The sequence below is a fragment of the Mycobacterium sp. TH-M103 genome (genome assembly GCF_057473785.1).
In genome coordinates, this window is record NZ_JBYCLG010000207.1 from 1 (window position 1) to 55,351 (window position 55,351).

Below are 55,351 nucleotides of genomic sequence, written 5' to 3' on the forward strand. Positions count from 1 at the left end.
AGCGAAGGTGGAGCTACTCATGGCCAACCCGTTCGTCAAAGCGTGGAAGTACCTGATGGCGCTGTTCAACGCGAAGATCGACGAGCACGCCGACCCCAAAGTGCAGATCCAGCAGGCCATCGAGGAAGCGCAGCGCACCCATCAGGCGCTGACCCAGCAGGCGGCGCAGGTGATCGGCAACCAGCGCCAACTCGAGATGCGGCTCAACCGGCAGCTGGCCGACATCGAGAAGCTGCAGGTCAACGTCCGTCAGGCGCTGACGCTGGCCGACCAGGCCACTGCCGCCGGTGACGCCAACAAGGCCACCGAATACAGCAACGCCGCCGAGGCCTTCGCGGCCCAGCTGGTGACCGCCGAGCAGGGCGTCGAGGACCTCAAGACGCTGCACGACCAGGCACTGAGCGCGGCCGGCCAGGCCAAGAAGGCCGTCGAACAGAACGCGATGGTGCTGCAGCAGAAGATCGCCGAGCGCACCAAGCTGCTCAGCCAGCTCGAACAGGCCAAGATGCAGGAGCAGGTGAGCGCCTCGCTGCGGTCGATGAGCGAGATCGCCGCGCCGGGCAACGTACCCAGCCTCGACGAGGTCCGCGACAAGATCGAACGCCGCTACGCCAACGCGATCGGTGCCGCCGAGCTGGCCCAGGGTTCCGTGCAGGGCCGCATGCTCGAGGTCGAGCAGGCCGGCGTGCAGATGGCCGGCCATTCCCGCCTCGAGCAGATCCGCGCCTCGATGCGCGGCGAAGCGCTGCCGACGGGCGGCACCGCCGCCCCTCCCGCTGCCGCGCCCGCCGAGACCACCGGACAGGCGGTGCCCGAACAGCCGTACGGCCAGTAGCCGCGGGCTCTTCGGGGTTTTCGGAATGGCGGTGAACTCGAGTCAGCGCGGGCTGTGGCGCACGCTGCTGCAGCGAGGTCTGGGCACCGCCGCGGAGCTCTCCGAGCTGCTCGCCCGGCGGCTCAGCGCGGCCGCGGATCCGCGCGCCCGGCTGATCCGCCGCCGTCGCCGCGCGCTGCGGTGGGGATTGATCTTCAGCGCCGGGTGCCTGTTCTGGGCGGTGGTGACGGCACTGCTGGCGGCCTGGGGCTGGTTCGTACTGCTGCTGCAGATCACCGGTGCCATCGCGGTCGTGCAGGCGATTCCGGCGACGTTGCTGCTGTTGCGCTACCGCTGGCTCAAGGCGGAGCCGCTGCCGTCGGGACCACCCGCCGGCGCCCGCCGGCTGCCGCCGCCCGGTTCGGCGGCGCGGCCCGCGATGTACGCGCTGGGCGCCTCCGAACGGGGGTTTCACTCGCTCGTGGGCGTGATGGAGCGGGGAGCCATGCTGCCGGCCGCCGAACTGGGCGACCTGACCGCGGCGGCGGCCAGGACCTCGGCGGCCATGGCGGCCACCGCCGCCGAGGTGGTGTCGATGGAGCGGGCCGCGCGGTATTCGGAGTCGTCGCGGGCGCATCTGGTGCCCACCATCAACGCGTTCACCGCGCAGCTGAGTTCCGGTGTGCGTCAGTACAACGAAATGGTCACCGCCGCAGCCCAAGTGGTGTCTTCGGCCAGCGGCGGATCGGCGGCGTCGCAGCGCTACCGCGACGAGCTGACGCAGGCCACCGATCGCCTGGTCGGGTGGGCGCAGGCGTTCGACGAACTCGGCGGGCTGCCGCGCGCTGACTAGTCCCCGGACCTGGGTCCGTAGCGTTCGACGTACGACCGGTGGATGTGGGCATCGCGCCGGCGGGCTTGTTCGTCGACGAGATCGGGGTCCAGGCCGTGCACTTGCAGCATGTGCCGACGCCACACCTTGTTGAGCGCATGCGAGAAGTACACGAACGGGATGAGGATCGGCAGGGTCATGCTCAGGTGGACGTCCAGCGTCGTCGGGATCAGCCAGAACGGGGCCAAGACCAGCACGGCCGGGACCGCGACCCGCAGCATCATCCGCCTGGTGGCGCCCTTGCCGGCCAGGTCGCGGCGCACCCAGTCGCGCATCGAGTCGGGCAGCCGGCGCCCGTAGCAGTAGCGCAGGTACTGCAAGGCGTTCGGTCGGGTGCGGGTGCCGTTGTCGCTCATCAGCCTCGGCCTTCGGCTAGAACGTTGCTTTGAGCGAGGGCAGCGCCAGCGCCGCCACCCCGCGGGCGGTGGCCTTCATCATGTCGAAGAAGTCGAAGTAGTCCCGCCACAACGTGATTCTCCCTTCGTGCACCTCGAACACGCCGCACACCCAGAACTGCAGCCGCAGCGGGCCGAAGATCAGCGCGTCGGTGCGTTCGGTGAGCACCGCCGCTCCGTCGGCGGCGATGCGGTGGATCTTCACCTCGAAGGCGGCGCGCCCGTCCATGCGACGGAAGAGCTTCATCGCCCTGGCGCGGCCGTGGATCGTGGGCAACCCGACGTTCTCGTAGACGAGGTCGTCGGCGAGGGCGGCGTCCGCCGTCTCGTAGTCCGCGTCCTGCAAGGCGTTCAGGAAACGCTCGACCGTGCGAGTGTTCGCCACGCCGGCTTCGGTCAGCTCGGTCATGCTTGCCAGCGTAGGTCAGGATGGCGCCCGCGCGCTGTGGCAGGGTGAAGCGGATGCGCGTCGCCGTGGTAGCTGGGCCTGATCCCGGGCACTCGTTCCCCGCGATTGCACTGTGCCGGCGCTTCGCCGAGGCCGGTGACGCGCCCACGCTGTTCACCGGTGCCGAGTGGCTCGACACCGCCCGCGCCGCGGGTCTGGACGCCGCCGTGCTGGACGGCCTGGCCGCCACCGACGACGACCTGGACGCCGGGGCCAGGATCCACCTGCGCGCGGCCCGCATGGCCGTCCTCAACGCGCCGGCGCTGCGCGACCTGGCGCCCGACCTGGTGGTGTCCGACGTCATCACCGCGGGCGGCGGCATGGCCGCCGAGCTGCTGGGGATTCCCTGGGTCGAGCTCGACCCGCATCCGCTCTACCTGCCGTCGAAAGGGCTGCCGCCGATCGGCAGCGGGCTGGCCCCGGGCACGGGTGTCCGCGGCCGGCTGTGGGATGCCACGATGCGGGCCCTGACCGCGCGGTCGTGGCGTGCCGGGCTGCGGCAGCGGGCCACCGCCCGCGCCGGGATCGGCTTGCCGGCCCGCGACCCCGGGCCGCTGCGTCGGCTGATCGCCACCCTGCCCGCGCTGGAGGTGCCCCGCCCGGACTGGCCGGCTGACGCCGTCGTCGTCGGACCGCTGCACTTCGAACCCACCGAACGGGTGCTGGAGATCCCCGACGGCCCCGGGCCGGTCGTGGTGGTCGCGCCGTCGACCGCCCTGACCGGGGCCGAGGGCCTGGCCGAGGTCGCGCTGGCGTGCCTGACGCCGGGCGAGACGCTCCCGGCGGGATCGCGGGTGGTGGTCTCGCGGCTGGGCGGCGCCGAGCTGACGGCGCCGCCGTGGGCGGTCGTGGGGCTGGGCCGCCAGGACGAGTTGCTGAGGCGCGCGGACCTGGTGATCTGCGGGGGCGGTCACGGGATGGTGGCCAAGGCGCTGCTGGCCGGGGTGCCGCTGGTCGTGGTCCCGGGCGGCGGGGATCAGTGGGAGATCGCCAACCGGGTGGTCCGCCAGGGCAGCGGGCGGCTGGTCCGGCCGTTGACGGCCGACGCGCTGGTGGCCGCCGTCACCGAGGTGCTGTCGTCGCCGGGTTGTCGCCGGGCCGCGCAGGCGGCCGCGGCCGGCGCCGCCGGCCTGGCCGATCCGGTGCGGGTCTGCCACGACGCGCTCGCGTTGGGGGCGGCCTGACCGTCTGGGTATGTTGGCGGGCGTGCGGCTAACGGAGTTCCACGAGCGGGTCGTGTTGCGGTTCGGCGCCGCGTACGGCCCGTCGGTGCTGGCGGACCACGCGCTGACCGGCCTGGAGGGCCGGACCGCCGCCCAGGCGATCGAGGAGGGCGTCGAGCCCCGCGACGTGTGGCGGGCATTGTGCGTCGACTTCGACGTGCCCCGCGACCAGTGGTGAGGCGGGTTCGGCGCGCTAAAGGGCACTAGAGCACACAGTCGCCGCACGTGGAACCGGCGGGGGTGCGGTAGAAGAGGCAGCAGCTGCGGCGCCGGAACGACAGGTCACAGCCGCTCATCGTGTCGGCCAGCACGCCGGTGCTCAGCAGCGCGCCGGTGACCCTGACGACGGGCTCCCGCAGGTCAGGGCGGGCGGCGAGCAGCGCATGCGACGCCCCGACGAGGGCCGACGCGATGTTGCCGGCCAGCAGCGCAGGCGCCGGCTTCACCCGCAGCCCCGCCGCGAGCGGTTCCATGTGGTCCCGCACGACGACGCGGTACAACGTCTGCGGCGAAGGCGAGTCGCGGTCGACGAGTTCCCCGACGGCTTCGGGCAGGCGCAGCCGGGCCCCGTCGTCGGCGCGCTGCAGGCCGCTCAGATCCGGGACGACGCCGTGGGCCAGCGCGCAGGCGAGGACCGGGGACCACAGCCGGGCGGCGTGCCCGAGCTGGACCAGGGAGGCGCCGACCCGCAGCTCCGTGGTGCGGTACCGCGCGAGAGTGGCGTCGATCAGATCGGCGCACCCGTCGGCGTAGGACCGGCCGACCGGATGCCATCCCGCGGCGTCGCCGCCGACGGTCAGTGCAAAGAAGCCCCCGTAGGAGGAGATGTCGGACAGCTCCGCGGAGATGTTCATGGCTTCCCTGGCGTGTCCGCTTGAATCGAACAGGTGTTCGGCTACTGTGGGGAGCGTTCGAAGACGACAACTTGTCGGTGGCCTTCTCTAGTGTCACGGCCAACCGACCGACACCGGTCCCGAACACATCGACTATAGGAGAGGCACCATGGCGCAAGCCCCCGACCGCGAGAAGGCACTCGAGCTGGCGATGGCCCAGATCGAGAAGAGCTACGGCAAAGGCTCGGTGATGCGTCTCGGCGACGAGATGCGCCAGCCGATCTCGGTCATCCCGACCGGATCCATCGCACTGGACGTGGCCCTGGGCATCGGCGGTTTGCCCCGCGGGCGGGTCGTGGAGATCTACGGCCCGGAGTCCTCCGGTAAGACCACCGTGGCGCTGCACGCGGTGGCCAACGCCCAGGCCGCCGGCGGCGTCGCGGCGTTCATCGACGCCGAGCACGCCCTGGACCCCGAGTACGCCAAAAGCCTCGGCGTGGACACCGACTCCCTGCTGGTCAGCCAGCCCGACACGGGTGAGCAGGCCCTGGAGATCGCCGACATGCTGATCCGCTCCGGCGCCCTGGACATCCTGGTCATCGACTCGGTGGCGGCCCTGGTGCCGCGCGCGGAGCTCGAGGGGGAGATGGGCGACAGCCACGTCGGGCTGCAGGCCCGGCTGATGAGCCAGGCGCTGCGGAAGATGACCGGCGCGCTCAACAACTCGGGAACCACGGCGATCTTCATCAACCAGCTCCGCGAGAAGATCGGCGTGATGTTCGGCTGTATGAACTATTCGACCCGAGTGGCTCTCGCTGACGGCTGCACCGAAAAGATCGGCAAGATCGTCAACAACAAGATGGACGTCGAGGTGCTGTCCTACGACCCTGAGACGGACCGGATTGTGCCGCGCAAGGTAGTGAACTGGTTCAATAACGGGCCTGCCGAGCAGTTTCTTCAGTTCACCGTCGAAAAGTCCAGCGGTAACGGCAAGTCGCAATTCGCGGCGACGCCCAACCACCTCATTCGCACACCGGGCGGCTGGAAAGAAGCCGGCGATCTCTTTGCCGGTGACCGGGTGTTGGCCGCCGAGCCGCATCTGCTCAGTGAGCAACAGTTCCAGGTGATACTGGGGTCGCTGATGGGTGACGGGAACCTCTCGTCCAATCGGCACGATCGCAATGGAGTCCGTTTCCGGCTGGGATACGGCGCCAAGCAGTCGGAGTATCTGCGGTGGAAGACCGCGTTGATGGGAAACATTCGGCATACGATGCGGGAGAACGCCAAGGGCGCGAGCTTTGTCGACTTCACACCACTGCCGGAGCTTGCCGAACTACGGCGCGCGGTTTATCTCGGAGACGGTAAGAAGTTCTTCTCCGAGGAATATCTCAAGGCACTCACGCCACTGGCTCTGGCAATTTGGTACATGGATGACGGCTCATTCACCCTACGTTCCAGGGGATTGCAGGAACGTACCGTTGGTGGTAGCGGGCGCATCGAGATCTGCGTCGAGGCCATGAGCGAAGGCACACGTATACGGTTGCGCGACTACCTGCATGACACATACGGATTGGATGTGCGGTTGCGGCACGCCGGCTCAGCCGGCAAGGCGGTGCTGGTGTTCTCCACCGCGGCCACGGCGAAGTTTCAGGAACTGGTCGCGCCCTACATGGCGCCATCCATGGATTACAAACTGTTGCCGCGGTTCCGTGGCCAAGGGGCGGTAACGCCACAGTTCATCGAACCCGCGCAACAGCTGGTACCCGCCCGTGTTCTCGATGTGCATGTCAAACCCCACACTCGGTCAATGAATCGGTTCGATATCGAAGTCGAAGGCAACCACAACTATTTCGTCGATGGAGTGATGGTGCATAATTCGCCCGAGACGACCACGGGTGGAAAGGCTTTGAAGTTCTACGCGTCGGTGCGCATGGACGTGCGCCGGATCGAGACCCTCAAGGACGGCACCAACGCCGTCGGCAACCGCACCCGGGTCAAGGTCGTCAAGAACAAGGTGTCGCCGCCCTTCAAGCAGGCCGAGTTCGACATCCTCTACGGCAAAGGCATCAGCAGGGAGGGTTCGCTGATCGACATGGGGGTGGATCAGGGCTTCATCCGCAAATCCGGTTCCTGGTTCACCTACGAGGGCGAGCAGCTCGGGCAGGGCAAGGAGAACGCCCGCACCTTCCTGATGGAGAACGCCGACGTGGCCAACGAGATCGAGAAGAAGATCAAGGAAAAGCTTGGCATCGGCGCGGTCGTGACCGCTGATGACGTCCTGCCCGCCCCCGTCGACTTCTGAGCCCTCCCGCGAGGAGCAAGCGCGGGCGTTGTGCCTGCGCCTGCTCACCGGGAGAGCGCGCACCCGCGCCGAGTTGGCCGGTGCGCTGGCCAAACGCGGATACCCCGACGACATCAGCGTGCGGGTGCTCGACAGGCTGGCCGCCGCCGGGCTGGTGGACGACACCGACTTCGCGCAGCAGTGGGTACGGTCCCGGCGGGCCAACGCCGGCAAGAGCAGGCGCGCCCTGGCCGCCGAGTTGCACACCAAAGGTGTCGACGACGACGTGATCACCGCGGCGCTGGGTGGCATCGACGCCGGCGCCGAACGCGAGCTGGCCGCCAAGCTGGTCCGGTCGAAGCTGCGGCGCGAGGCGCTTGGCGGGGGCGGTAAGGACGAGATGCGGGTGAGCCGCAGGTTGGTCGGGATGCTGGCGCGCCGCGGCTACAGCCAGAACCTGGCGTGCGAGGTCGTCCTCACCGAGCTGGCCGCCGAGCGGGAGCGCCGCCGGGTGTGACGTGTGCGGCCGGCGGCCGCGTCACGCCGAAGCCGTACCATGGCCCCGTGACTTCGATGGTGACGCGCGGGTCCTGCGACACCCCCGCAGACCGGGCCGGGCTCGGCCCCGCGCTGGTGCGCACCTACCAAGTCCGCACCTACGGCTGCCAGATGAACGTCCACGATTCCGAGCGGTTGGCCGGTTTGCTGGAGGCGGCCGGTTACCGGCGCGCGGCCGAGGACGGCGACGCCGATGTCGTGGTTTTCAACACCTGCGCCGTGCGCGAGAACGCCGACAACAAGCTGTACGGCAACCTCAGCCACCTCGCGCCGCGCAAACGCGACAATCCCGAGATGCAGATCGCGGTCGGCGGTTGCCTGGCGCAGAAGGACCGCGACGCGCTGCTGCGCAAGGCACCCTGGGTCGACGTCGTCTTCGGCACCCACAACATCGGGTCGCTGCCCGCGCTGCTCGACCGGGCCCGACACAACAAGGTCGCCCAGGTGGAGATCGCCGAAGCGCTGCAACAGTTTCCGTCCTCGCTGCCCACCGCCCGCGACTCCGCCTATTCCGCCTGGGTGTCGATTGCCGTCGGCTGCAACAACACCTGCACCTTCTGCATCGTGCCGGCGCTGCGCGGCAAGGAGGTGGACCGCAACCCGGACGACATCCTGGCCGAGGTCGGCTCCCTGGTGGCCGATGGCGTGCTCGAGGTCACCCTGCTGGGCCAGAACGTCAACGCCTACGGGGTGTCGTTCGCCGATCCGGCGCAGCCCCGCGATCGGGGCGCCTTCGCCAAGCTGCTGCGCGCCTGTGGCCGCATCGACGGCCTGGAACGGGTCCGGTTCACCTCGCCGCACCCGGCCGAGTTCACCGACGACGTCATCGAGGCCATGGCCGACACACCGAACGTCTGCCCCGCCCTGCACATGCCGCTGCAGTCGGGGTCCGACCGCGTCCTGCGCGCGATGCGGCGTTCCTACCGTGCCGAGCGCTACCTGGGCATCATCGACCGCGTGCGGGCGGCCATGCCGCACGCCGCCATCACCACCGATCTGATCGTCGGCTTCCCCGGTGAGACCGAAGAGGACTTCGCGGCCACGCTCGACGTGGTGCGCCGGGCGCGGTGCGCCGCGGCGTTCACCTTCCAGTACTCCAAACGGCCGGGCACCGTCGCCGCCGAACTCGAGGGGCAGATACCCAAAGCCGTGGTGCAGGAACGCTACGAACGGCTCGTCGAGCTGCAGGAGCAGATCTCGCTGGACGGCAACCGGGCCCTGGTCGGGCAGACCGTCGAATTGCTCGTGGCCGCCGGTGAGGGCCGCAAAGACACCCATACCGCGCGGATGACCGGGCGCGCCCGCGACGGCCGGCTGGTCCACTTCGCCGCGGGGCAGTGCGTCGACGCGGTGCGGCCCGGCGACGTCGTCACCGCGGTGGTCACCGCGGCCGCACCGCACCACCTGATCGCCGACGCGGGAATCCTGACCCACCGGCGCACCCGGGCAGGCGATGCGCACGCCGCCGGGCAGCGCCCGCGCGGCACCGGTCTCGGCATGCCCACCGTCCGGCCGCCCGTCGGCCCGGCCGAACCCCCCGGATGTGAGCGATGACGAAGAAACAACACACGCAGTTGGACGCCCTGCGCACCGAGATCGAGGCGGCGGAGCGCCGGGTGGCGCGTCAGATCGAGCCGGGCCCACGCGGTTTCGTGATCTCGATCCTGGTGTTCGTGCTGCTGGCCACGTTCATCCTCCCGCACACCGGTGACGTGCGCGGCTGGGACGTGCTGTTCAGCAGCCACGGCGCCGGCGCGGCCGCGGTCGCCCTGCCCTCCCGGGTGTTCGCCTGGCTGGCGCTGGCGTTCGGGGTCGGTTTCTCGATGCTGGCGCTGATGACGCGGCGTTGGGCGCTGGCCTGGATCGCCTTGGTGGGTTCGGCGCTCGCCTGCCCGACCGGGCTGCTGGCGGTCTGGTCGCGCCAGACCGTGACCGCCGGGCACCCGGGCCCGGGGTGGGGCCTGATCGTGGCCTGGATCACCGTGATCGTGCTGACCTACCAGTGGGCCCGCGTGGTGTGGTCGCGCACGATCGTGCAGCTCGCGGCCGAGGAGGAGCGGCGACGGACCGCGGCCCGGCAGCAGTCGATGACGCTGTTGGACAGCCTCGGCAAGCCGGGCGGTCCCCAGGAGTCGGACGGGTCCGGTGACCCGGACGCCGCCCGGGGTGTCCCCAAGCCGGCGGATCCGCAGCAGGACGACCGCTAGGGTCAGCGCCGCAGCGCCTGAGTGGCCGCCTGCGCCCACTGGCGCCACTGTTCGGCGTTGGCCTGCGCCTCCTCGGCGTCTTTGGTGCGGCCGGCGGCCGCCGCCTTCTGGGCCTGCTGCTGGTACTGCTCGGCTCGAACGCGGAACTGCTCGGCCCGGGCCTGCGCCTGGGGATCCGACCTGTCGGCTTCGCCGGCGTCGCGCACCTTTTTCTCGACCGCGCGCAGCCGCCGCTCCAGCTCGGCGGACCGTTCCCGCGGGACCCGGCCGATGACATCCCACCGGTCCACGATCGACCGCAACGCCGCCCTGGCTGCGTCATGGTTGCCGGTGTCGAGCTTCTCGGCCTCGGCCAGCAGCGCCTCCTTGGCGGTGGCGTTGGCGCGCAACTCGGCGTCTTTTTCGGCCGTCGCGGCGTTACGTGCCGAGAAGAAGGTGTCTTGGGCGGCCTTGAAGCGTCGCCACAGCGCGTCGTCGACGTCGCGGGACGCCCGTCCCGCCGCCTTCCACTCGGTGAGCAGCTTGCGGAACTCCACGCTGGTGGCGGTCCAGTCCGTCGAATCGGACAGCTCCTCGGCCTGTTCGCAGAGCCGCTCCTTGACCTGCCGGATCGCCGAGCGCTCCCGGTCCAGTTCGGCGAAATGCGATCCCCGCCGCCGATTGAAGGTTTCCCGGGCCGCGGAATAGCGCTTCCACAGCGCGTCGTCGACCTTGCGGTCCAGGCCGCTGATGGTCTTCCACTCGTCGAGAATTGTCCGCATCCGGTCGCCGGCGGCCTTCCACTGGGTGGAGTTGGTGGCCAGGTCCTCGGCCTCGGCGGCCAGCGCCTCCTTGCGCGCGGTCTGCACGGCCCGCTGTTCGTCGCGGCGCGCGCGCTCCGCGGCGATGCCGGCGTCGGCCTGGTTGACCAGCCTGTCCAGGCGGGCGACGAGGGCGTCGACGTCGCCCAGCACCGATGCCGTCGGCAACGTCTCGGCCAACTCGGCAGCGTGCGCCTTGATCTTGCGGGCGTCCCCTGTTCCCGACGCCAGCCGCTCCTCCATGAGCGTGACCTCGGTGCTCAGGTCGTCGAACCGCCGGCCGAAGTGGGCGAACGCGGCTTCGGGGTCACCGGCCTGCCAGGAGCCGACGACCCGCTCACCGGCGGCGCTGACCAGCCAGACCGTGCCGTCGTCGTCCACGCGCCCGAACTGGTGCGGGTTGCTGCGCGGGGGCGCCGGCACCGGGTGGGCGGCGGGCCGCGGTGTGGGCCGGGGTCTGGGGCGTGGACCTGGGCGTGGCACCGGCTGCGCGGCCGACGGGTCGACCGGCCCGGAAGCCGGCCCGGTGTCCGGCGCCGGCGCCGGTTCGGTCGAATCGTTGCTGCGGGGCTCGTCAGCCGTCATACGTTCGCCACCACCCTCATGCAACCCTTCCGCGTGGGATCTGTCCCGCGCATCTGCCGCGCGTAGCGGCGCCGTCCGGCCGGAAAGCCGGTGCCGCCGCCGGCGGGCGGCCCATCACCAGCTGCTCCTCAACCGTTCCCACAGTATTCAAACAGCTTGCCGGGCCGCATGCCGCCACCTTCCCGTCACCGCCCGGACACCGAGATTGTGCAACAGTAAAGAGATACGAAGGTATCTGCTCATGTCCCCTCACGACACGACGGAGAAATCGTTCATGGCGAAGGTGGATCTCGCCGCCCTGCTTGCGCTGAGTGCGGCGCTGTGCGTGGCGATCGGCGATGTACTGCAACAACGGGCGACGCACCGGCTCATCGACCGATCGGTCGGTCACCTGGAATTGTTCGCGGCGCTGCTGCGCAACCAGCGGTGGCGCTGGGGTGCGCTGCTGCTCGTGGTGAGCATCGCGTTGCAGGCTGCGGCGCTGGACGAGGGTTCGGTGCTGCTGGTGCAGGCGCTGCTGGTGCTGTCGCTGTTGTTCGCGCTGCCGGTGAGTGCGCGGCTGGCCGACCGCAGCGTGACCGGACGGGAGTGGCTCTGGGCCGCGTTGCTGACCGCCGCGGTGGTGGTGATCGTCACCGTCGGCAACCCGCGGGCCGGCCACTCGAACGGATCGTGGCGGACCTGGGCCGCGGTGGCGGCGGTGCTGGGGCCGCTGCTGGCCGGGTGCCTCGTGGTCGCCCGGATCCGCGGCGGCGCGGTGGCCGCGGTGCTCTACGCCCTCGTGTCGGGTTCGCTGTGGGGGATCTTCGCGGTGCTCACCAAGGGCGTCGTCCACCGGATCGACGAAGGCGGGTGGGCGCTGGTGCGGACACCCGGGGTCTACGCCTGGGTGTTGCTCGCGCTGGGCGGGTTCGCGTGGGAGCAGTCCGCGTTCCGGGCCGGCGCCCTCACCGCGTCGATGCCCACCCTGGAGGTGTCGCAGCCGGTGGTGGCGGCATCGCTGGGTGTCGTCGTCCTCGGCGAGACGCTGAACACCGGCCCGGCCGGGATGGTCGCCCTGGTGGTGGCCGCGCTGGTGATGACTGCCGCCACCTTCGAGCTGGCGCGCATCGATGCGGTTGCCACGCACAAGAAGGTCGAGCGCAAGCTTCGCGGCCGGGCGCGCCAGCCCGCGTAGCCGCCGGGCGGCCCCGCGCGCAGGTAACCTCGTGCCGGGTCGTGCGCGGCACGGGGGCCGCGCGTCGGTGAGGAGGTCGCCATCGAAAAGGTGGACATCGCGGCGTTGCTGGCGCTGATCGCCGCGCTGATATCCGGTGTCGGTGACGTGGTCAGGCAGCGCTCCGCGCAGGAGATCACCGACCAGCAGGTCGGCCACGTGGAGTTGCTGCGCATGTCGTTGCGCGACGCCAAGTGGTGGCTGGGGGGAACGGCGGCCGTGGCGAGCTTCGCCCTGCAGGCGGTGGCCCTGGGCCTGGGCTCGGTGGTGTTGGTGCAGGCCTTGCAGGTGACGGCGCTGCTGTTCGCGCTGCCGGTCTATGCGTGGCTGACCAAACAGGGGCTGACCCGCGGGGAATGGGTGTGGGCGTTCCTGCTGGCCGGCGCGGTGGCGGTGTTCGTCTCGGTCGGCGAACCCGCCGCCGGCTATCAGCGCGGGTCGCTGCATTCGTGGGCTGTGGTGGCGCTGGTGCTCGGCCCGGCGATGGTGTTGTGCGTGCTGGGCGCGCGGGTGTTCAGCGGGCCGGTGGCCGCGGTGCTGCTCGCGCTGGTCTCGGCGTCCTCATGGGCGCTGTTCTCGGTGCTCACCAAGGCGATCGTCGACACGCTGCACAGCGGCCCGGGGACCGTGCTGCGCACCCCGGAGCTCTACGGGTGGGTGCTGGTCGCGGCGCTGGGCACGGTGTTCCAGCAGTCGTCGTTTCGGGCCAGTTCGCTCACCGCGTCGTTGCCGACGATGACGGTGGCCGAACCGCTGGTGGCGTCGGTGCTGGGCATCACCGTGCTGGGCGAGACCCTCACGGCCGACGGGCCGGAGATGATCGCCCTGGTGGCCGCGGCGGTGGTCGTGGTGATCGCAACGGCGGCCCTGGCCCGCGGTGAGGCCGTCTCCATGAACGCCGAAGTCGCCGAGAGTGGCCCGGCACCGGCGGCCGGCGGCTCGGCCGCCGTGGTCCCCTCGGGCGCCGAGGCATAGCGGGCGGCGGGCGCCCAGAACTCACGGCCGGGGTACAGCTGCGGCACAGCTTGGTGCTGTAGGTGTGGAGCATTACCCCGGCCGGCGGTCACCTCCGCGCAACGTCACACAGTCAACGTCACACAGTCGTAGGTGAACCGATGCCGAACAGTTGGTGTATTTGCCGTCGGCCGGGGAACACTGGTGGGAACGGGTTGAGGTGAGGGGTCGTCTATGTCGAAAGTCGATGTCGCGGCGTTGCTGGCGTTGTGCGCGGCGATGGCGTCCGCCGTCGGCGACGTGATCAGGCAACGCTCCGCGCAGGAGATCACCGACAAGCAGGTCGGTCACCTGGAGCTGTTCCGCATGTCGTTGAAGGACACCCGGTGGTGGCTGGGCGGTCTTGCGGCGATCCTCAACTACAGCCTGCAGGCCGGTGCCCTGGCGTGGGGCTCCGTGGTGCTGGTGACGGCGTTGCAGGTCACGGCGTTGCTCTTCGCACTGCCGATCTACGCCCGTCTGACCGACCGCCGGGTGACCCGCTGGGAGTGGCTGTGGGCGGCGATCCTGGCCGGCGCCCTGGCGGTGGTCATCATCGTCGGCGACCCCGCGGCGGGCCGGCAGCGCGCCTCGACCGCGACGTGGATCATCGTCGGTGTCGTGATGCTCCCCCTGCTCGTGGGGTGCGTGCTGGCCGCGCGGGCCCGGTCCGGTGGCCCGTTCGCGGCCGTGTTGCTCGCCCTGGTGGCGGGTTCGTCGCTGGCGCTGTTCGCGGTGCTGACCAAGGGGATCGTGGAGATCAGCGAGCACAGCCTGGTCGGCGTGTTGACCGCCCCGGAGTTCGTGCCGTGGATTCTGGCCGCCCTGGCCGGGATGATCTTCCAGCAGTCGGCGTTCCGGGCCGGCGCGCTGACCGCGTCGATGCCGGCGATGACCGTGGCCAAGCCCGTGGTGGCCGCGACGCTCGGGGTGTTCGTGCTGGGCGAGACGCTGAACACTGACGGCCCGAAGGCGATGGTGCTGATCGCGGCGGTGTCGGTGGTGATCATCGCGACGGTGGCGCTGGCGCGGGGCGAGGCCGCCACCATGGTCGCCCAGACCGGCCGGGACAGGGTCGGCGAAATCCCGCGGCCTCGGCTGGGCGCGGGCGAGAGTGCCGACCCTTCCGGGCACCCGATTGCCGTGGCGGACGGCCAGGCCTGACGCTCGCCCGCCGCCGGACCGGCGAAGGATCACCGGAGGCTCGCGAGGCCGCGGGCGCGCAGACGTGCGGCCCGAGGTGGCCGAGAGGTTAGTTTGGTGGCGTGTTGAGCGCGATCGCCATCGTTCCGTCCGCCCCGGTGCTCGTTCCCGAACTGGCCGGAGGGGCCGCCGCCGAGCTGTGCGACCTGGCCGCGGGCGTGTTGGCCGCGGCCGCGTTGTTGCCGCCCCGCTGGGTCGTCATCGGCACGGGTGGCCGCGATGACGTGCTGGGTCCCGAGGGTGTCGGCACGTTCGCGGGGTTCGGGGCCGACGTGCGCGTCCGGCTGTGCCCCGGCGACGACGGCGGCGCGCCCGCCGATTTTCCGCTGTGCGCGCTCATGGCCGGCTGGGTGCGGGGCCGCGCGCGGCCCGACGCCCGCGCGCGAGTGCACGTCTACCGCGGCGACCACGGGTCGGACACCGCGGCGGCCCTGGGCCGGCAACTGCGCGCCGAGATCGACGGGACGCCCGATCCGGTCGGTGTGCTGGTGGTGGCCGACGGCGCGAACACCCTGACCCCGGCGGCCCCCGGCGGCCACCACCCGGGCGACGCCGCCGCCCAACTGGCCCTCGACGACGCGCTGGCCACCGGCGACGTCACCGCCCTGACCCGGCTGCCGCCGCCGATCCTGGGGCGGGTCGCGTTCGGGGTGCTGGCCGGTCTGGCCGGGCCGGGGCCGCGCGCGGCCAAGGAGCTCTACCGGGGCGCGCCGTTCGGGGTGGGGTACTTCGTCGGCGCCTGGCAGCCGTGAATCCGGTGCTGCGACCGCTGGCGATCATCGGTCCGACCGGCACGGGAAAATCGCAGCTGGCGCTCGATGTCGCCGAGCGGCTCGCCGACACGGCCGGCGCCGAGGTCGTCAACGCCGATGCCATGCAGCTCTACCGCGGCATGGACATCGGCACCGCGAAGGTGCCCGTCGAGCAGCGTCGCGGCATTCCCCATCACCAGCTCGACGTCCTCGACGTCACGCAGACCGCGACCGTCGCCCGCTACCAACGAGCCGCCGCCGCCGACGTCGAGGCGATCGCGGCCCGCGGTGCGATACCGCTCATCGTGGGCGGGTCGATGCTCTACGTCCAGTCGCTGCTGGACGACTGGTCGTTTCCGGCCACCGATCCGGAGGTGCGGGCGCGTTGGGAACGACGCCTCGCCGAGGTCGGGCCGGGTGGGCTGCACGCCGAGCTGGCCCGCCGGGACCCGGCCGCGGCCGCGGCGATCCTGCCCACCGACGGCAGACGCACGGTGCGGGCGCTGGAGGTCGTCGAACTCACCGGTAAGCCGTTCGCCGCGTCGGCGCCGCGCGTCGGCACTCCGCGCTGGGGCGCAGTCATCATCGGATTGGACTGTGACACGGCGATTCTCGACGAAAGGTTGGCGCGCCGCACCGACGCGATGTTCGACCGGGGCCTGGTCGAGGAGGTGCGCACCCTGCTGCGCGCCGGCCTGCGCGACGGGGTGACCGCGTCACGCGCGTTGGGCTACGCCCAGGTGCTCGCGGCACTCGGCGCCGGTGGGGGAGCAGCGGAGCTGCGGGATGCCCGGGAGCAGACGTTCATGGGGACCCGGCGCTACGTGCGACGGCAGCGGTCGTGGTTCCGCCGGGACCACCGGGTGCGGTGGCTCGATGCCACCGCGGGTGCCGGCCTCGTCGACGCCGCGTTGCGGGCGTGGCGGCAAGTACCCTGAACAGGTGATCTCAGGGCGGCGCAGATGATCTTCGCCAAGGGCCACGGCACCGAGAACGACTTCGTGCTGCTGCCCGACGTGGATGCTGCGCTGACGCTGACCCCTACCGGGGTGGCCGCGTTGTGCGACCGGCGCCGCGGGGTGGGCGCCGACGGGGTGCTGCGGATCACCACCGCCGGCGCCGCGCTGGCGGCCGGTGTTCTGGGGCGGCTACCCGACGGTGTCGCCGCCGACGACTGGTACATGGACTACCGCAACGCCGATGGGTCGATCGCCGAGATGTGCGGCAACGGGGTGCGGGTGTTCGCCCACTACCTGCGGGCCGGCGGCTTGGAATCCCGCGACGAGTTCGTTGTCGGGTCGCTGGCCGGCGCCCGCCTGGTCACGTTGCACCATGCGGATGCGGCCCGGGCCGACGTCAGCGTCGACATGGGCAAAGTCAATCGGATCGGCACCGGGGAGGCCGTCGTCGGCGGTCGGCGGTTCGCCGGGTTGGCGGTCGACGTCGGCAACCCGCATCTGGCCTGCGTGGATCGGCGGCTGAGCGCCGACGGACTGGCGGCCCTCGACGTGGCCGCGCCGGTCGGCTTCGACCACGCCCAGTTCCCGCAGGGCGTCAACGTCGAGGTGCTCACCGCCCCGGTGGGTGGGCTGGTGTGGATGCGGGTACATGAGCGTGGTGTGGGGGAAACCCGGTCGTGCGGCACCGGGACGGTCGCCGCCGCGGTTGCCGCGCTGGCCGATGCCGGCGCCGACACCGGGACCCTCACCGTGCGGGTACCGGGCGGTGACGTCACCGTCACGGTCACCGACGCCACCAGCCACCTGCGCGGGCCGTCGGTCTTGGTCGCCCGCGGCGAAGTCGGCGGGGAATGGTGGAGCGCGCAGCAGTGTTAAATCGGATGCATCACGCCGATGCGGCGTGCGCTATTGCAGATTGCCTATGACACAACCCGAATTTCCTCATCAGGACCCCAGCGTCGGCGAACTCGCCCTCGAAGACCGGTCGGCGCTGCGCCGGGTCGCCGGGCTGTCGACCGAGCTGGCCGACGTCTCCGAGGTCGAATATCGCCGGCTGCGACTGGAACGGGTGGTGCTGGTCGGCGTGTGGACCGAAGGCAGCGCCGCCGAAAACCAGGCGAGCATGGCCGAACTGGCGGCGCTGGCCGAAACCGCCGGCTCCCAGGTGCTCGAAGGGCTCATCCAGCGCCGCGACAAGCCCGACCCGGCGACCTACATCGGCTCCGGCAAGGCGGCCGAGTTGCGCGCGGTGGTCCTGGCGACCGGCGCCGACACCGTCATCTGTGACGGGGAGTTGTCCCCGGCGCAGCTGACCGCGCTGGAAAAGGCCGTGAAAGTCAAGGTCATCGACCGCACCGCGCTGATCCTCGACATCTTCGCCCAGCACGCCACCAGCCGGGAGGGCAAGGCGCAGGTGTCGCTGGCCCAGATGGAGTACATGCTGCCGCGGCTGCGCGGCTGGGGTGAGTCGATGTCGCGGCAGGCCGGTGGCCGCGCCGGCGGCAGCGGGGGCGGTGTGGGTCTGCGCGGTCCCGGTGAGACCAAGATCGAGACCGACCGCCGCCGCATCCGCGAACGCATGGCCCGGCTGCGCCGCGAGATCAAGGACATGAAGCAGGTCCGCGACACCCAGCGCAGCCGGCGCCTGCACAGCGACATGCCCTCGATCGCCATCGTCGGGTACACCAACGCGGGCAAGTCCAGCCTGCTCAACGCGCTCACCGGGGCGGGCGTGCTGGTGCAGGACGCCCTGTTCGCCACCCTGGAACCCACCACCCGGCGCGCGGAACTGCCCGACGGCCGGCCGTTCGTGCTCACCGACACCGTGGGCTTCGTCCGGCACCTGCCGACCCAGCTGATCGAGGCGTTCCGCTCCACGCTGGAGGAGGTCGTCGACGCCGACCTGCTGGTGCACGTCGTCGACGGCTCCGACGCCACCGCGCTGGCCCAGATCGACGCGGTCCGCCAGGTGATCTCCGAAGTGATCGCCGACCACGACGGAAATCCGCCGCCGGAGTTGCTGGTGGTCAACAAGATCGACGCCGCCAGCGACCTGGCCCTGGCCAAACTCCGGCACGCCCTGCCCGGCGCGGTGTTCGTGTCCGCGCGCACCGGTGACGGCATCGACGCGCTGCGGCGGCGGATGGCCGAGCTTGTCGCGCCCACCGACACCGCCGTGGACGTGGTGATTCCCTACCACCGCGGTGACCTGGTGTCGCGACTGTATTCCGACGGCCGGGTTCAGCACGAGGAGCACAACGGCGACGGCACCCGGATCAAGGCGAGGGTTCCGGTGGCGCTGGCCGCCAGCCTGCGGGAATTCGCCGCCCGGTAAACAGCCACCGCCCGCCGACCAACCGGGTGGTTGGTATATGTTGGGCGGCAGAGTTCCCGTCCGCCGGAGGTCTTCCCATGAGTTCAGTGAGTTCAGCGAGTAGTGCCATCAAATACGAACGCACGCTGTTCGAGCCCGAGCACGAATTGTTCCGCGAGTCCTACCGGGCGTTTCTCGAGCGCCACGTCGCGCCCCACCACGAGGAGTGGGAGAAGGCCAAGATTGTCGACCGCGGGGTCTGGCTCGAGGCCGGCAAGCAGGGCTTTCTGGGGATGGCGGTGCCCGAGGAGTACGGCGGTGGCGGCAACCCCGACTTTCGCTACAACACCATCATCACCGAGGAGACCGCCGCCGGGCGCTTCAACGGGATCGGCTTCGGGCTGCACAACGACATCGTCGCGCCCTACCTGCTGGCGCTGGGCACCGAGGAGCAGAAGCAGCGCTGGCTGCCCAAGTTCTGCAGCGGGGAACTGATCACCGCGATCGCGATGACCGAGCCGGGCACCGGCAGCGACCTGCAGGGCATCAAGACCCGCGCGGTCAAGCAGGGTGACCACTACGTGCTCAACGGGTCAAAGACGTTCATCACCAACGGGATCAACTCCGACCTGGTGATCGTCGTCGCGCAGACGGATCCGGACAAAGGCGCGCAAGGCTTTTCGCTGCTCGTGGTGGAGCGCGGCATGGAGGGCTTCGAACGGGGTCGCCACCTGGACAAGATCGGCCTGGACGCGCAGGACACGGCCGAGCTGTCGTTCACCGACGTCAAGGTGCCGGCCGAGAACCTGCTCGGCGAGGAGGGCATGGGCTTCATCTATCTCATGCAGAACCTGCCGCAGGAACGCATCTCGATCGCCGTGATGGCGGCCGCGGCGATGGAACAGGTACTCGAACAGACGCTGCAATACACCAAGGAGCGGAAGGCTTTCGGCAAGCCGATCGGCAGTTTCCAGAACAGTCGATTCGTCCTGGCCGAGCTGGCGACCGAGGCGACCGTGGTGCGCATGATGGTCGACGAGTTCCTGCGGCTGCACCTGGACAAGAAGCTCACGGCCGAACAGGCCGCAATGGCCAAGTGGTATGCCACCGAGAAGCAGGTGCATCTGATCGACCGCTGCCTGCAATTGCACGGCGGCTACGGCTACATGCGCGAATACCCCGTTGCGCGAGCCTATCTCGATGCCCGGGTGCAGACCATCTACGGTGGCACCACCGAGATCATGAAGGAGATCATCGGTCGCGGGCTCGGGGTTTAGCCGGATCTCCTTCGCGTACAACGCGAACTCGTCGACGTCGGCGAAGTTGCTGACGCGTAGCGGGTTTGGTTCTCCTCTTTCGCGGGCGCCGGAGTGCATCGGGGGCGAATGAATTGAAACTCGCGCGATCGGCAATGGTCGGTCCGGTGTCGGCCCGCTCATGGCCTGACGTACCGTCGACGCATGCATTTGGCAGGTGGCGACGGCGTGATCGCACATCGTCAACCCGGCGACCACGGGGCCGGTGAGCGCTCGAACGGGTGCGCGGGCATCGACGTCACGGGGAGCGGCCGGGGGCCGGCGGCGGCCCCGCGGTGCGTCAGCGCGATCCGAACGCCGCGCGCGCGGCTGCACGGTTCGTTGCGACCCGCGCCCGGTTCGGCATCATTTGCACATCGATGCGGTATCCATTTTTGTAATATCCCTAAATTCAGTTCGCATTTCTCGTCGATTGGAGCAATGTTGTGCGAGCCCGGCGAAAATGCGGACCGTTACGGGGGTAAGGCCCGTCGGTGGGGTGACCCTCCGTTCGCAGGGCCGCGGGTTATGGGCATGGCCGCAGATCGGCGCACACCCGTGGACTGGAGGGCTTGGTGAACAGGCGGAGAGGTCACATGCGAAAGCTGGTCGGGCGTGCACTGGTCGGCTTGGTGACCACAGCGCTGGCCGCGGTACTGCTGGCTCCCACAGGGGCCGCGAGCCCGATCGGCGACGCCGAGGCGGCCATGATGGCCGCATGGGAGAAGGCCGGGGGCGATACGTCACCGCTGGGCGCGCGCAAGGGTGACGTCTACCCCGTCGGCGACGGCTTCGCCCTGGATTTCGACGGCGGCAAGATGTTCTACACCCCGGCGACCGGCGCCCGGTACGTCTACGGGCCGATCCTGGACAAATACGAGTCGCTGGGCGGTCCGGCCGGCAGCGACCTGGGTTTCCCGACGATCAACGAGGTGCCCGGGCTTTCGGGGCCGGACAGCCGTGTGAGCACCTTCTCGGCCAGCGACCACCCGGTGATCTTCTGGACGCCCGACCACGGCGCGTTCGTCGTGCGCGGCGCGATGAACGCCGCATGGGACAAGTTGGGCAGCTCCGGTGGCGTCCTCGGGGTGCCGGTCGGCGACGAGACATACGACGGCGAACTCGCCTCGCAGAAGTTCAGCGGCGGCCAGGTCTCCTGGAACCGGGACACCAAGGAGTTCACGACCGAGCCGGCGGTCTTGGCCGACCAGTTGAAGGGCCTGCAGGTGCCGATCGACCCCACCGCGGCCATCAACATGGCCTGGCGCGCGGCCGGGGGGGTCAACGGTCCGCTGGGCGCCAAGCAAGGCGGGCAGTACCCCATCGGTGGTGACGGGATCGCCCAGAACTTCGCCGGCGGGAAGGTGTACTTCAGCCCGGCGACCGGTGCGAACGCCGTCGACAGCGATATCCTGGCCAAGTACGAGTCCCTGGGCGGCCCGGTGGGCAGCGACCTGGGATTCCCCGTCGCCAACGAGTCCGACGGGGGCATACCGTCGAGCCGGATCTGCACGTTCTCCGCGGCCGACAAACCGGTGATCTTCTGGACCGCCGACCACGGCGCGTTCGTGGTGCGCGGGGCCATGAAGGCCGCCTGGGACAAGCTGCGCGGCGCAGGCGGAAAGCTGGGAGCGCCGGTCGGGGATCAGGCCGTGGACGGCGACGTGGTCTCGCAGAAATTCGCCGGCGGCACGATCTCGTGGAACCGCGCGAAGAACACGTTCACCACCGACCCCTCGAATCTGGCGCCGCTGCTGGGCGGGCTGCAGATATCGGGGCAGAACCAGCCGAGTGCCGTGGCGATGCCGCCCCACGCCAAGAAGCCGGCCTGGCAGCAATGGTGGTGGCTGGGAGGCGGTGCCGCGGCGCTGGTGCTGCTTGCGTCGCTGGTGCTGGTGGGGGTCCGCGTGCACCGCGGTCGCGCCGGTCGCGACGCCACCGCAGGTGCCGCCGAGCACGACGGGGGCGCCGGGCACGGCCCGGCCGACGGGCTCTGGGGCCGCGACGGCGAGGCGGCCACCGAGCACTTCGGGCGCGATGACCTGCACGCCTCCGAGGAGCACGCGGCGGATGCCGAGGCCGCGCACCAGGTCAGCTGGGGGCACGGGACCGGGGTCGCGCTCGCGGGCGAGGAGGTTGCGCATCGCGGGCACTACGGCGGCGAAGCGTCGCCCGGCCCGGGAGAGGATGCGGACGACTTCGAGAGCGTGTTCGGCGGGGAGGAAAATCCCGACGTGGTGGACACCGACTCCATCCCCGTCGTCACCGAAGCCGACTTGGCGGAAGCCGGCTACTCGGAGTTCGACGAGGAAGGGAGCTATCTCGACGTGGCGGAGGCCGGTTACGCCGAGTTCGCCCCGGAGCAAGTCCCCGAGGACGAAAGTGCCGAGCGAGGCGATTACCCGGCGCCGGTGCCGGCCGACGAATATCGCGAGGCGGCGGAGCCCGCCCGGCCGGGTGACGGCCATGCCGAAGCCGCCTTCGACGGGTCTGCCGCCGACACCGGCGCCGTCGAGGCCGTCTCGCCCGTCGCGGAGGCGCGACCGGGGCGGCACGCGGCCGTGGACACCGACGAGACCTCGCCGTTGGCCGCGCACGCCGCCGGCGCGGGCCCGAGCGCGTCGGGGCGCCCGACGATTCACCTACCGCTGGACGACCCCTATCAGATGCCCGACGGGTACCCGATCAAGGCGAGCGCCCGCTTCGGCCTGTACTACACCCCCGACAGCGCCCTCTACCAGGACACGCTCGCCGAGATCTGGATGTCGAGCGAACAGGTCGCGCAGGCCAACGGGTTCATCAAAGCCGACTAGACATCCGCCGGGTACGGCTAAACCTTGCGGATCACGGTGACGACCTTGCCCAGCACGGTCGCGTCATTGCCTGGAATGGGATCGAACGCGGGATTGTGGGGCATCAGCCACACCTGACCGCCGGCGCGCTTGAACGTCTTGACCGTGGCCTCGCCGTCGAGCATCGCGGCGACGATGTCGCCGTTCTCGGCGACGTGCTGCTGCCGCACGACCACCCAGTCGCCGTCGCAGATCGCCGCCTCGACCATCGAGTCGCCGACGACCTTGAGCAAAAAGAGCGTCCCCTCGCCGACCAGCTCGCGGGGTAGCGGGAAGACGTCTTCGACGGCCTCCTCGGCGAGGATGGGTCCGCCTGCCGCGATCCGCCCGAGCACCGGGACGAAGGTGGGTTCGGGCAGCGCGTCCGAGCCGGCCACCTCGGTGGCCGGCGCCGCGGGCATGGCCTCGTCGGCGCCGCGGACGTCGACGGCGCGCGGACGGTTCGGGTCGCGGCGCAGGTATCCCTTGCGCTCCAGGGTGCGCAACTGATGGGCGACCGAGGAGGTCGACGTCAGCCCGACGGCGTCGCCGATCTCGCGGATGCTCGGGGGATAGCCGCGGCTGGTGACCGACGCGCGGATGACATTCAGGATGGTGCGCTGCCGCTCGGTCAGCGATGCATCACCGGCGGAGGTGTCGTTGCTGTCGCTCATGGCAATAAATGTAACCGCTCGGGGCCCGATAATCAAACATGTGTTCGACTGGCGTGTCTACGGCTCCCCGCGGCCCGGGCGGGCGCCCGTCCGGCCGTCGAGAGCGGCCGAATAACAAAGGTGTAACTCCCCGGCCGATCGGGTATTTCAGCGGCATGTCCCAGGTGATAGATGACCGCGGCGCCGTTCGTCCGCCGGGTCGTTGTCGGTGGGGTGGTCTAGCGTTTGGCTCGTGCGACACGCTTCGCTCAAATGTTCGGAAATCGAACACACGAGCGATACTGTCGAACACACGAGCGAGGATCGGTTGACCGGAGGAACGCAGATGACAATCATTCACACAGTCTCGCCGCGGTCCGGCGGCGTTCGGCGCCCGATCAACGGGCCGGTCCCGGAGCCTCGCCGGGGGCGGGTCCGGACGCCCGGATCGCGCGGACCCGCCCCGTGCGGGCCGGCGGGCGCCCCGCCGCGGTACCGCGGTACCGGGGTCGCGATGTCCGCCGCGCCCCACCGCAGGCGTTCCGTCACGTGGGCGAAGACGGCGGCCCTGGCCGTGGGCGCCGGGCTGATCACCCTGTGGCTCGGGCTCATCGCCGACGTCGGGCAGGCGGTCAACGGCGGCTCGCCGGATTCGGCGGCCCCCGTGCCCGACAGGCTGGCCGTCGTGCGGGTCGAACCGGGGGAATCGCTGCAGGATGTCGCCCACCGCGTCGCGCCCGACGCGCCGGTTCGACAGGTGGCCGAGCGCATCCGCGCACTCAACGACCTGCACTCCCCGACGCTGGCTGCGGGTCAGCCCCTGATCGCGCCGGTGGGCTGACCGCGACATCGCATGGCGGCGGGACCGCCGTACGGCCACGGTCGCCGCGCCCGGCGGCGCGCACGGGTACGCTCGGAGTGTCCTGCGAGGTCGGTGAGTGCGGCGAAGGAGCGGTCATGCACTGTCCGTTCTGCCGTCACCCGGACTCTCGGGTGATCGATTCGCGGGAAACCGACGAGGGCCAGGCCATTCGCCGCCGCCGGTCCTGCCCCGAGTGCGGACGACGCTTCACCACGGTCGAGACCGCGGTGCTGGCCGTGGTCAAACGCAGCGGCGTCACCGAGCCCTTCAGCAGGGAGAAGCTGATCAGCGGGGTCCGCCGGGCGTGCCAGGGCCGCCAGGTCGACGACGATGCGCTGAACCTGCTGGCCCAGCAGGTGGAAGACACCGTGCGCGCGGCGGGCTCACCGGAGGTTCCCAGTCACGAGGTCGGACTGGCGGTGCTGGGACCGCTGCGCGACCTCGACGAGGTGGCCTACCTGCGGTTCGCGTCGGTCTACCGGTCCTTCGAGTCCGCGGACGATTTCGAGCGCGAGATAGAACTGCTGCGGGCGCACCGCACGGTGCCGACCTCGGGCTGACGGGCCGCCCCGGGCCCGGCACTAGGCTGGTGCAATGGCCGCTGAATTGCATCCCGATCTGGAGGCGCTCGCGCCACTGCTCGGTACCTGGGCGGGACGCGGCGCCGGGGAGTACCCGACGATCGAGCCCTTCGACTACTTCGAGGAGGTCGCGTTCTCCCACGTCGGGAAACCGTTTCTGGCCTACGCCCAAAAGACCAGGGCGGTGGCCGACGGGAGGCCGTTGCACGCCGAGACGGGCTATCTGCGGGTGCCGCAGCCGGGCAACCTGGAGCTGGTCCTGGCGCATCCGACCGGTGTCGCGGAGATCGAGGTGGGCACCTTTTCGGCCGCCGGCGGCGTCATCGAGCTCGACTTGTCCACCACCTCGGTCGGGCTGACGCCGACCGCGAAAGAGGTTTCCGCGCTTGGCCGTTCGTTACGCATCGAAGGCGACGAGCTCTCGTACTCGCTGCGCATGGGCGCCGTCGGCCAGCCCTTGCAGCATCATCTGGCCGCGGTGCTGCACCGGCAGCACTAGGAACTTCGGGGCCCCGGCCTCAGGTGGCGCTGCGCTCGTCGTTGCCCATGGCGTTGAGCACGGCGACGCGGGTGTCGGCCGGACCGGTGACCGCCTTCTCGCCGCCGCCGGAGCGGAGCAACTGGCGGAGGGCGACCTGGTCGTATTCGCCTGGTTCGGTGGTGTCGATGAAACGCTGCACGACGTCGATGAAGCGGGCCGGGTCGTCGTGGAACGGGAAGTGTCCGGAACCTTCGAAGATCTCGAGTCGCGAGCCCGGCATCGCCGCGTGCGCCATCCGCGCATGGCGGACGGGGACGACCACATCTTTGGTGCCCCAGATGATCTGCACCGGAATGGCTTCGGTCAGATAGCACCGGTCCAGCATGGTCACGATCTGGCCGCGCCAGTCCACCACCGCGCGCAGGGTCCGGCTGAACGCCGCCGAGGCCGTCGGCTCCGGGAGGTCGTCGAGGATGCGCAACACGTTGGGCAGGTCGCGGCCCAGGCCGGTGCTCCCGAACGCCGCGCCCAGCACGCGGCCGACGACCTGGACCGCCGGCAGCACCAGGGGCAGCCGCAGCAGCGCGAGGGCTTCGCTGCCCATCGGCAACGAGGCCCACCGCAGGACGAGGTTGACGTCCTTGGTGACACCGCCGGCGGCGACCAGGATGAGGCGCTCGACCAGATGCGGGAACTGGTAAGCGAATTGCATGGCGACCCCGCCGCCGAGCGAGTGGCCGACGATGGTCACCCGCTCGATGTCGAGCACACTGAGCAGATCGCGCATCCCGTTGGCGTACGCGGCGATCGAGTAGTCGGCGCGCGGTTTGTCGGACTGCCCGTGGCCCAGCAGGTCGGGGGCGATGACGGTGAACCGCTGAGCGAGCTTGGCCTGCACGGTCTTCCACGTGGTGGAGTTGTCGCCGATGCCGTGGACGAGCAGGACCGCCGGCCCCGAGCCGGCGATCCGATAGGCCCGCCGGTACCCGTGGATGGTGCGGAACTCCAGCCTGGGTGCCGTCACTTCCCGCACCGGGCGAAGATTGCTCTTGCGCTGCCGCTCGGTCATCTTCACCCTTGTCGTCTGGCCGCGGAGGCACTTCGCTGCACTCGGACGGCGCTCAGGCCGAGTCGTCGTCGTTGTGCTTCTTCTCGGCCTGCTGGGCCAGGAACCGCTCGAACTCGGCGCCGATCTCCTCGCCGCTGGGCAACTCCTCGTCACGAGCCAGTAACGATCTGTTCTCCTGCGCGTCGATGAAGGCATCGTACTGGCGCTCGAGCGCGGCTACCACTTGAGCCACTTCGGCGCTGGCCTGGACCTGCTCGTCGATCTTGGCCCGGATCTCGCCCGCCGCTTCCGACAGCGCCGACAGCGGTAGCTCCAGCGACCCGCTCTTGGCGACCTGCTCGAGCAGCGCCTGGGCGGCGGCGGGGTAGTCGGTCTGCGTCAGATAGTGCGGCACGTGCACGGTGAACCCGACCACCTCGTGACCATGCTGGGCCATCCGGTACTCGAGCAGATTGGACGCGCTGCCCGGGACCTGGATCTCGGCGATCCACGGCTGGAAGTCGGCGATCAGCTCTCCGTTGTTGGAATGCGCGGTCAGCGTGATCGGGCGGGTGTGCGGGACCGCCATGGGGACGGTGCCCAGTCCGATGGTCCGCCGCACACCCAACCGTTCGGCGAGCAGGCGCACCGCGGTGATGAAACGCTCCCATTTCAGGTCCGGCTCCATGCCGGCCAGCAACAGGAACGGCGTCCCGACGCTGTCGCGCAACGCGTACAGGCTCAGCTCCGGATCGTCGTAGCTGGTGAAGTGATCCGTCTTGAACGTCATCAGCGGGCGCCGCGAGCGGTAATCCAGCAGTTCGTCGATCGCGAACGAGGCGACCAGCTCGGTGTCGAGGGCCGCCCTGAGGTGGTTGGACGCCAGCCGTATCGCATGACCGGCGTCGGAGAAGCCCTCCAGCGCGTGCACCAGCACCGGTCCCTGGCCGTCGGACGTCAGCAACTGCGGCGCCGGGAACTCGAGCTCGTACATGCCCGCCTGTTCGGGTTGGTAGTACTCGTCGTCCGGGTCGTGGCGGTGAGCCATCGATGTTGCCTCCTTCCGGGAGCTGCTTGAGGGGTGCCCCCTGTAGTCTCCCCCAAATCGGGGGAACCCAACAATTGAACAGGGAACCCATGTGCGCCCGTATGTTCGAAACGCCAAAACGCGTCGGCGAAATTCCCGAGGCGTTGCGCGCGACCGAGCGGACCTGGCCGGCAAACCGCGGGGCGCACCAACTCCCGGTGGGAAATGCTCGCGCGGCGCCGGTCGGGCATGATGGGAGCCAATGCGAAGCGCGCTGAGAATGCTTTGTCCGGTGGTCGGCCTGGCGACGCTGTTGACGGCCTGCGGCCGGCCCGCCGACCACGCCGCGGCCCCCAGGGTGCCGACACAGGCGGCCAGCAAGCCCGTGGAACGGCTCAGCAAGCCCCAAAACGCGGCGCTCGCCGCGCCCGTCGACCCGGACATGCGGGTCGGGCCGATCTTCCTCGACGGGGGCACGCTGCACGTGTGCACGGGGTCGGTGGTGCATTCGGCGAGCGGGAACCTGGTGATGACCGCGGCGCACTGCCTGGCCGGCGGCTCGCAGATCAGCTTCGCTCCCGGTTTCGCCGGGGATGCCGCGCCCACCGACCTGTGGACGGCCGATGCCGTCTATCTCGACCCGCGCTGGACCGCCGCCAAGGACCCGCGCGCCGACTACGCGGTCATCCGGGTCAGCGGTCCGGCCGCTGAGTCGGTGGAGTCGCACGTCGGCTTGGCGCTGACCCTGGGCCAGGCACCGTCTCCCGGCAGTCACGTCACGGTGCTGGGGTATCCCTCGGGGGTCGGCGGTTCCCCCGTGGCCTGTCAGGCCAGCGCCGAGATCAGTGAGAACGGTTACCCCTCGGTGGTGTGCGAAGGCCTGGTCGACGGCACCAGCGGCGGACCGTGGGTGAGCGGCACGACGATCACCGGTCTCACGGGCGGTTTCGAACGGGGCGGGTGCGCCGAGAATGTTTCGTATTCCGCGCCGTTCGATCAGCATGTCGCCCAGCTGCTGGCCCGGGCCGAAGCGGGTGGCCCCGGCGACACCGTCCCGAACGGCCTGGACGACTCCTGCTAGCGGGACGGGCGGATCAGCGGCGGAACTGGTTTAGCGCCCGCACCTTGTTCATCACGTCGAGCGCGGCGACCTTGTAGGCCTCGGAGAACGTCGGGTAGTTGAACACCGTGTCCACCAGATACTCCACGGTGCCGCCGCAGCCCATCACGGCCTGCCCGATGTGCACCATCTCGGTGGCGCTGGTGCCGAAGATGTGCACGCCGAGCAGCTTGAGGTCCTCGGTGGCAACCAGGAGTTTGAGCATGCCGTAGGAGTCACCGGCGATCTGCCCGCGCGCCAGCTCGCGGTAGCGGGCGACCCCGACCTCGTAGGGGACCGCGTTCTTGGTCAGTTCCACCTCGGTGGCGCCCACGTAGGAGATCTCGGGGATCGAATAGATGCCGATCGGCTGTAGTGCGGTGATGCCCTCCACCGGTTCCCCGAATGCGTAATAGGCGGCCAGCCGTCCCTGCTCCATCGACGTTGACGCCAGGGCGGGGAAGCCGATGACGTCGCCGACGGCGTAGATGTGCGGGACCTTGGTCTGGAACGTCTCGTCGACGAAGATCCGCCCGCGGTTGTCGGCCTCGAGCTCGGCGTTGTGCAGGTCCAGGTGGTCGGTCTGGCCCTGACGGCCGGCGGAGTACATGACGGTCTCGGCCGGGATCTGCTTGCCGCTGGCCAGCGTGGTCATCGTTCCCGTCGAGCCGACGTCGACCGCGGTCACCTCCTCGCCGAACCGGAAGGTCACCGCCAGGTCGCGCAGGTGGAACTTCAGCGCCTCGACGACCTCGGGGTCGCAGAAGTCGAGCATGTCGTCCCGCTTCTCCACGACGGTGACCTTGGTGCCCAGGGCGGCGAACATCGAGGCGTACTCGATGCCGATCACCCCGGCGCCGACCACGACCATCGAGGCCGGCAGCGATTTGAGGTCGAGGATCCCGTCGGAGTCGAGCACCTTCTCTTCGTCGAACTCGACCCCGGAGGGCCGGGCCGGCCGGGTGCCGGTGGCGATGACGACGTAATCGCCGGTGATGATGGTGCTTTCGCCGCGAGCGTGGTCTTCGACGCGGATGGTGTGCGGATCGACGAACCGGCCATGACCCGTGAGCAGGTCGATGCGGTTGCGCATCAGCTGGTTTCGCACCACGTCGGTTTCCTTGCCGACCACGTGCTGGGTCCGGGCCAGCAGGTCGGCGGGGGTGATGCGGTCCTTCACGCGGTAGCTCGCCCCGTAGAGCTCGCGCTGGTTCATGCCGGTGAAGTAGAGCACGGCCTCGCGCAACGTCTTCGACGGGATCGTGCCGGTATGGACGCATACCCCGCCGAGCATGCGGCCCCGCTCCACCACCGCGACCGACTTGCCCAGCTTGGCCGAGGCGATTGCGGCCTTCTGCCCGCCCGGCCCCGACCCGATGACCACCATGTCGTATTCGCGCGTCGACGCCATGGGCTAGACAGTAGCGAGCGACCTCATACCGCCTTGTCGGCATGACCTTTCTGGGCATACGAGCCGGTCGCTCCCACTTAGAAGATCACGTTCCCGACTCTCTCCACCCAAGGTGCCGGTCCGATGAAACCGGCTGTAAGCCACGCAAAGTGGCGGGTCGGAGCTTTGGCGATCCGAAGGAGCCACTGCAGGCGTCACGCCCGCGCACTTAACCCCACAACGAAAAGTTGGCCTGCCCGTGAACTTCGCCCTGACCAAGCGAAGCTAGAACAGCGCCACTCACAGTGCTGGGTTCATGCACAGCAGGAACGCTGCGCCGGTTCCGGTGAGCACCGGCTGACGGTGCCGCCCGTCAGCGTTGGGACTCATGACGACGGATCACGCGGACTTCGAACTGAATCGCCCCGGGGCATTGATCGCGGCACTACCGGCCGTTCTCGGCTTCGTCCCGGAGAATTCACTGGTGCTGGTGGCACTCGACGGCGGCGAGCTGGGGTCGGTGCTGCGGGTCGACCTCTCCGAGAAGCTCATCGACCGGATCGCCCACCTGGCCGAGGTTGCGGCCTCGGCCGAACCCGAGGCCGCGGTTGCGGTCGTCGTCGACGAGGCCGGCGCCCGTTGCCCCGGCTGCAATGATGAGTACCGGCAGCTGTGCGCGGCGCTCACAGATGCGTTGTCCGAGCACAACATCGAACTGTGGGCCGCCCACGTCGTGGATCGGGTGGCCGCGGGTGGACGCTGGCATTGCGTCGACGGCTGCGGCGCGGCCGGTGTGGTCGACGATCCCTCGGCGTCACCGCTGGCCGCGGCGGCCGTGCTGGACGGACGGCGGCTCTACCCGCGGCGTGCCGACCTGCAGGCGGTAATCGCCATCGAAAACCCGCGACGCACCGGCGAGTTGACCGAACTGCTCAGCCGGGAGGCCGCCGCCCGGGACGTGGCACACCGGGGCGATCCGACCGGCTGCAGCCGCCGCGACGTGGAACGCGCGCTGGCCGCCGCCGCCCGGGTCGCCGAGGGCCTTCCGCTGCCCGAGGCCGAGCTGGCCCGGCTGGGCTGCGCGCTGAGCGACGTGCAGGTCCGCGACGCGCTGTACGCGCTGGCGGTCGGCGAGAGGGCCGGGGAGGCGGAGTCGCTGTGGGCGCAGCTGGCCCGGACGTTGCCACAGCCCTGGCGCGTGGAAGCGCTCGTGTTGCTAGCGTTCAGCGCCTATGCCCGCGGTGACGGGCCGCTCGCGGGGGTGTCGCTGGAGGCGGCGTTGTGTTGCGATCCCGAGCACCGGATGGCGGGGATGCTGGACACGGCGCTGCAGTCCGGGGTGCGGCCCGAGAACATCCGGGAACTCGCCCTCACGGGCTACCGCCTGGCCAAGCGCCTCGGTGTTCGGCTACCGCCGCGGCAGGCGTTCGGCCGGCGTGCCGGGTAGGCCGGTCAGACCTTCTCGACCTTGACCGCGTGCGCCATCTCGTGCGGCAGGGTGACGTTCTCGTGACCGGGTATCAGGATGGTCACCCCCGCCGGCCCGGTCTCGACGGTCACCCGGGCGTTGGGCACGACGCCGGCGTCCTTCAGCCGGCTGATCAGGTCGATGTCGCCTTGCACATGCTCGGTGAGCTGCCGCACGACGACAGCCACCGGCGATCCGCCGGGCAGTTCGGTCAACCGGACCAGGTTGGCCTCCTCGGCGCCGGAGTCCGGGCCAACGCCCAGGTCCAAAAGACCCGGGATCGGGTTACCGAACGGGGAGGTGGTCGGGTGGTTGAGCACCTTCACCAGCCGGCGTTCGACGTCCTCGCTCATGACGTGCTCCCACCGGCACGCCTCGGCGTGCACTTCCTCCCAGGGCAACCCGATGACGTCGACGAGCAGTCGCTCGGCCAGGCGGTGCTTGCGCATCACGGAAACGGCCAGGGCGCGGCCCTTGTCGGTGAGCTCGAGGTGCCGGTCGCCGGCGACTTGGAGTAGGCCGTCTCGTTCCATTCGGGATACCGTCTGGCTGACGGTCGGTCCGCTCTGATCGAGGCGTTCGGCGATCCTGGCGCGCAGCGGCGTGACGCCCTCTTCTTCGAGGTCATAGATGGTCCGCAGGTACATCTCGGTGGTATCAACCAGGTCGTTCATTCAGCACCCTCCAATGACGCCGAGTCTACTGGGCCAGCTGCGCGAATGGATGCAACGCTTCCACGGCGCGAAGTATGCCCGCCGCGGAGGCGGCGGGCATACTTCCCTGCTATCTGGCTGTGGCCGGCGTCCGTGCCGGCGGCGTCAGCTCGCGTACGACCGGAGGCGGTCGGCACGCTCGCCGTTGCGCAGCTTGGACATCACGTCGCGCTCGATCTGGCGGACCCGCTCGCGGGACAGGCCGAACAGCTTGCCGATCTGGTCCAACGTGCGCGGCTGCCCGTCGTCCAGGCCGAAGCGCAGCCGGATGACCTGATGCTCGCGCTCGTCGAGAGTGGCCAGGACGCTGCGGATGTCGGTGTGCAGCAGTTCGGCGATCACCGCGTTCTCGGCGGACATCGCTTCGGCGTCCTCGATGAAGTCGCCCAGCGGTGCCTCTTCTTCGGAGCCTACCGGCATGTCCAGGCTCACCGGGTCGCGGCTGTGTTCGAGCAGGTCGTTGATCTTCTCGATCGGGATGCCCGATTCGGCGGCGAGCTCCTCGTCGCTGGCTTCGCGTCCCAGGTTCTGGTGCATCTCGCGCTTGATCCGCGCCAGCTTGTTGACCTGCTCGACCAGGTGCACGGGCAGCCGGATGGTGCGACTCTGGTCGGCCATGCCGCGGGTGATGGCCTGGCGGATCCACCACGTCGCATACGTCGAGAACTTGAATCCCTTTGTGTAGTCGAACTTCTCCATCGCGCGGATCAGGCCCAGGTTGCCCTCCTGGATCAGGTCGAGCAGCGGCATGCCCCGGCCGGTATAGCGTTTGGCCAGCGACACCACCAGACGCAGGTTCGCTTCCAGCAGGTGGCGCCGCGCTGCCTCGCCATCGCGCCGACGGCCGCCAGGTCGCGCTTGCGGTTCTCGCCGAGGCGCTTACGGGTTGCCAGCAGATGCTCGGCATAGAGGCCGGCCTCGATGCGCTTGGCCAGTTCGACTTCGTCCGCCGCGTTGAGCAGCGCCGTCTTGCCGATGCCGTTCAGATACACGCGCACCAAGTCCGCTGCGGGGCTTTGAGCATCCAGATCGCCTTCGATCCTGCTGGGGGTGGCGTTCGCCATAGCGACCTCCTGATCGGCTTGTGCTGTCGTATGGGTTAACGACAGGTACGGCCTGAGAGTTCCCGGCGGTCTGTGATCTCACACGCTATGACGTGCAGAAATGTACTGGCGAGCTGAGAAAGTCCTGAGAAGTGCGGGGGTCGCGGCCAGCACGCTAACCGTGGTGGTGTCCGCCGCGCGAACCGGGGTGTGGCTGGGGGTCGCGGCGGGGCTCGAGAGCCGGACGCTCCGCCGTCGGGAACAGGGGAGTACGGGGCGGGGCGGGGTCGAACCGCCGGGGCTCGTTGCGGCGCCGCGGCGGGCGGTCGTTGGCGATCAGCACGGCCATCCACGGCAGCGGCAGCGACGCGGCCACGATCGCTAGGGAGATCAGCCCGTTGTGCCAGGCGCCGTAGGCGACGGCGGCCAGGATGAGCGCCGGTATCCGGAAAGCCATCAGCGTCAGGTACTTACGCACCCGCGCGCGGTGCTGTTCGTCGTAGGAGGGCGCGGCGGCGGTGATGAGTACGGGACGGCCCTCGTCGTCGAACCTTTCATCGGGTCCCGGATCGGAGCCGCGCTTCATCCCTCCACTGTTCCACATGTCGCCGATTCCGGCTCGGCCGGTTTCGGACCTTGCGCAGCGGTGCACAATGTCGGGTATGGAGACGCAGACGATCGAACGCACCGAGACCGACGAACGCGTCGACGACGGGACCGGCAGCGATACCCCTCGGTACTTCCACTACGTCAAGAAGGACAAGATCGCCGAGAGCGCGGTGATGGGCAGCCACGTCGTCGCGTTGTGCGGTGAGGTCTTTCCGGTCACGCGCGCGGCCAAGCCGGGTTCGCCGGTCTGCCCGGACTGCAAGAAGATCTACGAGACGCTCAAGAAGGGCTGATCAGACCGGCGGCTCGGCCGTCGCGACGTCGCGCTTCTGCGCCGGCGAATCCCCGGTTTCCGTCAGCGCGCGCACGCGCGAGACCAACCAGTGGCGCAACCGGTGGGCATGCGTCTTGGGAGCGGGGAACTCCTCCTGGACGGCGGCGTTGAGTTCGGCGCCCAGCATGATCGCGAAACCGCCGAAAAAGGCGAACAGCAGAAACGCGATGGGTGTAGACAGCGCGCCGTAGGTGTAGCCGGTACGGGTGATCCAGCTCAGGTAGATCCGCAGACCCAGCGTGGCGACGACGAACACCGCCGTCGCCAGCACCGCCCCCAGGATCAGCCGGTGCGACGGCAGCGGCACCGGCAGCGCCACCCGGTACAGGATCATGATCCCGACCATCAGCCCGAGCGCCAGCGCCGGGTAGTAGCCGTAGCGCAGCGCGTTGGCCAGGGTGACCGGGATGTGTTCTCCGATCTTGCGCGGGCCCACCACCAGCAACGGTGCCGTCGACACGACGACCACGAGCATCACCACGTACAGGAACAAGGCGAAGAGCCGCTGCCGCACCGGGTGGCGCAACGGTGTCTGGCCGTGCGCTTCGACCACGGAGTCGACGAACGCCGAGATCGCCGAGGAGCCCGCCCACAGCGAGATCACGAAGCCCAGCGACACCACCTCGCCCCGCGCGCCGTTGGTGATGTCGCGCATGGTGGGTTCGATGATCTCGTTGACGACGCTGCGGGAGAACACCGTGTGGGCCGTCGTGATCACCTGGCGTTCGATGCTGGGCAGCATGTCCGGCCCGAACAGCGGCGCCACGTAGGCCAGGCTGCCCAGCATGCCCAGCAGTAGCGGGGGCAGGGACAGCGCCGACCAGAAGCCGGCCTGCGCGGACTCGGAAAAGATCGAATCGTCCCAACTCTTCGCAAGAGTTCGAAGACAGATTCGCCAGACGGGGTGGCGGGACGGTTTCGCGACCTGATCGCTCATACGAGTCCAGCATTACCGAAAACTGCGCCCGCGGCCCACATTGGCCACGGGTGAGTTGGTGTTGGCTAGCTCTCGCTGAACTCCAGCACGGCGGCCAGCTCGACCAGCTTGGCTTCGTGCTCGTTGGCGTGGTGCTGGCAGAAGAGAAGCTCGGCGCCGGAGGGCAGCGTGGCCCGAACGCGGGCCGCAGCGCCGCAGCGGTCGCAGCGGTCAGCTCTGGTCAAGGGACTGGTCAGAGTTGCGTTCATGGCTTCTCCGTTCTGGCGTTTACTCACTGTCTCAGACGTATGGGGTTTTCGCGTTGTTCCCCGATCGTTATCGGGTGTGTCGTTTCTCACGCGCTCCTCACGCCTTCCAGGAAGGCTCTTTAAGGTGTCCTTCCGTGACCTTCGCTCCTGACGTACTGGTGCACTTGTGCGGTGCCGACGAGTGGTCGCGGGCTCGCGAGGAGGGCGCGATCCGGCCGGAACCGTCCGGCTCTGACGTCGGGTCCGGGTTCATCCACCTGTCGACGCCGCAGCAGGTGCATCTGCCGGCAAACCGCCTCTACCGCGGCCGTGCGGACCTGGTGATGCTGCACATCAATCCTGGGCTGCTGGATTCGCCTGTTCGTTGGGAGCCCGGTGTGGCAACGGATCCGACGTCCATGGTGTTCCCGCATTTGTACGGTCCGTTGCCGGTGAGCGCTGTTATCTGGGTCACGGCTTACCGGCCGGGGCCCGACGGTTCGTTCCCGCCGGTCGCCGAGGCGCCGGAGTCCGTGTAGCTGCGCGCCCGGTTCTCTAGTCGAGATAGTCGCGCAACACCTGGGAGCGGCTGGGGTGGCGCAGCTTCGACATCGTCTTGGACTCGATCTGGCGGATGCGCTCGCGGGTGACCCCGTAAACCTGGCCGATCTCGTCGAGGGTGCGGGGCTGGCCGTCGGTGAGACCGAAGCGCAGGCGTACCACGCCGGCCTCGCGTTCCGACAGCGTCTCCAGCACGGACTGCAGCTGATCCTGCAGCAACGTGAACGACACCGCGTCGACGGCCACCACGGCCTCGCTGTCCTCGATGAAGTCGCCCAGCTGGCTGTCGCCCTCGTCGCCGATGGTCTGGTCCAGCGAGATCGGCTCGCGGGCGTACTGCTGGATCTCGAGCACCTTTTCGGGGGTGATGTCCATTTCTTTGGCGAGCTCTTCGGGCGTTGGCTCGCGGCCCAGGTCCTGCAGCAGCTCGCGCTGGATGCGGCCCAGCTTGTTGATCACCTCGACCATGTGCACCGGGATGCGGATGGTGCGGGCCTGGTCGGCCATGGCACGGGTGATGGCCTGACGGATCCACCACGTCGCATAGGTGGAGAACTTGTAGCCCTTGGTGTAATCGAACTTCTCGACCGCACGGATCAGGCCCAGGTTGCCCTCCTGGATGAGGTCGAGGAACGCCATGCCGCGGCCGGTGTAGCGCTTGGCCAGTGAGACGACCAGCCGCAGGTTGGCTTCCAGCAGGTGGTTCTTCGCGCGGTCGCCGTCGCGGCAGATCCACATCATGTCGCGGCGCTGGGCCGCGGGCAGTTTGTCGCCGCGGTCGGCCATCTCGGTCATCAGCTGCGTGGCGTACAGGCCGGCCTCGATTCGCTTCGCCAGCTCCACCTCCTCCTCGGCGTTGAGCAGCGCCACCTTGCCGATTTGCTTGAGGTAGGCGCGGACCGAGTCGGCGGAGGCGGTGAGTTCGGCGTCCTTACGGGCCTGGCGCAGCGCCTCGGATTCGTCTTCGTCCCACACGAAATCGCCGGACGCTTTGTCCTTCTCGGTGGGCTCGGCGATCTCCTCGTCGTCTTCGGCGGGAGCCGCAGTGGCCGCGGCGGGGGCGGCGGCGACGTCATCCTCGCCGTCCTCGGAGTCGCCCGCGTCGAGGTCGGCTTCCGGCGCCGCGTCGTCGTCGAGGTCGTCGAGACCGAGGTCGGCGATGTCGATCTCGTCGCCCGGCTCGCCGTCGAGGTCCGGCTCGGTGTCCAGCTCCTCGCCGGTGTCGAGGGCATCGGGGTCGGCCGCGGATTCCCGTGCGGCCGCTTTGGTGCCGCGCGCCGGCGCCTTCGCGGCGGCGCCCTTTGCGGTGGTGCGGGTTTTCTTCTCGTCGCCAGCCGCCGCGTCGGTCTCGTGCCCCGCCGCGGACTTGGCGCTGCGGGGCACGGCCTTGGCTGCCCGCTTCGCGGGCGCGGTGCCGTTGGCGGACTTTGCCGCCGGTCGCTTTGCGGGGGACGCTGGTGACTTCGTGGCGTTGCGCTTCACCGGTTCATCGGTGCTGGGTTTGGTCGCTGCCACTTACACCCCTTCGTTCGGATTCACTCCCGGCGCTTTGGGCATACTGAACCGAAAGTGTCTGCTATGTCGAATGTCGGCGTTGGATATCAGCGTGGCGATACGCACGCTAATGACTTTGGGCTGCCGCCGTGAACCATTGTAACGATACCGGGCGCTCGCACCGTCCGACCGGGCAAAATTCAGTGCGCCACGTCGACGGTGGCGGCCATGGCCGCACCCACGATGCCGGCGGTGTTCTGCAGCGCCGCGGCCACCACCGGGGTCCGGTTCTCGAGCAGCGGAATCCACTTGTCGGCCTTGCGGCTGATGCCGCCACCCGTGATGAACAAGTCCGGCCAGATGGCGTTCTCGATGGCCACCAGGACACGGGTGACCTGCTTCGCCCACTTCTCGTAGCTCCAGGCGTGCTTCTCCTTCACCGATGACGCCGCCCGCTGCTCGGCCTCTTTGCCGCCGACCTCGAGGTGACCGAACTCGGTGTTGGGAATCAACGCGCCGTTGTGGATGAGCGCGGAGCCGATCCCGGTGCCGAACGTCAGCAGCACCACCAGCCCGGCCCTGCCTTTGCCCGCTCCGTAGTGCTCCTCGGCGAGTCCGGCTGCGTCGGCGTCGTTGAGGATGGTCACGTCCTGGCCGTTCAGTTCGGCGCTGATAACGTCGCGGGCGTGGGTGCCGATCCACGACTTGTCGACGTTGGCCGCCGTCTGGACGACGCCGTGGGCGACCACACCCGGATAGGTGACCCCGAGCGGACCCGTCCACCCGAATCCGTTGACCACCTCGGCGATGGCCTTGGCGACTGCCGGCGGCGTTGCCGGTTGCGGGGTCGGCACCTTGATCCGGTCGCCGATCAACAGACCGGTGTCCATGTCGACGATGCCACCTTTGATGCCGCTGCCGCCGACGTCGATGCCGAATCCACGACGCTGGCCCAGACCGGCGACCGTCTCGGGGCCAGGCGTGTCGGTGGTCGGTTCGGTGCTGGTCATCGCGTCTCCTCGGCGGGGGGAGAGAGGACGGGGGAGAGAGGTTGTCCGGCTCACCTTAGCTTGGCGACTACGCGGGCCGCCGTTTCTGCGTGGCCGCGGCGATTGTGATGCGATGGAGCGGTGACCGGAACCGACGACGACCTTGCCCTGCTGCGTTCGGTGGCCGAGGCGCTGGCCACCGAGGCGGCCGAATTCGTGCGGCGCCGCCGCGCCGAGGTGTTCGGCCCGCATGCGGGCGCCCCGGGCGCCCCAGGCGATGGGGCGGTGCGCTCCAAGAGCACTCCGACCGATCCCGTCACCGTCGTGGACACCGAAACCGAACGGCTGCTGCGAGACCGGTTGGCGCGGCTACGGCCGGGTGATCCCATCCTCGGGGAGGAGGGCGGTGGCCCCGCCGAGGTGACCGCCGCGCACGGCGGGGCGGTCACCTGGGTGCTCGACCCCATCGACGGCACGGTGAATTTCGTGTACGGCATCCCCGCCTACGCCGTGTCGGTCGGCGCCCAGATCGACGGCGTGTCGGTGGCCGGGGCGGTCGCCGACGTCGTCGCCGGCCGGGTGTATTCGGCGGCGACCGGCCTCGGCGCGCAAGTCACCGACGGCCACGAGACGCGTTCGTTGCGGTGCGCGGCGGTCGAAGATCTTTCGATGGCGTTGTTGGGCACCGGTTTCGGCTACTCCGCGCCCCGCCGCGCAGCCCAGGCTGAGCTGCTGGCCAGGATGTTGCCGATGGTGCGCGACGTGCGCCGCATCGGTTCGGCGGCGCTGGACCTGTGCATGGTCGCCGCGGGCCGGCTGGATGCCTATTACGAGCACGGGCTGCAGGTGTGGGACTGCGCCGCCGGCGGGTTGATCGCGGCGGAGGCGGGCGCCCGGGTGGTGCTGCCGCCCCGCGACGTCGACGGGGCGGGGCTGGTGATGGCCGCGGCGCCGGGCATCGCCGACGAGTTGGCCGCGGCCCTGGAGCGGTTCAACGGCCTGGACCCGATCCTGGACTGAGCAGAGCTCTCAGCAGCTGCTGGCGTGAATCTTCTGCAGGAGCATGGGATCCGGCGGTTCGGTGGCGCCGGGGCGCAGGCTGGCCAGCACGGCGTCGATGTCGTCGGTGTGCGCCAGCGTGCCGAAGTCGGTGCCCACCGCGAAGTCGACGGAGTCGTCGGCGCGGTTGTCGTTGAACAGTTCCGTGCACGGCGCCACCAGCCACACCGCCGCCGCGGTGGCCTGTCCGGCCGTCCCGAAGCGGATCTGGCCCTGGCAGTTGAGCCGCGTGCCGGCGTAGATCGGGTCGTTGGCGGCCGTCGGCTGCGCGAAACCGAGGTCTTTCATCGCGCCGGCGACGTCGGCGGCCTGGCCGCCGCGGCCGCTGGCGTTGAGCACCCGCACCTTGGTGTCGGCGAGTCTGGCGGGGGACACGTCGATCATCGCCGTGCGCGACACCTGCTCGCCGAGCTGCGGGCGGGCCGATCCCGGGGGTTGGGGCGGCGGATTGCACGCCTCGGCCTCGCGAACCGTCGCGGGCCGAGTCAGCGCCACGGTCCAGACCACGCCGGTCGCCACGATCAGCAACACCAGCACCACGATGGCCGGGCGAGGGTTGCGGCGCCGAAATGGCCGACCGTGCTTGTCGAACGCTGTACCCTGTGTGATTTGTGCGACCACAGGTGCACTCTAGTCGCACACCGTTCACACTGTTTTGACGCCGAACGCAAGGCTTATCTTGCGGTGTGATGCAAATCACACATTAACGGGTCGAGATACGGGCACGAATCGTTTGGTGGATGCGTTCGACGCTGATACAAAGCGTTGCTTGAAGTTATTTAGGGCTTGCGAGGGGAACAGGGCAGGTAACAGATATGCCGACCGATTACGACGCTCCACGGCGCACCGAGACGGACGACGTCTCGGAAGACTCGCTGGAGGAGCTCAAAGCACGGCGGAACGAGGCGGCCTCGGCGGTGGTCGATGTCGACGAATCCGAGACGGCCGAGTCTTTCGAGCTGCCCGGCGCCGACCTGTCCGGCGAGGAGCTTTCGGTACGTGTCATTCCGAAGCAGGCGGATGAGTTCACCTGTTCGAGTTGCTTCCTGGTGCAACACCGCAGCCGGCTGGCCAGCGAGAAGAACGGCGTGATGATCTGTACCGACTGCGCGGCCTGAGAGCTGCACTCAGCTTGTCAGGGCCGACAGCACCCGCCCGGGGTGACGGCAGCTCACCAGCCAGTAGGGCGTGGGGTCGTCCGGGTCGTCGAGGACGACCAGGGCCATCGGGCCTATCCACGCCCGGTGCAGCACGTAGGCGGCGGGATCGAGCTGGCGGCCCAGGGCCGCGGACTTGGCCGAGCGCGGGATCACCGCGGACCGCGTTATCGCCGTGGCGGGCAGATGCGCCCGGCCCGCCCACAGCTCGACGCCGTCGGGCCCGGCGGTGACCTGGATCTCGATGCGGCCCAGCCACAGCAGCGTTCCCCCGGCGACCGTGAACAAGATCACGAACGGCACCCAGGCAGGCAGAGCCGCGCCCGCACCCATGTTGACCTCGAAGGCGATCAGCCCCGCCAGCGCCAAGCCGAGCGGCCACCACCACCACGGCACCCACAGCCGCTCGCGGTATCGCACGCTGTGGGGCGCGACGCGCGTTCCAGACACGCGGTCAAGGGTAATCTGTGCCCCCGTGTCGACCCCTCTGGCGATCGTTCGCCTCGACCCCGAGCTTCCGGTGCCCGCGCGCGCTCACAGCGGCGACGCCGGAGTGGACCTCTACAGCGCCGAAGACGTGACGCTCGATCCGGGGCACCGTGCGCTGGTGCGGACGGGGGTCGCGGTCGCGATCCCGTTCGGGATGGTCGGGCTGGTCCACCCCCGCTCGGGTTTGGCGGCGCGGGTGGGACTTTCTATCGTCAACAGCCCGGGCACCATCGACGCCGGCTACCGCGGTGAGATCAAGGTCTCGCTGATCAACCTCGACCCGGCCGAGCCCATCGTGGTGCATCGCGGCGACCGCATCGCCCAGCTGCTGGTGCAGCGGGTGGAATTGTTGGAGCTGGTCGAGGTCGCGTCGTTCGACGAGGCCGGGCTGGCCGAGACGTCCCGTGGCGACGGCGGCCACGGTTCCTCCGGAGGACACGCGAGTTTGTGACCGCCGGCGGGAATGCTGAGGGAAGCGATGCAGACGGATGCGATGAGGAGGAGCGGCGCTGATGGTGGCATTCGGCAGGCGCTCAGGTAAACGCGGTGGGGACGAGGCCCCCCAGGCCGCCGGCGGGCCGGGCGGCGGACCCACGGAAACGGACCGACCCGTCGAGGAGCCGGTCGAGGCGGAGGCTGCCGGCGCTCAGGCCGCCGACGAGCCGGGCGCTCTCGAAGGCCCGTTCGACATCGACGACTTTGACGACCCGTCCGTCGCGCAGGTGGCCCGGCTCGACCTGGGTTCGGTGCTCATCCCGATGCCCGACGGCGGCCAGTTGCAGGTCGAGCTGACCGAGACCGGCGTCCCCAGCGCCGTGTGGGTCGTCACACCCAATGGCCGTTTCACCATCGCCGCCTACGCGGCGCCCAAGACGGGCGGTCTGTGGCGGGAGGTGGCCGCCGAGCTCGCGGAGTCGCTGCGCAACGACTCGGCCACGGTCAGCATCCAGGACGGCCCGTGGGGCCGGGAAGTGGTCGGCAGCGCCGCCGGGGTGGTGCGGTTCATCGGGGTCGACGGTTATCGCTGGATGATTCGTTGCGTGGTCAATGGCACGCACGAGACGATCGAGGCGCTGGACCGGGAGGCGCGTGCGGCGTTGGCGGACACGGTGGTTCGCCGCGGCGAGACGCCCCTGCCGGTGCGCACGCCGCTGGCGGTGCAGCTGCCCGAAGCGATGGTGGCGCAGCTGCGGGAGGCCGCCGCCGCGCAGCAGGCCCAGCAGGCCGGCGACGCGCAACCGGCGCCGGACGGGCCCGCGGAACGCCGCAGCGCCCAGGGATCGGCCATGCAGCAGCTGCGGTCGACGACCGGCGGCTGACCCGGACCCCGGGGCTCACAGGTCGGCCAGCGCCCCCAGGCACGCCGCGCCGAGTTCGGCGGTGTCCGCGCCGAACTGTTGCAGCGTCACCGTGCGCAGGGCTGCACGCGGCGCGGCGGCGACCCATTCCACCGCGACCTGCAGCGGATGCACGGTGTCGTCGACGGCGCCGACCACGGCCAGCGGCGCGGCCAGCCGGCCCAGGTCGGCGTGGCCGGGGGCGACGTAGCCCGCCGCTGCGTCCATGGCGTCGGGCAGGTGTGGCCACTGCGCCCGCCACGACCGCGCCAGCTCGTCGCCGAGCCAGGGCGGGCTGGATGCCCGCATCTGGGTCGTCGTCGCCGCCAACCCGTCGCTGCGCAGCCGGGCCGCCGAGTACCGGGCCGCCAGGGCGGCGGGCGCCGACCCGGGCGCTCCGGCCCAGGCGGGCAGCGCGGCCAGCACTGCGACCGTGCGGTCCGGGTGCGCCAGCGCCCACGCGGTTGCCACCGCGGCGCCGATCGAGATGCCGCCGACACAGACCGGACCGACCCGCGCGGCATCGTCCAGGGCGGACAGATATCCGTCGATCAACCGCTCCGGGCGCGGCGCGGGGGCCACGAGCAGCGCGCCGGCCTGCTGCAACGGGCCGGAGAACGCCCGCCGGACGTAGTCGTCGTCGGAGCCGGTTCCGGGCAGCAGCACGGTGGTGACACCGCTCAGATCGACACCCACCTCTCCGATAGTGCCCGGCCCTGCCGTCCGCTCCAACACGAGGTTTGGCCCGGTTGGCGCGCGGGAACCAAGAGCTCTAAGGTGTCCGTTGGCATAACGGAAAGCGCCATCAGCATTGTCAGGAGTGGCCATGGGGGCGCAAGGGTATCTGCGCCGGCTCACCCGTCGGTTGACGGAGCACCCGGAGCAACGCGACTCCGAGGAGTTGTCCGACGAAGTGACGAGCACCGGCGCGCAGCGGGCGATCGATTGCGAGCGCGGCCAGGAGGTCACCATGGTCGGCACGCTGCGCAGCGTGGAGACCAACGGCAAGGGGTGCTCGGGCGGCGTTCGCGCCGAGTTGTTCGACGGCACCGACACCGTCACCCTCGTGTGGTTGGGTCAGCGCCGCATTCCCGGCATCGACTCGGGCCGCACGCTGCGGGTGCGCGGCCGGGTGGGCAAGCTCGAGAACGGCGCCAAGGCGATCTACAACCCGCACTACGAAATTCAGCGGTGACCGTCTCCGACGACGGGGGGGCCGCTCCGATCGGCCCGACGGACTGCGGTGGCATCGTCACCGGGCGCACCGGCGCCGAACGCCTGCTGGCGCAGCTGGGCGGGGTCAGCGGCGTCGTCTACTCGTCGCTGCCCGTGGTCACCTTCGTGTTCGCCTCCAACCTGTTCGGGCTGCTGGCCGCGGTCGGGTCCGCGCTGGGGGTGTCCGCGCTGGTGCTGCTGTGGCGGCTCGCCAGGCGGGAATCCATGCAGCCGGCGGTCTCCGGGTTCGGTGGCGTCGTCGTGTGTGCGCTGATCGCCTACGTCATGGGGGAGTCCAAGGGCTACTTCCTGCTGGGCATCTGGATGTCGTTGCTGTGGGCGATCGTTTTCTCGGTGTCGGTGCTGGTGCGCCGGCCGCTGGTCGGCTACCTGGCCAGCTGGGCTGGCGGGCGCGAGCACACCTGGCGCGGCGTGCCCCGCGCGGTGTACGCCTTCGACGTCGCGTCCCTGTGCTGGGTGCTGGTGTTCGGCGCCCGGTTCGTCGTGCAGCGACACCTCTACGAGGCCGACCAGACCGGTTGGCTGGGGGTCGCCCGCATCGCGATGGGCTGGCCGTTGACCGCGATGGCCGCGCTGGTCACCTATTCGGCCTACCGGTCGGCCCAGCGCGCGATCGCCGCGGTCAACGAGGCCGGCGCCCGCGGCGTGGACTAGCCGGCCGGCGCCGCTTCCCCCGGCTCGGCCGGCGCAGTGCTCGGCAGCAGCAGTGCGCGCAGCTCCTCTTCGACCTCGGTAACCGCGACGAACAGCAACTCGTCGCCACCCTCCAGTGGTTCGTCGGCCTCCGGGACGATCACGCGCGGACCGCGCAGGATGGTGACCAGGGCGGCGTCCCGGGGCAGTTGCAGCTTGCGTACCGGCTTGCCGCCCCACGGCGTGTCGTCGGGCAGGGTGATCTCGACCAGGTTGGCCTGACCCCGGCGGAACTCCATGAGCCGCACCAGGTCGCCGACGGCGACGGCCTCCTCGATCAGCGACGCCAGCATGCGTGGCGTCGACACCGCGACATCCACCCCCCAGGCGTCGGTGAACAGCCATTCGTTGCGTGGATCGTTGACCCGCGCCACGACCCGCGGCACCGCGAACTCGGTCTTGGCCAGCAGGCTGAGCACGACGTTGGCCTTGTCGTCGCCGGTCGCGGCGACGACCACGTCGAAGTCCTCGAGGTGCACCGATTCCAGCAGGCTCAGTTCGCAGGCGTCGCCGAGGCGCCAGTGCGCGGCCGGGATGGCGTCCACGTCGACGTGGTCGGGGTTGCGCTCGATCAGGGTCACCTCGTGGTCGTTCCCGACCAGTTCCCGCGTGACCGAACGACCGACCGCTCCGGCCCCGGCGACAGCTACCCTCATCTGGCCCACTCTCCCCCGCAAGCGGGTGGTACCCCCACAGCCCCGCCGGTCGGCTCTTTCCGCTTCACCGGCCCGGTCCCGACTCGAGATCCTCGCTCGGCGGCAGCGCCCCGATGGCCACCGCCTCGGCGGCACGACCGGAGATCGCGGCGACATAGACCTGATCCCCGGCCTGGATGACCGTTTTCGGCTCCGGCAACACCCCCGCCCCGAACCGGATCAGGAACGCGACGCGGGCGCCGGTGGCCTGCTCGAGATCGGTGATCCGATGGCCCATCCACTCCTCGTGCAGGACGACCTCGGTGACGACGACCGTGCCGGTCGGGTCGCGCCACTTGGCGGTCTCGGTGTCGCGCAGCAGCGCGTTGAGCAGCCGATCGGTGGTCCAGGGCACGGTGGCGATCGTGGGTATCCCGAGGCGCTCGTAGACCTCGGCGCGCTTGGCATCGTAGATGCGGGCGACGACGCGCTGGACGCCGAACGTCTCGCGCGCCAGCCGCGCCGAGATGATGTTGGAGTTGTCGCCGGAGGACACCGCGGCGAACGCCTCCGCCTCCTCGATGCCCGCCCGCAGCAGCACATCGCGGTCGAAACCCTGGCCCAGCACCCGCTCGCCGGCGAACTCCGGGCTGAGCCGGTTGAATGCAGTGCTGTCGCGGTCGATGACCGCGACTTCGTGGCCGATCCGGGATAGCCCGTCGGCGACCGACGAACCCACCCGGCCGCACCCCATCACTACCACCCGCACTTGGAGTCCTCCCGGCTGGTCCCGCTGGTGTTCATCTGTCGGCAACCTCGTGTGGCCAGCCGATTTCGGTCCAGAACATTCTCGCCTGGAGAACGCTACCGGCAAGCCGGGGTGGGCTTACTCTTGGCTCTCGTGTCCAAACTTTCCACCGCCGCTCGCCGGTTGCTGATCGGGCGACCATTCCGCAGCGACAGGCTGACGCACACGCTGCTGCCCAAGCGCATCGCCCTGCCGGTGTTCGCCTCCGACGCCCTGTCCTCGGTGGCTTATGCGCCCGAGGAGATCTTCCTGATGCTCTCGGTGGCCGGCGTGGCCGCCTACTCGCTCACGCCGTGGATCGGGCTCGCGGTCGTCGCGGTCATGCTGGTGGTGGTGGCCAGCTACCGGCAGAACGTGCACGCCTACCCCTCCGGCGGCGGCGACTTCGAGGTCGTCACCACCAACCTCGGCGACAACGCCGGCCTCACGGTGGCCAGCGCACTGATGGTGGATTACGTTCTCACCGTTGCCGTTTCGACGGCGTCGGCGATGTCGAACATCGGCTCGGCCATCCCGATCGTGGCCGAACACAAGGTGTGGTTCTGCGTGGCGGCCATCCTGCTGGTGATGGGGCTGAACCTGCGCGGAATCCGCGAGTCGGGGGTGGCGTTCGCCATCCCGACCTACGCGTTCATCTTCGGGGTCGTCATCATGATCGGCTGGGGGCTGTTCCGGATCTACGTGCTGGGCAATCCGTTGCGCGCCGAATCCGCCGCGTTTCAGATGCACGCCGAGAACGGCCCGGTCCTCGGTTTCGCGTTCGCGTTCCTGGTGGCGCGGTCGTTCTCGTCGGGCTGTGCGGCGCTGACCGGTGTCGAGGCGATCAGCAACGGGGTGCCGGCGTTTCAGAAGCCCAAGTCGCGCAACGCCGCCACGACGCTGCTGATGCTGGGCGGGATCGCGGTGACGCTGCTGATGGGCATCATCGTGCTGGCCCAGAAGATCGGGGTCCAGCTCGTCGACGACCCCGCGACCCAGCTGACCGGCACCCCGCCGGACTACTACCAGAAGACCCTCGTCACGCAGCTGGCGGAGACGGTGTTCGGCAGCTTCCACATCGGGTTCCTGCTGATCGCGACGGTGACGGCGCTGATTCTGGTGCTGGCGGCCAACACCGCGTTCAACGGGTTCCCGGTGCTGGGCTCCGTCCTGGCGCAACACAGCTACCTGCCCCGCCAGTTGCACACCCGCGGAGACCGGTTGGCGTTCTCCAACGGCATCCTCTTCCTGTCGGCGGCGGCGCTGCTGGCGATCCTCGCGTTCCGGGCGGAGGTCACCGCGCTGATCCAGCTGTACATCGTGGGGGTCTTCATCTCGTTCACGCTCAGTCAGATCGGCATGGTCCGGCACTGGACCCGGTTGCTGCGCACCGAGACCGACCCGCGGGTGCGGCGCACGATGATGCGCTCACGGGTCGTCAACACCGTCGGGCTGCTGTCCACGGGCACGGTCCTGTTCATCGTGTTGATCACGAAATTCCTTGCCGGCGCCTGGATCGCGATCGTCGCGATGAGCGCGCTGTTCGTCGTGATGAAACTCATCCGCAAGCACTACAACACCGTCAACCGGGAATTGGCGCAGGCCGCGGAGGAGGAGAAGGAGATCGTCCTGCCCAGCCGCAACCACGCCGTGGTGCTGGTGTCGAAGCTGCACCTGCCGACCCGGCGCGCGCTGGCCTACGCGCGGGCCACCCGGCCCGACACGCTGGAGGCCGTCACGGTCAGCGTCGACGACGCGGAGACGCGGGAGCTGGTGCACCAGTGGGAGCAGAGCGAGATCAGCGTGCCGCTCAAGGTCATCGCCTCCCCGTATCGCGAGATCACCCGCCCGGTGCTGGATTACGTCAAGCGTGCCAGCAAGGAGTCGCCGCGCACCGTGGTGACGGTGTTCATCCCCGAATACGTGGTCGGACGCTGGTGGGAGCAGCTGCTGCACAACCAGAGTGCGTTGCGGCTCAAGGGCCGCCTGCTGTTCATGCCCGGCGTGATGGTGACCTCGGTTCCCTGGCAGTTGACCTCGTCGGAGCGGCTCTCCAACCTGCAGCCGCAATCCGCGCCCGGCGACGCCCGTCGCGGAATTTTCGATTGAGCACACGACCGCGGCCCGACCCGCCTCGGGCGGGGACAGCGGCGCCGGCCGAGGCCGAGCTGACGGTGGTCACCGGCGCCCCCGCCAACGGCGGCAGCTGCGTGGCCCACCATGAAGGCCGGGTCGTGTTCGTCCGGTATGCGCTGCCCGGCGAACGGGTGCGGGTGCGCGTCACCGCGGACCGCGGATCCTATTGGCACGCCGAGGTTGTCGAGGTGATCGAGCCGTCGCGGGACCGCACCGACTCGCTGTGCCCGATCGCCGGGGTGGGCGGTGCCGGGTGTTGCGATCTGGCGTTCGCCACCCCGGAGGCGGCCCGGGTGCTCAAGGCTCAGGTGGTGGCCAACCAGTTGCAACGGCTGGGCGGGTTCGACTGGAGCGGCGCGGACGCGGGGGCCGAGCAGCTGTCGGGTTCCGGGCCGACCGGGTGGCGCACCCGGGTCCGGCTGGAGGTGGGACCGGACCGGCGCCCCGGGTTTCACCGGTACCACAGCGACGCCCTGGTGACCGACCTGCGCTGCGCGCAACTGCCCCACGGGATGCTGGACGGGATCGCCGCGAACGTCACCCGGGCCGACCTGCCGCCGGCCGCGCAGCTGCACGTGGCCGTCGACGACGACGGCCGGCGCCACGTGGTGCGCACCGTGCGGCAGGGCGGGCGGATCGCCACCAAGGTCGTGGAGGGCGGCTACGAGGCGGTGCAGCGGGTGGGCGAGCGCAGTTGGCGGGTGCCCGTGACGGCCTTCTGGCAGGCCCACCGCGACGCGGCGCGCGTCTACACGAGCCTGGTCGCCGAGTGGGCGCAGCCGGCGGCGGGCATGGCGGTGTGGGACCTCTACGGCGGTGCGGGGGTCTTCGCCGCCGCGCTCGCGGACGCGGTGGGGCGCGCCGGGCGGGTGCTGACGGTCGACACGTCGCGCGCGTCGACGCGCGCCGCCCGGGTGGCGCTGGCTGACCTGCCGCAGGTGAACGTGGTCACCGACTCGGTGCGACGGGCGCTCGCGTCGCAGCGCGCCGGCGCCGACGTGGCCGTGCTGGATCCGCCGCGGGCGGGGGCCGGACGCGAGGTGATCGATCTGCTGGCCGCCGCCGGGGTTCCGTGTGTTGTCCACATCGGTTGCGAGGCGGCGTCTTTCGCGCGCGACATCGGCCTGTACCGCGGGCACGGCTATGTGGTGGACAAGCTCAAGGTGTTCGACGCGTTTCCGCTGACCCATCACACCGAATGCGTTGCGCTGCTGACCCGCGCGCGACGGCGACCGTGAAGCGCACGAGAAACCGGTAGGCGCAATGCCTCTGCGGGTGCCAGCCGAGAGCGGCTACACTCCATTCGCGGTGTGCCGGGAAGTCTGGTCGGCGACGTCTTTGTCGACCGACTGAAAGGCTCAGGTGCTTACCACAATAGGACGGTCCCCGGCCGTCGAGCCGGGTCGATCGCCCATGCGGTGCTCCCCGGGCCGTCTCCGAGTGCCGCCGTCGTGAACGAGACCCTCAGTTACGCGCTGATGGTCCTGTTCGCCAGCGCCATCGGTTTGGTCGCGGTCCTGGCGAACCGCCTGACCGAGCGGTTCAAGATTCCGGTGCCCCTGCTGGTGCTGGTCGGAGCGGCGGTGGCGGTGCGCGCCGTGCCCGCGGTGCAGCCGCCGACCGAGCGGATCGTGGAGCGGGTCATCACCATCGCGCTGGTGCTGGTGTTGTTCGACGGCGGAATGCACATCGGGCCCGCCCGTTTCCGGGCGGCAGTCGCGCCGATCCTGTCGGTCGGCGTCCTGGGTACCGCCCTGACCGCCGCCGGCGCCGCGCTGATGCTGCACTACGCGTGCGGAATCGGCTGGTTCCCCGCGGTGCTCGTCGCGACCGCGGTGGCCCCCACGGATCCGGCCGTGGTCTTCTCCGTCCTGGGCAAACGAGAGATCAGGGGGCGCAGCAGCACCATCCTGGAGGGCGAGTCCGGCGCCAACGATCCGGTCGGCATCTCGTTGATGACGAGCCTGGTCGCCGCCGGTGCCCTCAGCGCGGCCGGGTTCGCCGGCGTGGGAGCCCAGTTCATCCTGCAGATGGCGATCGGCCTGGCCGTCGGGGTGATCGGCGGCCGTGCCCTGCTCGTCTTCATGCGCCGCGTGGCATTGCCGAGCGAAGGCCTCTACCCGCTGCGAACGCTGGCATCCAGCCTGATGCTGTACGGCATCGCCACGCTGGCGCACGGCTCGGGGTTCCTGGCCGTGTTCGTCGCCGGCATCGTGATCGGCGACGCTCGAGCGCCCTACAAGGCCGAGATCAAGCGCTTCCACGCCGCCCTGGCCGGTCTCGCCGAAATCGTTGCCTTTGTCGTGCTGGGTCTGACCGTCGACCTCAACGTGCTCACCCATCCGGACGTATGGATTCCCGGGCTGGCTCTCGGGATGGCCCTGACGGCGCTGATCCGTCCGCTGGCGGTGAGTTCCTGCCTGCTCGGGGTGGAGCTTGCGCGAAACGAACGTCTGTTCATCCTGTTCGCCGGCCTCAAGGGGGCGGTGCCGATCCTGCTCGGCGAGTTCGTGCGCGCCGCGCACGTGCCCGACGCGGAACGCCTGTACGGCATCGTGGTCGTCGTCGTGATCTTCTCGGTTCTGGTGCAGGGCAGCGCGGTGCCCGGTGTCGCGACCCTGTTGCAGCTGCCCATGCGCACGGTAGAGACCCAGCCGTGGGAGATCGGTGTCCGGCTCGCGGACGAGCCGGAGGGCGTCCACCGGTTCAGTGTTGCCAAGGGCTCGGCCGCCGAGGGGTGCACCGTCGAGGGGCTCAGCGACCGCGTCGGCGACATCTGGGTGAGCATCGTGGTCCGCGCCACCGGCCTGGTGCCGGTGCGGGGCGACACCGAACTTCAGGCCGGCGACGAGGTCGTCATGCTGGCCGACCCCGAGCTTCACGGCACGCTAGCCGAACTCTTCGGTCCCTCCTAAGCCGGCTGACTTCCGCCGCGGCCCTGCTGTTCCCGCAACCGCTGCGTAGACTGACCGGATGCTCGAACAGATCCGCGGGCCCGCTGATCTGCAGCACCTTTCCCAGCAGCAGCTGCGCGATCTCGCCGCCGAGATCCGCGAGTTCCTGATCCACAAGGTCGCTGCCACCGGAGGACATCTGGGCCCCAACCTGGGCGTCGTCGAACTGACGCTGGCGCTGCACCGGGTGTTCGATTCGCCCCACGACCCGATCATCTTCGACACCGGCCATCAGGCTTACGTGCACAAGATGCTGACGGGGCGTTGCCAGGACTTCGAGAGCCTGCGCAAAAAGGGCGGGCTGTCGGGCTATCCGTCGCGCGCCGAGAGCGAGCACGACTGGGTGGAGTCCAGCCACGCCAGCGCGGCGCTGTCGTACGCCGACGGGCTGGCCAAGGGGTTCGAGCTGAGCGGTCACCGCAACCGGCACGTGGTCGCGGTGGTCGGGGACGGCGCGCTCACCGGCGGCATGTGCTGGGAGGCGCTGAACAACATCGCCGCATCCCGCCGGCCGGTGGTCATCGTCGTCAACGACAACGGCCGTAGCTACGCGCCGACCATCGGCGGCGTCGCCGACCATCTCGCCACGCTGCGGCTGCAGCCGGCCTACGAGCAGGCGCTGGAGAAGGGGCGCGAGGCGCTGCGGGCGATGCCGCTGTTCGGCAAGATCGCCTACCGGTTCATGCACAGCGTGAAGGCGGGCATCAAGGATTCGCTGTCCCCGCAGTTGCTGTTCACCGATCTCGGGCTCAAATACGTGGGACCGGTCGACGGTCACGACGAACGCGCCGTCGAGGTGGCGCTGCGCCACGCGCGCGACTTCGGGCGCCCGGTGATCGTGCACGTGGTCACCCGGAAGGGGATGGGCTACGCGCCGGCGGAGGACGACGAAGCCGAGCAGATGCATTCCTGCGGCGTGATCGACCCGGTCACCGGCCGGGCCACCAAGATTTCCGGCCCGGGGTGGACGGCGACCTTCTCCGACGCGCTGATCGCCTACGGCAGGCAGCGCCGCGACATCGTGGCCATCACCGCGGCGATGCCCGGCCCCACCGGGCTGACGGCGTTCGGGCAGCAGTTCCCGGACCGGCTGTTCGACGTCGGCATCGCCGAGCAGCACGCGATGACGTCCGCGGCCGGTCTGGCCATGGCGGGGATGCATCCGGTGGTGGCGATCTACTCGACGTTCCTGAACCGGGCGTTCGACCAGGTCATGATGGACGTGACGCTGCACAAGCTGCCCGTCACCATGGTGCTCGACCGGGCCGGGATCACCGGTTCGGACGGCCCCAGCCACAACGGCATGTGGGACCTGTCGATGCTGGGCATCGTGCCGGGCATGCGGGTGGCCGCGCCGCGCGATGCGACGCGGCTGCGCGAGGAACTCGGCGAGGCGCTCGACGTCGGTGACGGGCCGACCGCCATACGCTTCCCCAAAGGCGATGTGGGCGAAGACATCCCGGCCCTGGAACGGCGTTCCGGCGTGGACGTCCTGGCGGTGCCGGCCAGTGGCTGCAACCACGACGTCCTGCTGGTGGGGGTCGGGGCGTTCGCGGCGATGGCGATGGCCGTGGCCCGGCGGCTGCACAACCAGGGGATCGGCGTGACCGTGATCGACCCCCGCTGGGTGCTGCCGGTGGCCGAGGGCGTCGTGGAACTGGCGGCGCAGCACAAGCTGGTGGTCACGCTCGAGGACAACGGTGTCAACGGCGGTGTCGGGTCCGCGGTGTCGGGCGCACTGCGGCGTGCCGAGGTCGACGTGCCGTGCCGCGACGTCGGGCTGCCGCAGGAGTTCTTCGAGCACGCCTCGCGCGGTGAGGTGCTGGCCGACCTCGGGCTGACCGACCAGGACGTGGCCCGACGGATCACGGGCTGGGTCGCCGCCCTGGGCAGCAGCATCGCCGCCGAAACTGAGATCCGCGAGCGCCTAGACTAATCCGGGCTTTCCCCGCTGCCGTCGATCTCGGTGCCGGCACCCTCGGCCTGCTGGACCGCGCGCGCCAGCACGGCGACCACCAGCTCCCGCTGCCAGGTCCGTGCCTGCCCGGCGCGCAGGAACGCGTCGACGGCCTCGACCGCGTCCGCCGCTCCGCCGGGGGTCTCCCAGTCCCAGCACAGTCGCCGCACCAGGTCGGGCGAGACCAGGTTCTCGGTGGGGACGTCCACCCGCTGCGACACCTCAGCCAGCGCGGCCCGCGCCGCCTCCAGCCGGGCCGCCGCCTCGGGTTTGCGTCTGCTCCACCGCGACGCGGGCGGCGGCCCGTTCGGTTGCTCGGCGTCCAGCGGCGGAGGCCGGTTCTCGCGGGCCGCCTGCAACGCCGCCAGCCACACCTCGGCGCTGCGCCGCTGGTTGCGCCCACCGAACACCGGCAGCGCGACGAGTTCCTCGACCGTCGTCGGGTTGGCGACCGCGGCGTCGATGATGGCCGAGTCCGGCAGGACGCGGCGCGGTGCGACGTCGCGGCGCTGGGCGATGCGGTCGCGGGCCAACCACAGCTCGCGTACTGCGGCCAGGCCGCGGCGGTCGCGAATGCGATGGATTCCCGACGTCCGCCGCCACCGGTCCCGGCGCGCCACCGGGGCGGCGTCCATCAGCCCCAAGTTGCGCAGATGGTCGAATTCCTGCGCGGCCCAATCGGTTTTGCCTCGTTCGGCCAGAACCTCCGAGACCGCCTCGCGCAATTCGATGAGCAGTTCGACGTCCAGGGCCGCGTAGTTGAGCCACTCGGCGGGCAGTGGGCGTTTGGACCAGTCGGCCGCGCCGTGGCCCTTGGCCAGCCCGTAGCCCAGCAGGCGCTCGACCATGGCCGCCAGGTTCACCCGGTCGAAGCCGGCCAACCGCCCAGCCAGCTCGGTGTCGTAGAGCGCCGGGGGCCGCATCCCGACCTCGGCCAGGCACGGCAGGTCCTGGTCGGCGGCGTGCAGGATCCATTCGTCGGTGCCGAGCACGTCGGCCACGGGCCGCAGCGCCTCCAGCGGCTCGGCGCCGTGGCTGACCGGGTCGATGAGCACGGTGCCGGCCCCGGCGCGCCGGATCTGGATCAGGTAGGCCCGGTTGGAGTAGCGGAAGCCCGACGCGCGCTCGGTGTCCACCGCGAACGGGCCGTGGCCGCGGTCGAGCAGTTCGGCGGCCGCCCCGATCTCGCGGACGCTGACGGACAGCTCTGGTAGTCCGGCGGCCGGGTGCACCAGGGGGATGGCGTCGGGTTCGGTGGCGTCGGGCGCGTCGCTGCCGGGTTCCGCGGCCGGCGCGCCACCGGTCCTGGAGGCCGACGGTTCGCGCATGTCAGGCGCGTGACCGCGAGCTCAGGTCGGTGACCCCGGACGGCGGCAGGCCCGCGGCGTACTCGAGCACCTCGCAGAACGCCTCGACGTGGACGCCGAGGTCGGGGGTGGTTGCGGTCCACGACGCCCGAAGCTCGAGTTGGTTGGCGCGGGGTGGCCCGGAAATGTCGCCGTAGCGCACCGAGGTGGTGGCGGTGACGGTGCCGCCGAGGGCCGTGACGTGCTGCAGGCGTGCCTCCAGAGCGTCGTTCAGCCAACTCCACGCCACCTCGGGGAGCAGCGGGTCCACGGCCTCGCTGGCGTCCAGGTCGGCCTGGATGTAGGCGACCAGGCGCAGCGTGCCGTCCCAGGCGTCGGCGCCCTCGGGGTCGTACAGCAGGATCAGCCTGCCGAACGCGTCACCCTCGGACCGCTCCGGGACGATCTCGAGGTCGGGGTGCTTGACCTCGGCGCCCAGCGCGTAGCTGTAGGGCGCCAACCGCTGCGGCGGCCGGATCGGGCCCAGCTCGATCTCCGGCCGCACGCTGACGGCGTTCATCGCCGCGACCGCATCGCGGAATGGGGCCGGTTCAGCTGAGCTCACGAGTGCCGCTCCTCGTCACAACGTCCGACGGTAGACCCCCGGCCCGACACGCCGCGACAGGCACGCCGCATCGCGCGCCGTCGCGACCAAGCCGTTATGTCGGTCCGCCGTTCCCGCGGCGGCAGGTATCGGCCCTGCTAGGTGGCGGTGCCGGTGAAGTTCGCGGGGCGTTTCTCTCGGTGCGCGGCCAGGCCCTCGGCCACGTCGGGCCCACTGAAGCTGAGGAATTCCAGGCCCACCGACGTCTCGAAGGTCGGGCCGAACATCCGATACCAGTGGTTGAGGCTGTGCTTGGTGAAGCGGATCGCGTTCTGCGCGCCCTGTGCCAGCTTCTCGGCGATGCCGGCGGCGGTGGTCAGCACGTCGTCGTCGTCCACGCACGCCGAGACCAGGCCGATGCGCTCGGCCTCCTCGCCCAGCAGCGTTTCGCAGGTGAGCAGGTAGTACTTGGCCTTGGCCATGCCGACCAGCAGCGGCCAGCAGATCGCAGCGTGGTCACCCGCGGCCACCCCGAGCTTGGTGTGCCCGTCGATGAGCTTGGCGGTTCGGCTGGCCACCGAGATGTCGGACAGCAGCGCCACCACCAGGCCCGCGCCGACGGCCGGACCCCGGATCGCCGAGACCACCGGCTTGTCGCAGTTGATCATGTTGAACACCAGGTCGCGGGCCTCACGCATGATGCGCATCCGGTCCTCGTAGCCGCCCATGGTCTCGGCGATCAGATCGAAGCTGCCGCCGGAGGAGAACGCCCTGCCCTCACCGTGCACCAGCACCGCGCGCACGTCGGGGTCGCGATCGATCACCGGCCAGATGTCGGCGAGGTCGCGGTGCATCTGGGGCCCGACCGAGTTCAGCCCGGGCGCGTCGAGAACCAGCGTCAGCACC

General features: G+C 70.0%; 56 protein-coding genes and 1 pseudogene (1 of these 57 cut by a window edge). 34 read left to right on the forward strand and 23 right to left on the reverse strand.

The window, feature by feature from the left end; genetic code table 11:
- Nucleotides 1–19: 19 nt before the first annotated feature.
- Nucleotides 20–835 carry a phage shock protein PspA gene (gene pspA, locus AC2VOR_RS11355; RefSeq protein WP_369741665.1) on the forward strand — a complete coding sequence of 272 codons (816 nt, stop codon included), beginning with the start codon at nt 20–22 and terminating at the stop codon, nt 833–835.
- 25 nt (nt 836–860) lie between these two features.
- Complete coding sequence (pspM, locus tag AC2VOR_RS11360) at nt 861–1,667, forward strand: phage shock envelope stress response protein PspM (protein WP_369739419.1); 807 nt, start codon at nt 861–863, stop codon at nt 1,665–1,667.
- Here the strand turns inward: pspM and AC2VOR_RS11365 are convergent.
- Entirely contained in the window at nt 1,664–2,062 is a 399-nt protein-coding gene (locus tag AC2VOR_RS11365; RefSeq protein WP_369739418.1) for a DUF5313 domain-containing protein, read from the reverse strand. The genes pspM and AC2VOR_RS11365 overlap by 4 nt on opposite strands.
- Before the next feature lie 16 nt (nt 2,063–2,078).
- Nucleotides 2,079–2,510: a limonene-1,2-epoxide hydrolase gene (locus AC2VOR_RS11370; protein WP_369739417.1), complete on the reverse strand. Its 432-nt coding sequence runs from the start codon at nt 2,508–2,510 to the stop codon at nt 2,079–2,081.
- Nucleotides 2,511–2,563: 53 nt separating this feature from the next.
- On the opposite strand from AC2VOR_RS11370, the gene AC2VOR_RS11375 reads away from it, so the two are divergent.
- A complete protein-coding gene (locus AC2VOR_RS11375) occupies nt 2,564–3,733 on the forward strand; it encodes a glycosyltransferase (RefSeq protein ID WP_369739416.1) in 1,170 nt (389 codons plus the stop codon).
- Between the two features lie 22 nt (nt 3,734–3,755).
- Complete coding sequence (locus AC2VOR_RS11380; protein WP_407686815.1) at nt 3,756–3,950, forward strand: DUF3046 domain-containing protein; 195 nt, start codon at nt 3,756–3,758, stop codon at nt 3,948–3,950.
- Between the two features lie 25 nt (nt 3,951–3,975).
- On the opposite strand, the gene AC2VOR_RS11385 is transcribed toward AC2VOR_RS11380, so the two are convergent.
- Entirely contained in the window at nt 3,976–4,626 is a 651-nt protein-coding gene (locus AC2VOR_RS11385) for a (2Fe-2S)-binding protein (protein WP_369739414.1), read from the reverse strand.
- Between the two features lie 148 nt (nt 4,627–4,774).
- Between AC2VOR_RS11385 and recA the strand changes: the two genes are divergently transcribed.
- Genes recA through AC2VOR_RS11405 form a run of 4 tightly spaced genes read left to right on the forward strand, consistent with a single transcriptional unit; the run spans nt 4,775 to nt 9,651 of the window.
- Complete coding sequence (recA, locus tag AC2VOR_RS11390) at nt 4,775–6,907, forward strand: intein-containing recombinase RecA (protein ID WP_486963811.1); 2,133 nt, start codon at nt 4,775–4,777, stop codon at nt 6,905–6,907.
- A complete protein-coding gene (gene recX, locus AC2VOR_RS11395) occupies nt 6,873–7,403 on the forward strand; it encodes a recombination regulator RecX (RefSeq protein WP_369741664.1) in 531 nt (176 codons plus the stop codon). The genes recA and recX overlap by 35 nt, the downstream gene beginning before the upstream one ends.
- A 56-nt stretch (nt 7,404–7,459) precedes the next feature.
- Nucleotides 7,460–8,998 carry a tRNA (N6-isopentenyl adenosine(37)-C2)-methylthiotransferase MiaB gene (miaB, locus tag AC2VOR_RS11400; RefSeq protein WP_369741663.1) on the forward strand — a complete coding sequence of 513 codons (1,539 nt, stop codon included), beginning with the start codon at nt 7,460–7,462 and terminating at the stop codon, nt 8,996–8,998.
- Nucleotides 8,995–9,651, forward strand: a complete 657-nt coding sequence (locus tag AC2VOR_RS11405; protein ID WP_369739412.1) for an Rv2732c family membrane protein — start codon at nt 8,995–8,997, stop codon at nt 9,649–9,651. Before miaB ends, AC2VOR_RS11405 begins: the two co-directional genes overlap by 4 nt.
- A gap of 2 nt (nt 9,652–9,653) precedes the next feature.
- Here the strand turns inward: AC2VOR_RS11405 and AC2VOR_RS11410 are convergent, their stop codons facing one another.
- Nucleotides 9,654–11,036, reverse strand: a complete 1,383-nt coding sequence (locus AC2VOR_RS11410; RefSeq protein ID WP_486963812.1) for a DUF349 domain-containing protein — start codon at nt 11,034–11,036, stop codon at nt 9,654–9,656.
- Between the two features lie 274 nt (nt 11,037–11,310).
- Here AC2VOR_RS11410 and AC2VOR_RS11415 point away from each other — a divergent pair, with 274 nt between their 5' ends.
- The 9 genes from AC2VOR_RS11415 to AC2VOR_RS11455 all read left to right on the forward strand — a co-directional run bounded on the left by AC2VOR_RS11415 (nt 11,311) and on the right by AC2VOR_RS11455 (nt 22,581).
- Nucleotides 11,311–12,213, forward strand: coding sequence for a DMT family transporter (locus AC2VOR_RS11415; RefSeq protein WP_486963824.1), 903 nt, complete (start codon nt 11,311–11,313; stop codon nt 12,211–12,213).
- A gap of 81 nt (nt 12,214–12,294) precedes the next feature.
- Entirely contained in the window at nt 12,295–13,227 is a 933-nt protein-coding gene (locus AC2VOR_RS11420) for a DMT family transporter (protein ID WP_369741662.1), read from the forward strand.
- 213 nt (nt 13,228–13,440) lie between these two features.
- Nucleotides 13,441–14,409 (forward strand): DMT family transporter, encoded by a 969-nt coding sequence (locus AC2VOR_RS11425; RefSeq protein WP_369739411.1) that lies wholly within the window; start codon nt 13,441–13,443, stop codon nt 14,407–14,409.
- Between the two features lie 101 nt (nt 14,410–14,510).
- Complete coding sequence (locus AC2VOR_RS11430; protein ID WP_369739410.1) at nt 14,511–15,200, forward strand: class III extradiol ring-cleavage dioxygenase family protein; 690 nt, start codon at nt 14,511–14,513, stop codon at nt 15,198–15,200.
- Between the two features lie 8 nt (nt 15,201–15,208).
- Nucleotides 15,209–16,138: a tRNA (adenosine(37)-N6)-dimethylallyltransferase MiaA gene (miaA, locus tag AC2VOR_RS11435; protein ID WP_486963825.1), complete on the forward strand. Its 930-nt coding sequence runs from the start codon at nt 15,209–15,211 to the stop codon at nt 16,136–16,138.
- A gap of 24 nt (nt 16,139–16,162) precedes the next feature.
- Nucleotides 16,163–17,035 carry a diaminopimelate epimerase gene (dapF, locus tag AC2VOR_RS11440; protein ID WP_486963813.1) on the forward strand — a complete coding sequence of 291 codons (873 nt, stop codon included), beginning with the start codon at nt 16,163–16,165 and terminating at the stop codon, nt 17,033–17,035.
- Between the two features lie 46 nt (nt 17,036–17,081).
- On the forward strand, nt 17,082–18,494 hold the full coding sequence (gene hflX, locus AC2VOR_RS11445; RefSeq protein ID WP_486963814.1) for a GTPase HflX: 1,413 nt from the start codon (nt 17,082–17,084) through the stop codon (nt 18,492–18,494).
- A gap of 86 nt (nt 18,495–18,580) precedes the next feature.
- Nucleotides 18,581–19,750: an acyl-CoA dehydrogenase family protein gene (locus tag AC2VOR_RS11450; RefSeq protein WP_369739407.1), complete on the forward strand. Its 1,170-nt coding sequence runs from the start codon at nt 18,581–18,583 to the stop codon at nt 19,748–19,750.
- Between the two features lie 593 nt (nt 19,751–20,343).
- The gene (locus AC2VOR_RS11455) at nt 20,344–22,581 is read left to right on the forward strand and encodes a sunset domain-containing protein (RefSeq protein WP_369739406.1); all 2,238 of its coding nucleotides are present in this window, start codon (nt 20,344–20,346) and stop codon (nt 22,579–22,581) included.
- A gap of 17 nt (nt 22,582–22,598) precedes the next feature.
- Here the strand turns inward: AC2VOR_RS11455 and lexA are convergent, their stop codons facing one another.
- Entirely contained in the window at nt 22,599–23,273 is a 675-nt protein-coding gene (gene lexA / locus AC2VOR_RS11460) for a transcriptional repressor LexA (protein ID WP_369739405.1), read from the reverse strand.
- A gap of 325 nt (nt 23,274–23,598) precedes the next feature.
- On the opposite strand from lexA, the gene AC2VOR_RS11465 reads away from it, so the two are divergent.
- The 3 genes from AC2VOR_RS11465 (at nt 23,599) to AC2VOR_RS11475 (ending at nt 25,194) form a co-directional block, all read left to right on the forward strand.
- The gene (locus tag AC2VOR_RS11465; protein WP_486963815.1) at nt 23,599–24,093 is read left to right on the forward strand and encodes a LysM peptidoglycan-binding domain-containing protein; all 495 of its coding nucleotides are present in this window, start codon (nt 23,599–23,601) and stop codon (nt 24,091–24,093) included.
- Nucleotides 24,094–24,209: 116 nt separating this feature from the next.
- The gene (gene nrdR, locus AC2VOR_RS11470; RefSeq protein ID WP_369739403.1) at nt 24,210–24,674 is read left to right on the forward strand and encodes a transcriptional regulator NrdR; all 465 of its coding nucleotides are present in this window, start codon (nt 24,210–24,212) and stop codon (nt 24,672–24,674) included.
- Between the two features lie 34 nt (nt 24,675–24,708).
- Nucleotides 24,709–25,194, forward strand: a complete 486-nt coding sequence (locus AC2VOR_RS11475) for a peroxynitrite isomerase (RefSeq protein WP_369739402.1) — start codon at nt 24,709–24,711, stop codon at nt 25,192–25,194.
- A gap of 19 nt (nt 25,195–25,213) precedes the next feature.
- Here the strand turns inward: AC2VOR_RS11475 and AC2VOR_RS11480 are convergent, their stop codons facing one another.
- Together AC2VOR_RS11480 and AC2VOR_RS11485 are read right to left on the reverse strand one after the other, a co-directional pair.
- The gene (locus AC2VOR_RS11480; RefSeq protein ID WP_369739401.1) at nt 25,214–26,245 is read right to left on the reverse strand and encodes an alpha/beta fold hydrolase; all 1,032 of its coding nucleotides are present in this window, start codon (nt 26,243–26,245) and stop codon (nt 25,214–25,216) included.
- Between the two features lie 52 nt (nt 26,246–26,297).
- Nucleotides 26,298–27,272 (reverse strand): proteasome assembly chaperone family protein, encoded by a 975-nt coding sequence (locus tag AC2VOR_RS11485; protein ID WP_369739400.1) that lies wholly within the window; start codon nt 27,270–27,272, stop codon nt 26,298–26,300.
- A gap of 241 nt (nt 27,273–27,513) precedes the next feature.
- Here AC2VOR_RS11485 and AC2VOR_RS11490 point away from each other — a divergent pair, with 241 nt between their 5' ends.
- Nucleotides 27,514–28,332 (forward strand): trypsin-like serine peptidase, encoded by an 819-nt coding sequence (locus AC2VOR_RS11490; protein WP_486963816.1) that lies wholly within the window; start codon nt 27,514–27,516, stop codon nt 28,330–28,332.
- Nucleotides 28,333–28,345: 13 nt separating this feature from the next.
- Here AC2VOR_RS11490 and sthA read toward each other — a convergent pair whose 3' ends face one another.
- Nucleotides 28,346–29,761, reverse strand: coding sequence for a Si-specific NAD(P)(+) transhydrogenase (gene sthA / locus AC2VOR_RS11495; protein WP_369739398.1), 1,416 nt, complete (start codon nt 29,759–29,761; stop codon nt 28,346–28,348).
- Nucleotides 29,762–30,128: 367 nt separating this feature from the next.
- Between sthA and AC2VOR_RS11500 the strand changes: the two genes are divergently transcribed.
- Nucleotides 30,129–31,187 (forward strand): DUF4192 domain-containing protein, encoded by a 1,059-nt coding sequence (locus tag AC2VOR_RS11500; RefSeq protein ID WP_486963817.1) that lies wholly within the window; start codon nt 30,129–30,131, stop codon nt 31,185–31,187.
- Between the two features lie 5 nt (nt 31,188–31,192).
- Here the strand turns inward: AC2VOR_RS11500 and AC2VOR_RS11505 are convergent, their stop codons facing one another.
- The 3 genes and pseudogenes from AC2VOR_RS11505 to AC2VOR_RS11515 all read right to left on the reverse strand — a co-directional run bounded on the left by AC2VOR_RS11505 (nt 31,193) and on the right by AC2VOR_RS11515 (nt 33,568).
- Entirely contained in the window at nt 31,193–31,882 is a 690-nt protein-coding gene (locus AC2VOR_RS11505; RefSeq protein WP_369739396.1) for an iron-dependent transcriptional repressor DtxR, read from the reverse strand.
- A gap of 144 nt (nt 31,883–32,026) precedes the next feature.
- A pseudogene (sigB, locus tag AC2VOR_RS11510) lies at nt 32,027–32,985 on the reverse strand (sigma-70 family RNA polymerase sigma factor SigB).
- 154 nt (nt 32,986–33,139) lie between these two features.
- On the reverse strand, nt 33,140–33,568 hold the full coding sequence (locus tag AC2VOR_RS11515) for a DUF3099 domain-containing protein (protein WP_369739395.1): 429 nt from the start codon (nt 33,566–33,568) through the stop codon (nt 33,140–33,142).
- Between the two features lie 58 nt (nt 33,569–33,626).
- Here AC2VOR_RS11515 and AC2VOR_RS11520 point away from each other — a divergent pair, with 58 nt between their 5' ends.
- Entirely contained in the window at nt 33,627–33,866 is a 240-nt protein-coding gene (locus AC2VOR_RS11520; protein WP_369739394.1) for a DUF3039 domain-containing protein, read from the forward strand.
- On the opposite strand, the gene AC2VOR_RS11525 is transcribed toward AC2VOR_RS11520, so the two are convergent.
- Together AC2VOR_RS11525 and AC2VOR_RS11530 are read right to left on the reverse strand one after the other, a co-directional pair.
- On the reverse strand, nt 33,867–34,844 hold the full coding sequence (locus AC2VOR_RS11525) for a YihY/virulence factor BrkB family protein (RefSeq protein ID WP_369739393.1): 978 nt from the start codon (nt 34,842–34,844) through the stop codon (nt 33,867–33,869).
- Nucleotides 34,845–34,909: 65 nt separating this feature from the next.
- Nucleotides 34,910–35,092: a DUF7455 domain-containing protein gene (locus AC2VOR_RS11530; protein WP_369739392.1), complete on the reverse strand. Its 183-nt coding sequence runs from the start codon at nt 35,090–35,092 to the stop codon at nt 34,910–34,912.
- A gap of 134 nt (nt 35,093–35,226) precedes the next feature.
- Here AC2VOR_RS11530 and AC2VOR_RS11535 point away from each other — a divergent pair, with 134 nt between their 5' ends.
- The gene (locus AC2VOR_RS11535; protein ID WP_369739391.1) at nt 35,227–35,610 is read left to right on the forward strand and encodes a DUF952 domain-containing protein; all 384 of its coding nucleotides are present in this window, start codon (nt 35,227–35,229) and stop codon (nt 35,608–35,610) included.
- Between the two features lie 16 nt (nt 35,611–35,626).
- Here AC2VOR_RS11535 and AC2VOR_RS11540 read toward each other — a convergent pair whose 3' ends face one another.
- On the reverse strand, nt 35,627–37,147 hold the full coding sequence (locus AC2VOR_RS11540; protein WP_369739390.1) for an RNA polymerase sigma factor: 1,521 nt from the start codon (nt 37,145–37,147) through the stop codon (nt 35,627–35,629).
- Between the two features lie 179 nt (nt 37,148–37,326).
- Entirely contained in the window at nt 37,327–38,136 is an 810-nt protein-coding gene (gene ppgK, locus AC2VOR_RS11545) for a polyphosphate--glucose phosphotransferase (RefSeq protein ID WP_369739389.1), read from the reverse strand.
- A gap of 120 nt (nt 38,137–38,256) precedes the next feature.
- On the opposite strand from ppgK, the gene AC2VOR_RS11550 reads away from it, so the two are divergent.
- Nucleotides 38,257–39,135, forward strand: coding sequence for an inositol monophosphatase family protein (locus tag AC2VOR_RS11550; RefSeq protein ID WP_369739387.1), 879 nt, complete (start codon nt 38,257–38,259; stop codon nt 39,133–39,135).
- A 9-nt stretch (nt 39,136–39,144) separates the two neighbouring features.
- Here the strand turns inward: AC2VOR_RS11550 and cei are convergent, their stop codons facing one another.
- Nucleotides 39,145–39,795: an envelope integrity protein Cei gene (cei, locus tag AC2VOR_RS11555; protein WP_369739386.1), complete on the reverse strand. Its 651-nt coding sequence runs from the start codon at nt 39,793–39,795 to the stop codon at nt 39,145–39,147.
- A gap of 194 nt (nt 39,796–39,989) precedes the next feature.
- Between cei and AC2VOR_RS11560 the strand changes: the two genes are divergently transcribed.
- Nucleotides 39,990–40,292: a DUF4193 domain-containing protein gene (locus tag AC2VOR_RS11560; protein WP_067115263.1), complete on the forward strand. Its 303-nt coding sequence runs from the start codon at nt 39,990–39,992 to the stop codon at nt 40,290–40,292.
- Between the two features lie 9 nt (nt 40,293–40,301).
- Here AC2VOR_RS11560 and AC2VOR_RS11565 read toward each other — a convergent pair whose 3' ends face one another.
- Nucleotides 40,302–40,781, reverse strand: coding sequence for a DUF3093 domain-containing protein (locus AC2VOR_RS11565; RefSeq protein WP_369739385.1), 480 nt, complete (start codon nt 40,779–40,781; stop codon nt 40,302–40,304).
- 25 nt (nt 40,782–40,806) lie between these two features.
- Here AC2VOR_RS11565 and dut point away from each other — a divergent pair, with 25 nt between their 5' ends.
- A complete protein-coding gene (gene dut / locus AC2VOR_RS11570) occupies nt 40,807–41,271 on the forward strand; it encodes a dUTP diphosphatase (protein ID WP_369739384.1) in 465 nt (154 codons plus the stop codon).
- Nucleotides 41,272–41,332: 61 nt separating this feature from the next.
- Entirely contained in the window at nt 41,333–42,139 is an 807-nt protein-coding gene (locus AC2VOR_RS11575; protein WP_369739383.1) for a DUF3710 domain-containing protein, read from the forward strand.
- A 15-nt stretch (nt 42,140–42,154) separates the two neighbouring features.
- Here the strand turns inward: AC2VOR_RS11575 and AC2VOR_RS11580 are convergent, their stop codons facing one another.
- Nucleotides 42,155–42,853: an alpha/beta hydrolase gene (locus tag AC2VOR_RS11580; RefSeq protein WP_369739382.1), complete on the reverse strand. Its 699-nt coding sequence runs from the start codon at nt 42,851–42,853 to the stop codon at nt 42,155–42,157.
- A 130-nt stretch (nt 42,854–42,983) separates the two neighbouring features.
- Between AC2VOR_RS11580 and AC2VOR_RS11585 the strand changes: the two genes are divergently transcribed.
- Both AC2VOR_RS11585 and AC2VOR_RS11590 read left to right on the forward strand, forming a co-directional pair.
- Complete coding sequence (locus tag AC2VOR_RS11585) at nt 42,984–43,352, forward strand: OB-fold nucleic acid binding domain-containing protein (protein WP_369739381.1); 369 nt, start codon at nt 42,984–42,986, stop codon at nt 43,350–43,352.
- A gap of 53 nt (nt 43,353–43,405) precedes the next feature.
- Nucleotides 43,406–44,047 carry a DUF3159 domain-containing protein gene (locus tag AC2VOR_RS11590; protein WP_369741659.1) on the forward strand — a complete coding sequence of 214 codons (642 nt, stop codon included), beginning with the start codon at nt 43,406–43,408 and terminating at the stop codon, nt 44,045–44,047.
- Here the strand turns inward: AC2VOR_RS11590 and AC2VOR_RS11595 are convergent.
- Both AC2VOR_RS11595 and AC2VOR_RS11600 read right to left on the reverse strand, forming a co-directional pair.
- Nucleotides 44,044–44,742, reverse strand: coding sequence for a potassium channel family protein (locus AC2VOR_RS11595; protein WP_486963818.1), 699 nt, complete (start codon nt 44,740–44,742; stop codon nt 44,044–44,046). The genes AC2VOR_RS11590 and AC2VOR_RS11595 overlap by 4 nt on opposite strands.
- Before the next feature lie 64 nt (nt 44,743–44,806).
- Nucleotides 44,807–45,490 (reverse strand): potassium channel family protein, encoded by a 684-nt coding sequence (locus AC2VOR_RS11600; RefSeq protein WP_369739380.1) that lies wholly within the window; start codon nt 45,488–45,490, stop codon nt 44,807–44,809.
- Between the two features lie 132 nt (nt 45,491–45,622).
- Between AC2VOR_RS11600 and AC2VOR_RS11605 the strand changes: the two genes are divergently transcribed.
- The 4 genes from AC2VOR_RS11605 to dxs all read left to right on the forward strand — a co-directional run bounded on the left by AC2VOR_RS11605 (nt 45,623) and on the right by dxs (nt 52,534).
- Entirely contained in the window at nt 45,623–47,617 is a 1,995-nt protein-coding gene (locus AC2VOR_RS11605; protein ID WP_369739379.1) for an APC family permease, read from the forward strand.
- The gene (locus AC2VOR_RS11610) at nt 47,614–48,882 is read left to right on the forward strand and encodes a class I SAM-dependent RNA methyltransferase (RefSeq protein WP_369739378.1); all 1,269 of its coding nucleotides are present in this window, start codon (nt 47,614–47,616) and stop codon (nt 48,880–48,882) included. Before AC2VOR_RS11605 ends, AC2VOR_RS11610 begins: the two co-directional genes overlap by 4 nt.
- A gap of 213 nt (nt 48,883–49,095) precedes the next feature.
- The gene (locus AC2VOR_RS11615) at nt 49,096–50,559 is read left to right on the forward strand and encodes a cation:proton antiporter domain-containing protein (RefSeq protein ID WP_486963819.1); all 1,464 of its coding nucleotides are present in this window, start codon (nt 49,096–49,098) and stop codon (nt 50,557–50,559) included.
- Between the two features lie 58 nt (nt 50,560–50,617).
- The gene (gene dxs, locus AC2VOR_RS11620; RefSeq protein WP_369739376.1) at nt 50,618–52,534 is read left to right on the forward strand and encodes a 1-deoxy-D-xylulose-5-phosphate synthase; all 1,917 of its coding nucleotides are present in this window, start codon (nt 50,618–50,620) and stop codon (nt 52,532–52,534) included.
- On the opposite strand, the gene AC2VOR_RS11625 is transcribed toward dxs, so the two are convergent.
- The 3 genes from AC2VOR_RS11625 to AC2VOR_RS11635 form a co-directional block, all read right to left on the reverse strand.
- Nucleotides 52,531–53,883 carry an HRDC domain-containing protein gene (locus AC2VOR_RS11625; RefSeq protein WP_486963820.1) on the reverse strand — a complete coding sequence of 451 codons (1,353 nt, stop codon included), beginning with the start codon at nt 53,881–53,883 and terminating at the stop codon, nt 52,531–52,533. The two genes, dxs and AC2VOR_RS11625, sit on opposite strands and share 4 nt — an antisense overlap.
- Before the next feature lies 1 nt (nt 53,884).
- Entirely contained in the window at nt 53,885–54,421 is a 537-nt protein-coding gene (locus AC2VOR_RS11630) for a DUF3000 domain-containing protein (RefSeq protein ID WP_369741658.1), read from the reverse strand.
- Nucleotides 54,422–54,603: 182 nt separating this feature from the next.
- Nucleotides 54,604–55,351, reverse strand: the 3' portion of a protein-coding gene (locus AC2VOR_RS11635; RefSeq protein ID WP_369739374.1) for an enoyl-CoA hydratase/isomerase family protein. Its footprint extends 71 nt past the window's final position; 748 of the gene's 819 nt are visible here — the last part of the coding sequence; its start codon lies beyond the right edge, outside the window; it ends in the stop codon at nt 54,604–54,606.

Bases quoted from the DNA above. Each gene is read 5' to 3' on its own strand.
- dxs (WP_369739376.1), top strand. From the start codon at position 50,618: ATGCTCGAACAGATCCGCGGGCCCGCTGATCTGCAGCACCTTTCCCAG.
- AC2VOR_RS11385 (WP_369739414.1), bottom strand. From the start codon at position 4,626: ATGAACATCTCCGCGGAGCTGTCCGACATCTCCTCCTACGGGGGCTTC.
- AC2VOR_RS11405 (WP_369739412.1), top strand. From the start codon at position 8,995: ATGACGAAGAAACAACACACGCAGTTGGACGCCCTGCGCACCGAGATC.
- AC2VOR_RS11625 (WP_486963820.1), bottom strand. From the start codon at position 53,883: ATGCGCGAACCGTCGGCCTCCAGGACCGGTGGCGCGCCGGCCGCGGAA.
- AC2VOR_RS11480 (WP_369739401.1), bottom strand. From the start codon at position 26,245: ATGACCGAGCGGCAGCGCAAGAGCAATCTTCGCCCGGTGCGGGAAGTG.
- pspA (WP_369741665.1), top strand. From the start codon at position 20: ATGGCCAACCCGTTCGTCAAAGCGTGGAAGTACCTGATGGCGCTGTTC.
- hflX (WP_486963814.1), top strand. From the start codon at position 17,082: ATGACACAACCCGAATTTCCTCATCAGGACCCCAGCGTCGGCGAACTC.
- miaB (WP_369741663.1), top strand. From the start codon at position 7,460: ATGGTGACGCGCGGGTCCTGCGACACCCCCGCAGACCGGGCCGGGCTC.
- AC2VOR_RS11560 (WP_067115263.1), top strand. From the start codon at position 39,990: ATGCCGACCGATTACGACGCTCCACGGCGCACCGAGACGGACGACGTC.
- sthA (WP_369739398.1), bottom strand. From the start codon at position 29,761: ATGGCGTCGACGCGCGAATACGACATGGTGGTCATCGGGTCGGGGCCG.
- dapF (WP_486963813.1), top strand. From the start codon at position 16,163: ATGATCTTCGCCAAGGGCCACGGCACCGAGAACGACTTCGTGCTGCTG.
- AC2VOR_RS11490 (WP_486963816.1), top strand. From the start codon at position 27,514: ATGCGAAGCGCGCTGAGAATGCTTTGTCCGGTGGTCGGCCTGGCGACG.
- AC2VOR_RS11465 (WP_486963815.1), top strand. From the start codon at position 23,599: ATGACAATCATTCACACAGTCTCGCCGCGGTCCGGCGGCGTTCGGCGC.
- AC2VOR_RS11630 (WP_369741658.1), bottom strand. From the start codon at position 54,421: ATGAACGCCGTCAGCGTGCGGCCGGAGATCGAGCTGGGCCCGATCCGG.
- recA (WP_486963811.1), top strand. From the start codon at position 4,775: ATGGCGCAAGCCCCCGACCGCGAGAAGGCACTCGAGCTGGCGATGGCC.
- AC2VOR_RS11425 (WP_369739411.1), top strand. From the start codon at position 13,441: ATGTCGAAAGTCGATGTCGCGGCGTTGCTGGCGTTGTGCGCGGCGATG.
- AC2VOR_RS11410 (WP_486963812.1), bottom strand. From the start codon at position 11,036: ATGACGGCTGACGAGCCCCGCAGCAACGATTCGACCGAACCGGCGCCG.
- AC2VOR_RS11530 (WP_369739392.1), bottom strand. From the start codon at position 35,092: ATGAACGCAACTCTGACCAGTCCCTTGACCAGAGCTGACCGCTGCGAC.
- AC2VOR_RS11485 (WP_369739400.1), bottom strand. From the start codon at position 27,272: ATGGCTCACCGCCACGACCCGGACGACGAGTACTACCAACCCGAACAG.
- nrdR (WP_369739403.1), top strand. From the start codon at position 24,210: ATGCACTGTCCGTTCTGCCGTCACCCGGACTCTCGGGTGATCGATTCG.
- ppgK (WP_369739389.1), bottom strand. From the start codon at position 38,136: ATGACCAGCACCGAACCGACCACCGACACGCCTGGCCCCGAGACGGTC.
- pspM (WP_369739419.1), top strand. From the start codon at position 861: ATGGCGGTGAACTCGAGTCAGCGCGGGCTGTGGCGCACGCTGCTGCAG.
- AC2VOR_RS11500 (WP_486963817.1), top strand. From the start codon at position 30,129: ATGACGACGGATCACGCGGACTTCGAACTGAATCGCCCCGGGGCATTG.
- AC2VOR_RS11475 (WP_369739402.1), top strand. From the start codon at position 24,709: ATGGCCGCTGAATTGCATCCCGATCTGGAGGCGCTCGCGCCACTGCTC.
- AC2VOR_RS11375 (WP_369739416.1), top strand. From the start codon at position 2,564: ATGCGCGTCGCCGTGGTAGCTGGGCCTGATCCCGGGCACTCGTTCCCC.
- AC2VOR_RS11515 (WP_369739395.1), bottom strand. From the start codon at position 33,568: ATGTGGAACAGTGGAGGGATGAAGCGCGGCTCCGATCCGGGACCCGAT.
- AC2VOR_RS11370 (WP_369739417.1), bottom strand. From the start codon at position 2,510: ATGACCGAGCTGACCGAAGCCGGCGTGGCGAACACTCGCACGGTCGAG.
- AC2VOR_RS11415 (WP_486963824.1), top strand. From the start codon at position 11,311: ATGGCGAAGGTGGATCTCGCCGCCCTGCTTGCGCTGAGTGCGGCGCTG.
- AC2VOR_RS11365 (WP_369739418.1), bottom strand. From the start codon at position 2,062: ATGAGCGACAACGGCACCCGCACCCGACCGAACGCCTTGCAGTACCTG.
- AC2VOR_RS11595 (WP_486963818.1), bottom strand. From the start codon at position 44,742: ATGAGGGTAGCTGTCGCCGGGGCCGGAGCGGTCGGTCGTTCGGTCACG.
- AC2VOR_RS11575 (WP_369739383.1), top strand. From the start codon at position 41,333: ATGGTGGCATTCGGCAGGCGCTCAGGTAAACGCGGTGGGGACGAGGCC.
- AC2VOR_RS11585 (WP_369739381.1), top strand. From the start codon at position 42,984: ATGGGGGCGCAAGGGTATCTGCGCCGGCTCACCCGTCGGTTGACGGAG.
- AC2VOR_RS11505 (WP_369739396.1), bottom strand. From the start codon at position 31,882: ATGAACGACCTGGTTGATACCACCGAGATGTACCTGCGGACCATCTAT.
- AC2VOR_RS11520 (WP_369739394.1), top strand. From the start codon at position 33,627: ATGGAGACGCAGACGATCGAACGCACCGAGACCGACGAACGCGTCGAC.
- AC2VOR_RS11525 (WP_369739393.1), bottom strand. From the start codon at position 34,844: ATGAGCGATCAGGTCGCGAAACCGTCCCGCCACCCCGTCTGGCGAATC.
- lexA (WP_369739405.1), bottom strand. From the start codon at position 23,273: ATGAGCGACAGCAACGACACCTCCGCCGGTGATGCATCGCTGACCGAG.